This window comes from Nonomuraea sp. NPDC050404 (assembly GCF_040655495.1).
Taxonomy (GTDB): domain Bacteria; phylum Actinomycetota; class Actinomycetes; order Streptosporangiales; family Streptosporangiaceae; genus Nonomuraea.
Window position 1 is genome coordinate 175190 of record NZ_JBFAKB010000019.1, and the last position, 57671, is coordinate 232860.

Annotated in this window: 45 protein-coding genes (2 of these 45 running past the window's edge); 23 read left to right on the forward strand and 22 right to left on the reverse strand. The window is 71.2% G+C overall.

Translation table 11 applies throughout. The features are described from left to right. The 3 genes from hisB to hisD all read right to left on the reverse strand — a co-directional run. A protein-coding gene (gene hisB / locus AB0I81_RS42010; protein ID WP_360669539.1) for an imidazoleglycerol-phosphate dehydratase HisB crosses the window boundary here: on the reverse strand, window positions 1-351 show its 5' portion. Its footprint begins 243 nt before the window's first position; only the first 351 of its 594 coding nucleotides appear in the window; its start codon is at window positions 349-351; its stop codon lies beyond the left edge, outside the window. After that, window positions 348-1418, reverse strand: a complete 1071-nt coding sequence (locus tag AB0I81_RS42015; RefSeq protein WP_360669731.1) for a histidinol-phosphate transaminase — start codon at window positions 1416-1418, stop codon at window positions 348-350. The genes hisB and AB0I81_RS42015 overlap by 4 nt, the downstream gene beginning before the upstream one ends. 116 nt (window positions 1419-1534) lie before the next feature. Beyond that, window positions 1535-2842 carry a histidinol dehydrogenase gene (gene hisD, locus AB0I81_RS42020; protein ID WP_360669542.1) on the reverse strand — a complete coding sequence of 436 codons (1308 nt, stop codon included), beginning with the start codon at window positions 2840-2842 and terminating at the stop codon, window positions 1535-1537. 424 nt (window positions 2843-3266) lie between these two features. On the opposite strand from hisD, the gene AB0I81_RS42025 reads away from it, so the two are divergent. The 3 genes from AB0I81_RS42025 to AB0I81_RS42035 all read left to right on the forward strand — a co-directional run bounded on the left by AB0I81_RS42025 (window position 3267) and on the right by AB0I81_RS42035 (window position 6371). After that, window positions 3267-3461: a hypothetical protein gene (locus AB0I81_RS42025; protein ID WP_360669545.1), complete on the forward strand. Its 195-nt coding sequence runs from the start codon at window positions 3267-3269 to the stop codon at window positions 3459-3461. 48 nt (window positions 3462-3509) lie between these two features. Continuing rightward, on the forward strand, window positions 3510-4520 hold the full coding sequence (gene ligD / locus AB0I81_RS42030) for a non-homologous end-joining DNA ligase (RefSeq protein WP_360669548.1): 1011 nt from the start codon (window positions 3510-3512) through the stop codon (window positions 4518-4520). A 267-nt stretch (window positions 4521-4787) separates the two neighbouring features. Next, entirely contained in the window at window positions 4788-6371 is a 1584-nt protein-coding gene (locus tag AB0I81_RS42035; protein WP_360669550.1) for a trypsin-like peptidase domain-containing protein, read from the forward strand. Window positions 6372-6376: 5 nt separating this feature from the next. Here the strand turns inward: AB0I81_RS42035 and AB0I81_RS42040 are convergent, their stop codons facing one another. Then, a complete protein-coding gene (locus AB0I81_RS42040; protein ID WP_360669553.1) occupies window positions 6377-7501 on the reverse strand; it encodes an MFS transporter in 1125 nt (374 codons plus the stop codon). Window positions 7502-7556: 55 nt separating this feature from the next. On the opposite strand from AB0I81_RS42040, the gene AB0I81_RS42045 reads away from it, so the two are divergent. The 6 genes from AB0I81_RS42045 to ybaK all read left to right on the forward strand — a co-directional run bounded on the left by AB0I81_RS42045 (window position 7557) and on the right by ybaK (window position 13270). Further along, the gene (locus AB0I81_RS42045; protein ID WP_360669556.1) at window positions 7557-8378 is read left to right on the forward strand and encodes a helix-turn-helix transcriptional regulator; all 822 of its coding nucleotides are present in this window, start codon (window positions 7557-7559) and stop codon (window positions 8376-8378) included. Window positions 8379-8448: 70 nt separating this feature from the next. Continuing rightward, complete coding sequence (locus AB0I81_RS42050; protein WP_360669558.1) at window positions 8449-8901, forward strand: hypothetical protein; 453 nt, start codon at window positions 8449-8451, stop codon at window positions 8899-8901. After that, a complete protein-coding gene (locus tag AB0I81_RS42055; RefSeq protein ID WP_360669561.1) occupies window positions 8898-9293 on the forward strand; it encodes a YbaB/EbfC family nucleoid-associated protein in 396 nt (131 codons plus the stop codon). Before AB0I81_RS42050 ends, AB0I81_RS42055 begins: the two co-directional genes overlap by 4 nt. Next, complete coding sequence (locus tag AB0I81_RS42060) at window positions 9290-9589, forward strand: hypothetical protein (RefSeq protein WP_360669564.1); 300 nt, start codon at window positions 9290-9292, stop codon at window positions 9587-9589. The genes AB0I81_RS42055 and AB0I81_RS42060 overlap by 4 nt, the downstream gene beginning before the upstream one ends. Before the next feature lie 6 nt (window positions 9590-9595). Beyond that, on the forward strand, window positions 9596-12673 hold the full coding sequence (locus tag AB0I81_RS42065) for a hypothetical protein (protein ID WP_360669566.1): 3078 nt from the start codon (window positions 9596-9598) through the stop codon (window positions 12671-12673). Window positions 12674-12814: 141 nt separating this feature from the next. Beyond that, the gene (gene ybaK, locus AB0I81_RS42070; protein ID WP_360669734.1) at window positions 12815-13270 is read left to right on the forward strand and encodes a Cys-tRNA(Pro) deacylase; all 456 of its coding nucleotides are present in this window, start codon (window positions 12815-12817) and stop codon (window positions 13268-13270) included. A gap of 18 nt (window positions 13271-13288) precedes the next feature. Here ybaK and AB0I81_RS42075 read toward each other — a convergent pair whose 3' ends face one another. Beyond that, window positions 13289-15799, reverse strand: a complete 2511-nt coding sequence (locus tag AB0I81_RS42075; RefSeq protein WP_360669569.1) for a transglycosylase domain-containing protein — start codon at window positions 15797-15799, stop codon at window positions 13289-13291. A gap of 53 nt (window positions 15800-15852) precedes the next feature. Next, window positions 15853-17163 (reverse strand): UDP-N-acetylglucosamine 1-carboxyvinyltransferase, encoded by a 1311-nt coding sequence (gene murA, locus AB0I81_RS42080; RefSeq protein ID WP_360669572.1) that lies wholly within the window; start codon window positions 17161-17163, stop codon window positions 15853-15855. Window positions 17164-17283: 120 nt separating this feature from the next. Here murA and AB0I81_RS42085 point away from each other — a divergent pair, with 120 nt between their 5' ends. Continuing rightward, window positions 17284-17742 (forward strand): hypothetical protein, encoded by a 459-nt coding sequence (locus tag AB0I81_RS42085; RefSeq protein ID WP_360669575.1) that lies wholly within the window; start codon window positions 17284-17286, stop codon window positions 17740-17742. Window positions 17743-17954: 212 nt separating this feature from the next. On the opposite strand, the gene AB0I81_RS42090 is transcribed toward AB0I81_RS42085, so the two are convergent. The 3 genes from AB0I81_RS42090 to AB0I81_RS42100 form a co-directional block, all read right to left on the reverse strand. Then, the gene (locus AB0I81_RS42090) at window positions 17955-19355 is read right to left on the reverse strand and encodes an amidase (protein ID WP_360669578.1); all 1401 of its coding nucleotides are present in this window, start codon (window positions 19353-19355) and stop codon (window positions 17955-17957) included. A gap of 36 nt (window positions 19356-19391) precedes the next feature. After that, entirely contained in the window at window positions 19392-20786 is a 1395-nt protein-coding gene (tnpB, locus tag AB0I81_RS42095; RefSeq protein ID WP_360669581.1) for an IS607 family element RNA-guided endonuclease TnpB, read from the reverse strand. Between the two features lie 305 nt (window positions 20787-21091). Further along, window positions 21092-21970 carry a type II CAAX endopeptidase family protein gene (locus AB0I81_RS42100; protein ID WP_360669584.1) on the reverse strand — a complete coding sequence of 293 codons (879 nt, stop codon included), beginning with the start codon at window positions 21968-21970 and terminating at the stop codon, window positions 21092-21094. A gap of 539 nt (window positions 21971-22509) precedes the next feature. On the opposite strand from AB0I81_RS42100, the gene AB0I81_RS42105 reads away from it, so the two are divergent. Together AB0I81_RS42105 and AB0I81_RS42110 are read left to right on the forward strand one after the other, a co-directional pair. Continuing rightward, on the forward strand, window positions 22510-23655 hold the full coding sequence (locus tag AB0I81_RS42105; RefSeq protein ID WP_360669587.1) for a sensor histidine kinase: 1146 nt from the start codon (window positions 22510-22512) through the stop codon (window positions 23653-23655). Window positions 23656-24087: 432 nt separating this feature from the next. Further along, window positions 24088-24756, forward strand: coding sequence for a response regulator transcription factor (locus AB0I81_RS42110; RefSeq protein ID WP_360669590.1), 669 nt, complete (start codon window positions 24088-24090; stop codon window positions 24754-24756). Between the two features lie 401 nt (window positions 24757-25157). Here the strand turns inward: AB0I81_RS42110 and dnaE are convergent, their stop codons facing one another. Next, the gene (gene dnaE, locus AB0I81_RS42115) at window positions 25158-28691 is read right to left on the reverse strand and encodes a DNA polymerase III subunit alpha (RefSeq protein ID WP_360669593.1); all 3534 of its coding nucleotides are present in this window, start codon (window positions 28689-28691) and stop codon (window positions 25158-25160) included. Window positions 28692-28924: 233 nt separating this feature from the next. Between dnaE and AB0I81_RS42120 the strand changes: the two genes are divergently transcribed. The 8 genes from AB0I81_RS42120 to AB0I81_RS42155 all read left to right on the forward strand — a co-directional run bounded on the left by AB0I81_RS42120 (window position 28925) and on the right by AB0I81_RS42155 (window position 38723). Beyond that, window positions 28925-30325 carry an amino acid permease gene (locus AB0I81_RS42120; protein ID WP_360669596.1) on the forward strand — a complete coding sequence of 467 codons (1401 nt, stop codon included), beginning with the start codon at window positions 28925-28927 and terminating at the stop codon, window positions 30323-30325. Between the two features lie 255 nt (window positions 30326-30580). Beyond that, window positions 30581-31645, forward strand: a complete 1065-nt coding sequence (locus AB0I81_RS42125) for an SGNH/GDSL hydrolase family protein (protein WP_360669598.1) — start codon at window positions 30581-30583, stop codon at window positions 31643-31645. 434 nt (window positions 31646-32079) lie between these two features. Beyond that, complete coding sequence (locus tag AB0I81_RS42130; protein WP_360669601.1) at window positions 32080-33930, forward strand: protein kinase; 1851 nt, start codon at window positions 32080-32082, stop codon at window positions 33928-33930. A 10-nt stretch (window positions 33931-33940) separates the two neighbouring features. Then, complete coding sequence (locus AB0I81_RS42135; protein ID WP_360669605.1) at window positions 33941-35548, forward strand: serine/threonine-protein kinase; 1608 nt, start codon at window positions 33941-33943, stop codon at window positions 35546-35548. After that, entirely contained in the window at window positions 35545-36375 is an 831-nt protein-coding gene (locus AB0I81_RS42140; RefSeq protein ID WP_360669607.1) for an AraC family transcriptional regulator, read from the forward strand. The genes AB0I81_RS42135 and AB0I81_RS42140 overlap by 4 nt, the downstream gene beginning before the upstream one ends. A 23-nt stretch (window positions 36376-36398) precedes the next feature. Beyond that, window positions 36399-37061 (forward strand): AzlC family ABC transporter permease, encoded by a 663-nt coding sequence (locus AB0I81_RS42145; protein WP_360669610.1) that lies wholly within the window; start codon window positions 36399-36401, stop codon window positions 37059-37061. Window positions 37062-37075: 14 nt separating this feature from the next. Then, window positions 37076-37387, forward strand: coding sequence for an AzlD domain-containing protein (locus AB0I81_RS42150; RefSeq protein WP_360669613.1), 312 nt, complete (start codon window positions 37076-37078; stop codon window positions 37385-37387). A 10-nt stretch (window positions 37388-37397) separates the two neighbouring features. Next, entirely contained in the window at window positions 37398-38723 is a 1326-nt protein-coding gene (locus AB0I81_RS42155) for a serine/threonine-protein kinase (protein WP_360669616.1), read from the forward strand. 31 nt (window positions 38724-38754) lie between these two features. Here AB0I81_RS42155 and AB0I81_RS42160 read toward each other — a convergent pair whose 3' ends face one another. From AB0I81_RS42160 to AB0I81_RS42170, 3 genes are all read right to left on the reverse strand, one after another. After that, entirely contained in the window at window positions 38755-39684 is a 930-nt protein-coding gene (locus AB0I81_RS42160; protein ID WP_360669619.1) for an RluA family pseudouridine synthase, read from the reverse strand. Then, complete coding sequence (lspA, locus tag AB0I81_RS42165; RefSeq protein WP_360669737.1) at window positions 39677-40204, reverse strand: signal peptidase II; 528 nt, start codon at window positions 40202-40204, stop codon at window positions 39677-39679. Before lspA ends, AB0I81_RS42160 begins: the two co-directional genes overlap by 8 nt. Window positions 40205-40275: 71 nt before the next feature. Then, window positions 40276-40665 (reverse strand): TraR/DksA C4-type zinc finger protein, encoded by a 390-nt coding sequence (locus AB0I81_RS42170; RefSeq protein WP_360669622.1) that lies wholly within the window; start codon window positions 40663-40665, stop codon window positions 40276-40278. A 467-nt stretch (window positions 40666-41132) separates the two neighbouring features. On the opposite strand from AB0I81_RS42170, the gene ileS reads away from it, so the two are divergent. Further along, window positions 41133-44279 (forward strand): isoleucine--tRNA ligase, encoded by a 3147-nt coding sequence (gene ileS / locus AB0I81_RS42175; RefSeq protein ID WP_360669625.1) that lies wholly within the window; start codon window positions 41133-41135, stop codon window positions 44277-44279. A gap of 162 nt (window positions 44280-44441) precedes the next feature. Next, on the forward strand, window positions 44442-45797 hold the full coding sequence (locus tag AB0I81_RS42180) for an FAD-dependent oxidoreductase (protein WP_360669628.1): 1356 nt from the start codon (window positions 44442-44444) through the stop codon (window positions 45795-45797). 95 nt (window positions 45798-45892) lie between these two features. Here the strand turns inward: AB0I81_RS42180 and AB0I81_RS42185 are convergent, their stop codons facing one another. Further along, the gene (locus AB0I81_RS42185; protein ID WP_360669631.1) at window positions 45893-47581 is read right to left on the reverse strand and encodes a PLP-dependent aminotransferase family protein; all 1689 of its coding nucleotides are present in this window, start codon (window positions 47579-47581) and stop codon (window positions 45893-45895) included. 75 nt (window positions 47582-47656) lie between these two features. Between AB0I81_RS42185 and AB0I81_RS42190 the strand changes: the two genes are divergently transcribed. Continuing rightward, window positions 47657-48229: a dihydrofolate reductase family protein gene (locus AB0I81_RS42190; RefSeq protein ID WP_360669634.1), complete on the forward strand. Its 573-nt coding sequence runs from the start codon at window positions 47657-47659 to the stop codon at window positions 48227-48229. Between the two features lie 301 nt (window positions 48230-48530). On the opposite strand, the gene AB0I81_RS42195 is transcribed toward AB0I81_RS42190, so the two are convergent. From AB0I81_RS42195 to murC, 8 genes are all read right to left on the reverse strand, one after another. Beyond that, window positions 48531-50717: a hypothetical protein gene (locus AB0I81_RS42195; RefSeq protein ID WP_360669637.1), complete on the reverse strand. Its 2187-nt coding sequence runs from the start codon at window positions 50715-50717 to the stop codon at window positions 48531-48533. Between the two features lie 281 nt (window positions 50718-50998). After that, window positions 50999-51877, reverse strand: a complete 879-nt coding sequence (locus tag AB0I81_RS42200; protein ID WP_360669640.1) for a DivIVA domain-containing protein — start codon at window positions 51875-51877, stop codon at window positions 50999-51001. 105 nt (window positions 51878-51982) lie between these two features. Beyond that, the gene (locus AB0I81_RS42205; protein WP_360669643.1) at window positions 51983-52270 is read right to left on the reverse strand and encodes a YggT family protein; all 288 of its coding nucleotides are present in this window, start codon (window positions 52268-52270) and stop codon (window positions 51983-51985) included. An 82-nt stretch (window positions 52271-52352) separates the two neighbouring features. Further along, window positions 52353-52853, reverse strand: a complete 501-nt coding sequence (gene sepF / locus AB0I81_RS42210) for a cell division protein SepF (RefSeq protein WP_360669646.1) — start codon at window positions 52851-52853, stop codon at window positions 52353-52355. 137 nt (window positions 52854-52990) lie between these two features. After that, window positions 52991-53683 carry a YggS family pyridoxal phosphate-dependent enzyme gene (locus AB0I81_RS42215; protein WP_360669649.1) on the reverse strand — a complete coding sequence of 231 codons (693 nt, stop codon included), beginning with the start codon at window positions 53681-53683 and terminating at the stop codon, window positions 52991-52993. Between the two features lie 168 nt (window positions 53684-53851). Next, the gene (gene ftsZ, locus AB0I81_RS42220) at window positions 53852-55312 is read right to left on the reverse strand and encodes a cell division protein FtsZ (protein ID WP_360669652.1); all 1461 of its coding nucleotides are present in this window, start codon (window positions 55310-55312) and stop codon (window positions 53852-53854) included. Between the two features lie 336 nt (window positions 55313-55648). Beyond that, complete coding sequence (locus AB0I81_RS42225; RefSeq protein WP_360669655.1) at window positions 55649-56317, reverse strand: FtsQ-type POTRA domain-containing protein; 669 nt, start codon at window positions 56315-56317, stop codon at window positions 55649-55651. Between the two features lie 115 nt (window positions 56318-56432). After that, window positions 56433-57671, reverse strand: the 3' portion of a protein-coding gene (murC, locus tag AB0I81_RS42230) for a UDP-N-acetylmuramate--L-alanine ligase (protein WP_360669658.1). It continues 159 nt past the right edge of the window; the window shows 1239 of its 1398 coding nt (coding positions 160-1398); its start codon lies beyond the right edge, outside the window; it ends in the stop codon at window positions 56433-56435.

Consider the following 57671-nt stretch of genomic DNA (forward strand, 5'->3'; position numbering starts at 1 on the left):
CACGAGGTACGGCCGGCCGGACAGGTCGACGGTCACCTGGGCGAGCGACTCGTCCAGCGGGCACGACGCGCTACCGAACCGCCTGATGCCCGACTTGTCGCCCAGCGCCTGGCGGAACGCCGCGCCCAGTGCGAGCGCGGTGTCCTCGATCGTGTGGTGCGAGTCGATGTGCAGGTCGCCCTCGGTCTTGACGGTCAGGTCGAACAGGCCGTGCTTGCCGAGTTGGGCCAGCATGTGGTCGTAGAAGCCGACCCCCGTGGACACCTCCACCCGGCCGGTGCCGTCGAGGCCCACCTCCACCAGGACCGAGGTCTCCTTCGTGACACGCTCAATGCGCCCTACGCGGCTCAAAGCACTCCTTCCAGGGCGGCGCGGAAGGCCGCCATCTCCTCGCCCGTGCCGATCGAGACACGCAGCCATTCCGGCGGGCCCACCTCACGGATGAGCACCCCGCGCTCCAGCATCCCCTGCCACACCGCGCGCCGGTCGGGAAAACGCCCGAACAGCACGAAATTGGCGTCGGAGTCGGCCACGGTCAGGTCCTTGGACCGCAGCCACGCCACGATGTCGTCCCGCTCGCGCCGCAGCGCGTCAACCGTGCCGAGCAGCTCGACCCGGTGCCGCAGCGCCACCCGCGCCGCCGCCTGGGTGATCGTGGACAGGTGGTACGGCAGCCGTACCAGCAGCAGCGCCTCGATCACGGCCGGGTGCGCGGCCAGGTAACCCACGCGGGTGCCCGCCATGGCGAACGCCTTGGACATCGTCCTGGTGACGATCAGCCTCGGGTGCGCGGGCAGCAGGGTCAGCGCCGACGGCGTGCCCTCGCGGGCGAACTCCGCGTACGCCTCGTCCACCACGACCATGCCGGGCGCCGCGGCCAGCACCGCCTCGATCGTCTCCAGCGGCTGCGCGGTGCCCGTGGGGTTGTTCGGCGAGGTGAGGAAGACGATGTCGGGGCGGTGCTCCTCGATCGCGGCCGTGGCCTTGCCGGGGTCGAGTGAGAAGTCCTCCTCGCGGCTGGCCCTGATCCACTCCGTGCTGGTGCCGCTGGTGATGATCGGGTGCATGGAGTAGGACGGCTCGAACCCGATGGCGGTACGGCCGTGGCCGCCGAACGCCTGGAGGATCTGCTGGAGCACCTCGTTGGAGCCGTTGGCGGCCCACACCTGCTCGGTGGCCAGGCCGTGGCCGAGATAGGCGGCCAGGTCGGCGCGCAGGTCCACCGCGTCCCTGTCGGGGTAGCGGTTGAGCTCGCCCGCCCGCGCCCCGATCTCCGCGGCCAGGTCGGCGACCAGCGCGGCGGAGGGCGGGTAGGGGTTCTCGTTGGTGTTGAGCCGGACCGGGACGTCGATCTGGGGCGCGCCGTAGGGCGTCTTGCCCCGCAGGTCCTCGCGGATGGGCAGGTCGTCGAGGGTCACGGCGCTGCTGGACCGACCTTCGGCGGTCACGTCGCGACCGGGCTGACCTTCGGCGGTGACGTCACCGCCGGGCCGAGCTTCGGCGGTCACGTCGCGGCCGGGCTGATCTTCGTTCTTCACTCGGGCACTCGCCAGTCGAATCGGGCGCGGATCGCCGCGCCGTGTGCGGGCAGGTCTTCGGCGTCGGCCAGGACCGACACATGGGCCGCCGCGCCCGCGAGCGCCTCACGGCTGTAGTCGACGACGTGGATGCCGCGCAGGAACGACTGCACCGACAGCCCGCTGGAGTGGCAGGCGCAGCCGCCCGTGGGCAGCACGTGGTTGGAGCCGGCCAGGTAGTCGCCGAGCGAGACGGGCGCGTACGTGCCCACGAAGATCGCCCCGGCGTTGCGCACGCGCGCGGCGACGGCCGCCGCGTCGGCGGTGTGGATCTCCAGGTGCTCGGCGGCGTAGACGTCGACCACCTTCAGGCCGTCGTCGATCGAGTCGACCAGCACGATGCCCGACTGCCTGCCGCTCAGCGCCTCGGTGATGCGCTCGGTGTGCCTCGTGGCCGAGACCTGGCCCGGCAGTTCCTTCTCCACCGCGTCGGCCAGCTCGGGGCTGGTGGTGACCAGGACGGCGGCGGCGATCGTGTCGTGCTCGGCCTGGCTGATCAGGTCGGCGGCGACGTGCACCGGGTCGGCCGTCTCGTCGGCCAGGATGGCGATCTCCGTCGGGCCGGCCTCGGAGTCGATGCCGATGCGGCCCTTGAGCAGCCGCTTGGCCGCCGCCACGTAGATGTTGCCGGGACCGGTCACCATGGTGACGGGCGAGCACTCCTCGGTGCCGTAGGCGAACATCGCCACGGCCTGCGCCCCGCCCACCGAGTAGACCTCGTCCACGCCGAGCAGCGCGCACGCGGCCATGATCGTGGGGTGCGGCAGGCCGCCGAACTCCTTCTGCGGCGGGCTGGCCACGGCCAGCGAACCGACCCCGGCCTCCTGGGCCGGCACCACGTTCATCACGACGCTGGAGGGATAGACCGCGCGGCCGCCGGGGACGTAGAGGCCCACCCGATCGACCGGCACCCACCGCTCGGTCACCGTGCCGCCGGGCACGACCTCGGTGGTGACGTCGGTGCGCCGCTGGTCGCGGTGGACCAGCCTGGCCCGCCTGATCGACTCCTCCAGCGCGGCCCGCACCTTCGGGTCCAGCTCGGCCAGCGCCCTGGTCAGGGTCTCGGCGGGGACGCGGGCGGAGGCGATCTCGACACCGTCGAACCTGGCGGTCAGCTCCCGTACGGCTGCCGCCCCGCGATGGCGTACGTCCTCGCAGATGGGCCGCACCTTCTCAAGGGCGGCCTCGACGTCGAGGTCGGCGCGTGGCAGCACGTCGCGCAGGTCCCCGGGCAGGGAACCGCGCATGTCGATACGGGAAATCACCCTGACAGTCTACGGAGTCCGGGGCCTGAATCTGGTTCTGTCCATCATGCGGACACTGCGCGCGCCGCGCTTGGGGGCACTGCGCGCCGCACTTGAAGGACGGTACATGAGGAGGCCGCGGGGCGGCGCTCGCCGACGTCCGCCCCGCGGCCACCATTCGCCCCGGACCGGGCCTGCCGGGGCGGGCGTCGTGGCCATCACGGGGGTACGGCCACGACCGGGAAACGCTTGAGCCCGTCACAACTGCCCCGGGCCGTGAGCCTCTAACGCCCTGAGCCAAGAAAAACTTGGAGTAAGGAAAAGATGGCGTTAAGTTGTTTTTGCCCGAAGATCGTGCCGTTGACGAGCACGGCGGCCTTTTCCGAGGTCAGGCGAGGCCGCGCACATTACATGTCCATTATGTCCGGCCGCTTACCCTTACGGCATGGGACATTGGCGCGGGCCTGACGGCATCCTTGTCGAGGCGATCATCCTGGATGACCGCCCGCTGCTGCGTGTCACCCATGAGGTCGGCGGCACGACCTACCTGCGCGGCTACTGCGCCACGGTCTCCGAACTGGGCGAACACGGCGTTGACCTGGCCGAACTGGTCGAATACAGCCCACTTGACCATCTGTAGACCCCCGGTCGACACTGTCGATCAACCGGACGGGGTACGGCCAGCACCATGGTGCGGCTGCCGGCCTACGCGCCGATGCTGGCCCAGCTGGGCACCCTGAGTTCCGTCCAGGGCGCCGACTGGGCCGTGGAGATGAAATGGGACGGCGTACGCGCCCTCGCCTACGTCGAGGACGGCGCCGTCCGGCTGATGTCGCGCAACGGCAAGGACACCACCCCCGCCTATCCCGAACTGCAGCTCATGGCCGGCGCCACCGGCGGGCACGCCGCCGTGCTCGACGGGGAGGTGGTGGCCTTCGACGAGGCCGGGCGGCCCAGCTTCGAGGCGCTGCAGCCACGGATGCACCAGCGCAACCCGGCGGCCGTGGCCGAACTGGTCAGGGCGGTGCCGGTGACGTACATGGCCTTCGACCTCCTGCACCTCGACGACGACCCCGTGGTCACCCGGCCCTACACCGAGCGCCGCGAACTGCTGGAGGGCCTGCTCACGCCCGGGTACCGGTGGCAGGTGCCCGTCTGGTTCGCCGGGCACGCCTCGCAGGCGTTCGACTCCTCCCGGCAGCTCGGGCTCGAAGGGGTCGTGTGCAAGCGGATGGGCTCGCCGTACCGGCCGGGGCGGCGCAGCGGCGAGTGGACCAAGGTCAAGAACGTCAGGTCCGTCGAGGTCGTCATCGGCGGCTGGAAGCCCGGCGGCGGGCGGCGCTCCGGGACGATCGGGTCGCTGCTGATCGGCGCGTACGATCCGGCCGGCCTGCTGCGGTACGTCGGCCACGTCGGCACCGGCTTCACCGAGTCCATGCTGCGCGAACTGCTGGAACGGCTGGCCCCGCTGGAACGGCCCGACCCGCCCTTCGGCGAGGCGGTGCCGCGCGAGCACGCCCGCGACGCGCGCTGGGTGGAGCCGCGGGTGGTCGGTGAGGTACAGTACGCCGAGGTCACCGGCGACGGGCGGCTGCGGCATCCCTCCTGGCGGGGGCTGCGGCGCGACCGCTCGCCCGAGGAGGCCACCACGCGGGAGATCCTGCCGGACGGCGACCCGGGCGAGGCCGCCGCCGGCTGACCGGCCTCCGGCGGGCGCGCTACGGACCGACCCTTCGGAGGCGAGCGCGCTCCGGACCGACCCTTCGGAGGCGAGCGCGCTCCGGACCGATCCTCCAGGCGGGCACGCTCCGGGCCGATCCTCCAGGCGGGCACGCTCCGGGCCGATCCTCCAGGCGGGCACGCTCCGGGCCGATCGGTCTTCTCCGACACGCGACCCTAACTACACTTCGTTCCCTTATGGTGACTTACAGTGATCGAGAGGTTGTCTAGCAGCTCGGGGGACACTGTGCGGAAAACTCTCGTCACCACCTTGACCACGCTGGCCGGGGCCACGCTCGCCCTTCCCGCGACGGCCGACCCGGCGCCGCCCGCCGCCCCGGTCGCGCAGGCCGCACCGGTGGCGAGTGCCGAGCAGCCGCCCGCGACAGGGGTGAAGGCGGACCGGCCCGCCAAGGCGAACCGCTCCTGGGGAGCCGCGGCCTCACCGGTGATGCGCCCCGGCCGCGCCGTGCGCTACTGGACAGTCGGCAAACAGGCCAAGGCCAAGGCGGCCGAACTGCCCCAGAGCCTGCCCACCATGAGCGCGGAGACGATCACGGGCACAGGTGAGGCCGCGACGGGCGCGGACGGGGAGGCGGCGACCGGGAGCGGAGCCGTCCGGCAGGGCAGTGTGCCCGGGGCCAAGCGGATCACCCCCAACGGCGACACCAACGGCTACGCGCGGGTGCGCCGGCCGTACACGGGAGTGCCCTACAGCCGCATCAGCGGCCGGCTGTTCTTCGTCAACGCCGCCGGGCACGGCGACTCCTGCAGCGCCTCCGTCGTACGCTCGGCGGCCGGCCTGCTCATCGCCACCGCGGCCCACTGCGTGTACGGCGTCCCCCAGGGCTCGGCCACCGGCAAGTGGCACAGCAGCTTCGCCTTCGTGCCCGCCTACGACGGCCGGGCGGCCAGCGAGCAGAAGCGCGAGCCGTACGGGCGGTGGGGCGGGCGGCGGGCGTGGAAGCCCGACGGGTACACCGGGATGGCCGGCGGCGACTGGAACTCCATCTACGACATCGCCCTCATCGAGGTCGGCCGGCGCAACCGCACCCTGCAGGACGCCGTCGGCGCGTTCACCCCGATGCTCAACCAGGGCGGCAGGCACACGATCGCCACCACCGGCTACCCCGGCCTGCTCGGCAGGAAGCCGTACGACGGCCGCGACCAGGTCTGGTGCCTGGGCAAGACCAGGCAGGTCCACGGGGTCGCACGTACCGAGACCATGCTCGCCGCCCGCTCGGCCGGCGCGGCGTCGAAGGCGGGGCGGCTGGAGACCTACAACTGCCACCTGTACAAGGGGCACAGCGGCGGGCCGTGGATCCTCAGGAGCACCGGCGACCTGGTCGGGGTGCTGTCGGCGGGCAAGGAGGACGGCGAGGCGGACGGCAACTCGGTCGCCAACGCGCTCAACCCGGAGGGCTACGGCGCGATCGTCAAGCAGGCCGATCCGCGTGGCCTCTACGACGCGCTGTCGGTTGTCCTGTCGGGCCCCGCCCGGCCGGTCAGGCGTGGCGGCGCCGCCACGGTCACGGCCACGGTCACCATGCGCGGCCTGATGTCGGCCGCCCAGGTGCCCGTCAAGCTGACCGTGCCGGACGGCGTGAGCCTGACCAGGGTCGGCGGGGCCGCCTGCAAGAGCAGTTCCCGCGAGGCGGCCTGCACGATCGGCGTCATCCGGCCCGGCAGGCCCGTCCGGATCGCCGCCCACGTACGGGTGGACGCGGACGCGCCGCGCCGCCTGCCGATCACCGCCCGCGTCACCTCCACCCGCCTGGACCCGACCCAGCGCGACAACACCAGCGTCCTGCGCCTGCCGACCACCGGCTGAAGGTTTCAGGAGGCGGGCACGGGGGCCGGTTCCTTGAGGGTGCGGGCCAGCAGCCAGGCCAGCACCGGGAACACGATCAGGCACGCCAGCGCCGCCTTCAGCGACGCGGCCTGCGCCACCGCGCCCACCAGCGGGCTGGCCAGGCCGCCCACGCTCACCGCCAGGCCCAGGGTGACGCCGCTGGCCGTGCCCACCCGGGTCGGCAGGAAGTCCTGGCCGAGCGTGACGTGCAGGGAGAAGGGCGCGTACAGGCAGATCGAGGAGGCGGCGATGAACAGGTACGCGGCGGGGCCCGGCACGAACACCACCCCGGCCACCGCGGGCACGGCCAGCGCGTAGGCCAGGCGCATCGTCGGCATCCGGCCCCGGCGCGCCGCCAGCCTGCCGCCCAGCACGGTGCCCACCGCCCCGCCGCCGAACAGCACGAACAGCGCCACCGCGCCGGCCGCCCCGCCGCCCATGAACAGGGCCACGAAGGCGCTCAGGCCGACGTACACCACGGAACGGAAGACGATCACCAGCGTCAGCCTGACGAACGACGGCCAGTCGTCCCGTCCCGAGACCGGCGCGGCGGCCCGCGCCGCCTGACCGCCTCCGGACAGCGCCCTGATCGCCGGCAGCGTCACCAGCGCGCCCAGCACAGCGGGCAGCACGAGGAACGGCGAGGCGCCCAACCCCCACCCCGACAGCAGCGGCGTCACCAGTACGGGAGCCGAGGCGAAGCCCAGCGTCCCGCCCAGCGAGAACCAGCTCATCCGCACGTGGCTGCCCTCGCTGGCGATCCTGGCCAGCCGGGCGGACTCCGGGTGGTAGGCGGCCACGCCCAGCCCCGACAGGGCCACGGCCAGCCAGATCAGCACGTACGAGTCCGCCGCCCCACCGGCCGCCACCCCGACCCCGGCCAGGATCATGCTCACCGGGATCAGCCACGGCATGCGCCACTTGTCCGTCAGCACACCGAAGAGCGGCTGCACGATCGACGACAGCAGCGTGGCGGCCAGCACGATGCCGGAGACGGCGACGTATCCGTAGCCGCGCTCGGCCACCAGGAAGGGCACCAGCGCGGGCACCGCCCCCTGGTAGAAGTCCACGGTGGCATGGCCGCCGGCCAGCATGGGAATCCTGTTCACCCTACGAATCATCGTTCGCCGGACCACTGGCCCGCTTCCGATAAAATGCCAACTTATGTCGGAAATCCGCCACCTGTCCGAGGCCCCCACCGGCCGGCGCCCCCTCGCGCCGGGCGCGGGCATCGACGCGCACCGGCACGACACCCACCAGATCGTGTACGCCTGCCGAGGCGTCCTGTCGGTCACCACGGACGCCGGCGTCTGGGTGGCGCCCGCGAACCGGGCGATCTGGGTGCCCGCGGGAACCGTCCACGAGCACCGCGCCCACGGCGACACGGACCTGCGCCTGGTGGGGCTCACGCGGAACCCGCTGGACCTGGACCGGCCTGCCGTGCTGGCGGTCGGCCCCCTGCTCCGCGAACTGATCATCGCCTACACCCACACCCCAGGCCCCGACCTCGCCCCCGCCGACGCTTCCGTCGGCGCCGACGTCCGGGACGGCAGGGAACAGGGCGGGGACCAGGGCGGGGAACACGGCGGGGAGCGGCGACGCTTGCTGGCGGTGCTGCTCGATCAGCTCAGGCGCGCCCCCGAGCAGCCGCTGCACCTGCCCACCGCCAGGGACCCCCGGCTGGCCGCCGTCTGCGCCGCCCTGCACCGCGACCCCGCCGACCCCAGCACGCTGGCCGGGTTCGCCGCCAGGACCGGCACCAGCGACCGCACGCTGGCCCGCCTCTGCCGGGCCGAGCTCGGCATGACCTTCCCCCAGTGGCGCACCCAGCTCCGCCTCCACCACGCCCTGCTCCTGCTCGCCGACGGAACCCCGGTGACCACCGTGGCGCACCGGTGCGGGTGGGCGTCGGCGAGCGCGTTCATCGACGTGTTCAGGAGGGCGTTCGGGTACACGCCCGGCCGTTTGCGACCGGTGGACGAATGATCGGTTAACTTTTGGGACGTACAACCGAAAACCCCTATTTACGCCGGACCTGCTTGCTTCAATGACCCGGGTGTCAAGCTCGATCTTCATCGCGCGGCAGGACCGGGAAGAGGACCGCCCCCGGCTCCCCGACCCCAAGGAGCGGGCCCGGCTCCTGACCTACCTCGGCCAGGGGCGGCCCGTGGGCGCGGACGGCGCACGTACCGACGGCGTCTGGATCTGGACCGAGACCGACCTGCGCCACCTGCGCGACCGCGCGCTGCGCCCCGACCCGGAGTTGTGCCGGCACGCCGCGGCCCGGCGGTACGTCCCGCCCCAGGTCGACGAAACCACCGCCGTACGCGCCGAACGCGCCTGGCAGGCCGCCCTCCTGACACGCACGCCGCACCCCGCCACGCCTCCGATCGTCACCGGGACGGAGGCCGGCACCCTGACCGTGGCCGGCGACCTGACCGCGCGGGAGCGGGCCATCCTCGACGAGATGCTCGGCGGCCCAGACGAAACGCCCGGCCGGCGCCCATGAGCCAGGAGTTCCGGGCCATGATCGAGGGCCTGACCGAGGAGTACAACCGCCAGGCCGCCCAGATCCGTACGATGCACGCCGAGCTCAACGACCTGACGGTCACCGCCACCTCCGGCGACGGCATGGTCACCGTCACGATGGGCCACCGCGGCCAGGTCCGGTCGCTGAAGCTGAACCCGCGCGTCTACCAGAAGCTGTCGCCATCCGAGCTGAGCGCGGCGATCCTCGCACAGATCAACACCGCGACCGCCCAGGTGGCCGAGCGCTCCAAGGAGCTGATGGCCCCGTTCGTCCCCGAGGGCCTGCCGTACGAGGAGGTGTTCGGCGCCGGCGCCGGTCCTGAGGCGTTCCTGCCGGCGCCGGTCGAGCCGCCCCGCGAGGAGGCCGGGTGAGCTCGGGATACAACGTACGGCGCCCGGCCCTGGACCGTACCGGGGCCCGCTACGGGGAGGACGCCGACCAGGTCACGCGATGGCGGGACGAGCTGAAGGCGGTCTTCGAGCAGGAGGGCAACCCGCTGGGCGACGACCAGTACGGCGCGGCGCTCTCCGGCCAGATGACCCAGCTCAACAACGAGCTGTTCGACGCCTTCGACGCCTACATCGCCGAACTGGAAGGCGTGCGGACCGGGCTGAAGGGCAGCGACGGCGCCTACGGGGCGGCCGAGCAGGCCGGCTCGGGCAGCTGAGCGGCGGTGGCGTTCGACGGGTTCCTGGTTCCGGACTGGGCCAAACCGTACGTGGGCTGGGCCCTGGGCTCCGACTGGCCCGAAGGCGACGAGGACGGCCTCTTCCGGCTGGCCGACGCGTGCGCGGCCATGGCGCGGCGGGTCGTCGAGGACGATGAGGCGGCCAGGCGCGGACCGCCGCCGCCCGACGAGTGGGACGGCGAGGCGCTGGAGGCGTTCGCCGCCCACGTGCGCACCCACGTCGGCGGCAAGCGGGCGCAGCTGGTGGACCGGCTGGTCGCGGCGGCGCTGGAGTACAACGAGATGGGGGTGCAGGTCCAGTACACCAAGCGGATGATCGAGGTGTCCGCCTGGTTGCTGGTGTTACAGCTCATCTGGCTCATGGCCGCCGCCGCGGGCCCCTGGGGCGGGCTGTCGTTCGCGCTGGTCGGGTCGCGCGTGCAGATCGCCAGGCTGACGATCAGGCAGATCGCGATCCGGCTGCTGCTGAACGCGGCGATCTTCGGCGGCCTGATGGGCGGCCTGGACCTGGGCGTGCAGCTGTCCCAGGGCCGCCGCGACGAGATCGACGTGCGGCAGGCGCTGATGTCGGCTGGCACGGGCGCCCTGGCCGGCGTCCTGCTCGGGGGCATGAGCGGCGGCCTGTCGCGGCTGGCCTCCTCCGGGTTGCAGGCCGGGCTCCGGCGGGCCGACATGACCCTGATGGAGAAGGTGGTGGCCGCGTCCGGGCGGTCGGTCTGGGGCATGATGGGCCAGGCCGGGCTGGCCTCCTCGGCGGCCACCGCGGCCACGCTGGCCGCCACCGGCGACTTCAAACTCCGCACAGTGCTCCAGGCCGGCACGTCCGGCCTGCTCGGCGGCGCGGACGCGCACGCCGCGGGCTGGACACCCGCCTGGCGCGGCGCGACCGATCCTGGCCGGGGAACGACGTCCACACGCGCCGGCGACACCTCCCCACAGTCGCCGCACCCCGACGACGCCTCCCCGCGCGTCATGCAGGCTTCCGCCCCCGACGCCTCCCCGCGCGTCATGCAGGCTTCCGCCCCCGACGGCACCTCCCCACAGGCGCCGCGCACCGGCGACACCTCTCCGCGTGTCGCACAGGCTTCCGACCCCGGCGGCACCTCCCCACGCGGGACGCAGGCCGCGCACATCCGGGGGCCCGAACGGCTGGATCCGGGCGGCCGGCTGGCCGACAGCGTCCAGACCGGCGAAAGATCCAGCAGATCCGTGGGCGAGCACGAGGTGGTCCGGTTCGGCGACGGCGTACAGGCCGTCAAGAAGAGCGGCGAGGACGGCGCCAGACTCGAAGCCGCCGCACTGGTACGCCAGGCGGTCGGCCTCGACCACCCCGCCATCCACCGCGCGGGCGACATCGTTTACCAGCGCCACGGCGACGAACGGCTGCACGCCGCCACGGCATCGGGCATCCGCGAGAGCCACCCGCAGAATCTCTTCAGCCCCGCTCACGAGATCGTCACCTTCAACGACGGGACGCAGGCCGTCCGCAGGGCCCACCCGGAAGCCGCCCGCGCCGACCTGGAGGAGCAGCATCGGCTGCCACCGTACAGAGCGGCGACGGAAGGCCACCTGCGTGCCGGCGACCTGGCCGAGTACCAGACCAGAACGACCGACGACGGCGGCTCCGTGGCCAAGCGCGACCTCGTCGACCTGCTCACGCTCGGCGAGTCGTTCCAGCCCCACGAAGCGCACACCCGCTGGCGTCGCGGCACCACCATGAACTTCGACGGCGAGAACACGCTGGCGCTGGCGGACAACTGGAACTTCTTCGTGGACCGGCCGCCCGGCGGCAAGCCCGGAGTGCACTTCAAGCACAACCAGCTCAGCCCGCAGGACCTGACGGTGCTGCGGTCGCGGCTGGACGGCCTGCGCCCGGCCTTCGAACGGCTCGGCCGTCCCGACTGGCACAAAGGCGTCATGGACCGGCTCCGCCTGCTGGAGCGCCACGCGCACGGCGACACCCGGTTCCTGCCCGACCTCGACGCCACCCCCGCCCCCCGAATCGTCCCCGGTGCTGAGCCCGCCGCGCTTGGGCCGCAGCGGCTCGGTGAGCCGGACCCGCGCCCCGGAGAAACCCTGCGTCACCTTTTCGACGGCGAGCAGCTGCACCGGGTCAACGACGCCATCGCCCACGACACACCCGAGGCGGCGCAGGCCCGTGCCCTCATCGACCGCGCGTCCGCCGATCTGGAAGAGCTGCCCTCCGGGTTGTGGGGGCACGTCGAAGCGCGCCTGCCGGCCGACTGGTTGCCCGACGGCCTCACGGCAGGCGACCGGTTCTCCTTCCCCGGCGTCCTGGAAGGCGTCAACAACCCCCGGGTCCTGCCCGACCGCCCGGACACCGTGCATCTGGTCATCCGCGCCTCCGACTACGTCTCGACGGCCGAATTTCTCGACCGGCCACACCACGCGAGCTTCCGGCCGGGCACCGAGTTCAAGGTGCTGGCCACCCTGGAGACGAACCAGCGCACGACGTACTTCATGCTGCAGGAGCCGGCCGAGACCGTACGCGCTCCGGCACCGGCCCCCCGGCCCGAGCTGGAACCGAGGCTACGGCACCATTTCGAAGAGCACCGCGTACCCACCGAGGCCGGGGTGTGGTTCCGCGATCCCGACGACCCGCACGACATCGCCCTGAGCGACTTCGCCCAAGCCGTACCCAGACAGGAGAAGCTGTTCGTCCTCACGGCGCACGGCAGTCCAGAAGGCATGTCGATCGGCGGCGACCGCATCAACGGCGAGGAACTCCACGCGCTGCTCCACACCGATCTGAGCGCACGACCCCACGACCACGTGGTCTACCTCGTTCCTTGCAAGATCGGCCAGATGGACGCAGGGCCCCCGCAGACCCTCGCGAACAGGACCGGGCGCGTGGTCATCGCCGCCGACAGCAACATGACCGTCAACACCGACGGCACTTCGTGGCCCACCACCAGGTCGGGGCTGGACGCCCTGAACGCCCGGGGCCGGCTGCGCATCTTCCTGCCCGACGAGCCGATGCCGCCCGAAGCGCCGTTGTCCCCCATCGAAAGACTGCTCAACCACGAAGACCCCGGCGGCTAGGTCCCAACGCTGAGAGCCCGGTCGGCGTGACCTTCCCGCACGGACCTCGGGCTGTACGCACGCCTGGGCCTTTACATTGTAGATTCGCTACAATCGGACCCTGTGAGCAAATCGAAGGGCAAGGGCGGGACGCCGGCCACCATGGCGCTGACCAAGGCCAAGGCCGAGTTCACGCTCCATCCGTACGAACACGACCCCTCCGCCCAGGCCTACGGCGAAGAGGCGGCCGACGCGCTCGGCGTGCCGTATGAGCGGATCTTCAAGACCCTCGTCGCGGAGGTCGAGAGCGGACTGGCCGTGGCGGTCGTGCCGGTGGCGGGCAAGCTCGACCTCAAGGCGCTGGCCGGCGCGCTCAACAGCAAGCGGGCCGCGATGGCCGATGGCGCGAAGGTGGAACGGGTCACGGGGTACGTGCTCGGCGGCGTCAGCCCGCTGGGCCAGCGCAAGCAGCTGCCGACCGTGGTCGACTCCTCGGCGCTCGACTTCGAGACGATCTACTTCTCGGCCGGGAAGCGCGGCCTGCAGATCGAGACCACCCCCGACAACCTCATCACGCTCACCAGAGCCGTCACCGCCCCGATCGGCAAGACCGGCTGAGACTTCCGCTCTGAAGGATCACCGCTGCGTCCGGCCGGGACGTCCCTGACGCCCCTGCGACTCCTCCCCCTGCCTGCGCGGCTGCACCGCCCGCGTCCCCTCAGAACGGCCCCGCGGCTGCCCCGGCTGCGTGCCATCGGAACGCCCGCGGGACCGCCCTGGCGGCATGCCCTCGAAACGGCGCCGCGGCTGCCGTTCACGCGTGCTCTCAGAACGCCCGCGCGGCGACTCCACGTCAGAACGTACGCGCGGCGGCGGCTGCACGATCGCGGGTCCGGGATCGCTTGGCCGCGTGGGCCTCAGCGGCTCATCGGCCCGCACCCGGTCCGGCGCTCCGGCGGAAGGCGCGCCCGCCCCCTGCCCCAGCAGCCACTCGAAGAGCCGCTGACGCCGCCTGCCGGCGAACGGATGATCGCCGCGCTTCTTCTTGCGCTCCTCCTCGGCCAGCGCCTTCTCCAGCCCCGGCGTGTGCCCGCCACCGAACCGCCCCATGTCCGGCCCCGGGAACCCGCGCGACTCCGTACGCCGCAGCGCCGCCTCCATCGACTCCACCCAGATCGGCCCAGGCAGCGACGCCCCCTGCACCGACCCGTAGCTCCGGCCGCCGATCTCCACTCCCTGCAGCGGATACTTGTAGGACCCCCGGATGTCCCCCACGCTGACCGCCGCCGCCAGGGCGGGCGTGTACCCGGCGAACCAGGCCGAGGTGTAACCGTTGTTGGTGCCCGTCTTGCCCGCGGCGGGCCGGCCGATGCCCTGGCCCTTCATGGTGCCCTTGTCGAAGACGCCCTTCAGCACGTGGTTGACCGCGTCCGCGATGGGCTGCTCGATGACCTGCTCGCACGAGGGCGGCACGTGCGTACGCCGTCCGTCCCTGCCGGTGATCTCCATGATGGCCAGCGGCCGGCAGTACAGCCCTCTGCCCGCGAACGCCGCGAACGAGGCCGCCACCGTCACCGGGTCCATCTCGTTGACCCCCAGCGTGAACGTCGGCACCTCCCGCAGCGGCCCCCCGTCGGCCCTGGTGATGCCGAGTTCCCTGGCCGTGCGCACCACGTTGCAGAGCCCGACCTTGCGCTCCAGCATCATGTAGAAGATGTTCACCGACTTCCAGGTGCCGGTCTCGATGCTGTGCGGCCCGCCCTCGCCCTCGCCGCTGGCGTTGAGCACGCGGCCGTTCGGGTCGTTGACGGAGCGGCCCGCGCAGTTGCGGTAGCCCTGTCCCGGCACCATCGCCCCCGGCGTCTGGAAGCCGTCGCCGAAGCGCCACCCCTGCCGCAGCGCGGTGGCCAGGGTGAACACCTTGAACGTCGAGCCCGCCTGGAAGCCCTGCCCGCCGCCGTGCGCCACGTCGGCGGGCAGGTTGAAGGTGGTCTTGGGGCCGTTCTTTCGGTTGCCCGGGTTGCGGCCGAAGCGCTTGCTGGCGGCCATCGCCCTGATCCGGCCGGTGCCCGGCTCCACCATGGCCTCGGCGGCCACCTCGGTGTCCTCGGCTGAGACATGCTCGTGGATGGCGCGTTCCGCCGCGCGCTGCGCGATCGGGTCGAGGCTGGTCCTGATCACCAGGCCGCCCCTGGCCATCCTGGCGTGGCGTTCGCGGGCGGTGTTGCCGAAGGCGGGGTTCGACAGGAGCTCCCGCTGCACGTACAGGCAGTAGAACGGGTAGTGGCTCTGGGCGCAGCCGCCGGGCTCGGGCCGCAGCCGGATGTCCAGCGGCTCGGCCTTGGCCCGCGCCGCCTCCTGCTGGGTGATCTGCTTGAGCCCGGCCATCCGGTCGAGTACGGCGTCGCGCCGCATCTTCAGCCGTTCCCGGTGCGCCTGCCCGAGCGAGGGGTCGGTCGAGTACGGCATCCGCACCGCACCGGCCAGCGTGGCCGCCTGGTTCAGCGTCAGCCGGGAGGCCGAGGTGGAGAAGAAGCGCCTGGCCGCCGCCTCGACGCCGTGCGCCCCCGCGCCGAAGTAGGCGATGTTCAGGTAGCGCTCCAGGATCTCGTCCTTGCGGTACTTCTTCTCCAGCGCCAGCGCGTACCGCAGCTCGGTGATCTTGCGGGCCAGGTTCGGGGCGCGGGCCTTGTCGCGTTCTGCGTCGCTGCGGGCGCTCTCCACCAGGATGTTCTTGACGAGCTGCTGGGTCAGGGACGAGCCACCCTGCCGGATCCCGCCCGCCTGGGTGTTGGTGAGCAGCGCCCGGATCGTGCCCTTGACGTCCAGGCCGCCGTGCTCGTAGAAGCGGGCGTCCTCGATGGCCACGATGGCCTTGCGCATCACGGACGCGACCGCGCCGAGCCGCACGGCCGTCCTGTTGGCCTCGTAGAACTGGGCGAACTGGCGGCCGTCCTTGTCCAGCAGCCTGGTCACCTGGGACAGCGGCTCCTCGCGCGGGGCGGGCGGCAGGTCCACGAACGTGTTCGCGACGCTCATCGCGGCCATGCCGCCCCCGCTCACCAGCGGCGCCGCCATCGCGCCCGCCAGTACTCCGCCGAGTGCTCCCGCCAGCCCGAGCGCCCCGACGGATTTGAGTACGGTCACGTCAGATGGTCTGCGACGTCAAGATCGGCGGCAAACGCCCGCTTCCGACCTCTTTACTGTTGCCTGCGAATATTGAGACCCAGCGAGGCGAACTGCTCGAACGGCCGGTGATAGCCGCGCTCGATGTGGTGCACGCCGCGCAGCGTGGACGTACCGTCCGCCACCGCCGCCGCCAGCACCGCCGAGAACCCGGCCCTGATGTCGGGCAGCGTCACGTCGGCGCCCTTGAGCCTGGACACGCCGCGCACGACCGCCGAATGACGGGCGTTGGTGTCGTGGTAGCGGCACGCGGGGCCGCCCAGGCACTGGTCGAACACCTCGATCTCGCAGCCCATCTTCTGCAGCGCGGGCACGTACACCAGGCGGTTCTCGAAAACCGTCTCGTGCAGCACCGACATGCCCTGGCTCTGCGTGAACAGCACCATCAGCGGCGTCTGCCAGTCCGTCATGAACCCGGGGTGGGTGTCGGTCTGCACGGCCGCCGCGCGCAGGCCCTCGGGCGGCGCGGTGGCGCACAGGTACTCGTCGTTGATGTCGAACTGGGCGCCCATCCTGGCCAGCGTGGTGATCGCGGTGACCAGACGGTCCTGGGGGCAGCCGTGCACGCGTACCTCGCCCTGCGTGACCAGGCCCGCCGCCAGGTACGAGAACGCCTCGATGCGGTCGCCGGTCAGCCAGGTCTGGGCGCCGCGCAGCCGTTCGACGCCCTCGATGACGATCCTGCGGTCGGGCGAGAGCTCGATCCTGGCGCCCATCCGCTGCAGGAACAGCGCCAGCTCCACCACCTCGGGCTCGGTGGCCGCGTTCTTCAGCACCGTCTTGCCGTCGGCCAGCACCGCCGACATCAGCACCGTCTCGGTGGCGCCCACGCTCGGGTACGGCAGCTCGATCCGGGTGCCGTTGAGCCGCTTGGCCTTGGCGTAGATGCCCGTGTCACCCACCTCCACCTCGGCGCCCATCGCGCGCAGCGCCTCCACGTGGAAGTTCACCGGCCGCCGCCCGATCGGGTCCCCGCCGACCAGCGGCACGAACGCCTCACCCGCCAGGTGCAGCAGCGGGCCGAGCATGAGGATGGGGATGCGGTTCAGGCCGGTGAACGCGTCGGGCACCCGGGGCTCGATCTCCGCGCCCTTCTCGATCCTGATCTCCGTACGGGAGATCTCCACGTTGATGCCCAGGGCCCGCAGCATCTCGGCCGTGATGCCCACCTCGCCCACCTCGGGGGCGTTGTGGATGCTGCTCTCGCCGTTTCCGAGCATCGCGGCGACCATATGTTTGGACACGCCGTTCTTCGAACCGCGCACTTCGACGTCTCCCCGCAGGGGGCCGGAAGGTTCTATGAGCCAGACCTCTTCTGCAATCACGAAGTGAGCCTAACCGGGGGATACCATCAAGCTGATTCGGACGTACATGTGAGGGGGAGTGGCGTGACGAGGGAAGTACGCGCTTTTGCGGTAACTGTCCTCACACTCGCCGCTCTCGGCATGGCCGCCGGACTGCTCTGGTCAGGCCTGACGCCCCGCGCTCCCTATGCGGTCACCGAGCAAGGAACGGTCCTGGCCGACCCCACCACGCAGGCTCTGATCGCCGCCGACGGGTGGTTCGCGGTCATCACGGGCGCGCTGGGACTGCTGTGCGGCGGGGCCGCCTGGTTCACCTCCCGCCGGTGGATGCTGCCGGTGCTGCTGGGGTTGTGCGCGGGCGGGGTGCTGGCCTCGTTCCTGACGTTGTGGATCGGAACGACCTTCACGATCGGCGCGGTCACGGTCGAGGCGGCCGCGACGCCCGGGGTCAAGGTCGTCCCCGGCGCCCTCACCCTGACCGCCTCGGGCGTGCTGGTCTCCTGGCCTTTGATGGCTGTGGGGTTCTTCGGGCTGCTCGAGGGCATGCACGGCTACCGCGAATCCCCACTACGCCACCCCTACGGCCTCGGCCCAAACTAACCCTTCGCCTCCACCCCACACCCCGAACCCGCACCCACCCATCCCATCACCGATGTCACGGTCCCAACCCGTGCCTTCCCCGCTCCCCGGCCCGTTCCGCTCGTGCCCATCTCCGCCCAAGCGCTGACCGCGCGCCCGGTGATCAGCCCTCAGCGAGCGGCCCCGGAGAGCGGCCCCGGAGAGCGGCCCCGATGAGCGGCCCCGATGAGCGATCAGAGTGGGGGCCTGCGCAGGCCGTGGCCCGTTGCCTCCTCGAACGCTCGTGCCACCCGCAACACCCTGGCGTCCTCGAACGGCCTTCCGATGATCTGCACGCCCACCGGCAGGCCGTCCTCGGTGAATCCGGCAGGGACGGAGGCGGCGGGAGAGTGCAGGACGCTGATCCAGTAGGCCGAGCGCATCCAGGTCAGGTAGTCGGGAAGCTCCTGCCCGTTGATCTCGCTGACGTGGGGATGCTCGACCGGGAACGGCGGCACCTGGCTGACCGGCGCGATCAGCACATCGTAGGTGTCGAAGAAGACGGCCATGCGCTGATAAAGGCGACTGCGCGCCACCTCGGCCCTGACCAGGTCGGCGCCGGTGACCTTGCGCCCCTGCTCGACGTTCCACGCCGTGTTGGGACCGAGGCCGGTCTTGTCGCCGTGGGAGAGCAGGTAGTACCAGGCCCGGTAGGTCCTGAAGGCGTCCTCGGCGTCGGTCAGGTCCAGCTCGACCTGCTCGACGTGGGCCCCGAGCCGCTCGAACACACCGGGCGCGGTCGCGGTGACCGCCGCCGTCCGCACGTCCACGGGCAACCCGCCCAGATCGGGACTCCACGCCACACGCAACCCCGCCACACCCTGCTCGGGCTCGGGCGCGAACACCTCCTTGATCGAGTACGGGGAACGCCGGTCGAACCCGGCGATCGCCCCGAACAACAGCGTCGCGTCCTCGACCGTCCTGGCCATCGGACCGGAGACGGACAGCGTGTACCAGGCGGCGGTCTCGGAAGGGCTGGGCACCCGGCCGGGCGTGGGCCGCAGACCGACAACGTTGCAGAAGGAGGCGGGGTTACGCAGGGAGCCACCCATGTCCGAACCGTCGGCCAGCGGCACCAGACCGGCGGCCAGCGCGGCGGCGGCTCCCCCGCTGCTGCCTCCCGCGGACTTGGACAGGTCGTAGGGGTTCCTGGTGGCGCCGAACACCTCGTTGACGGTGTGCGAGCCGGTGCCGAACTCCGGGGTGTTGGTCTTGCCCACGGTCACGGCTCCGGCCGCCCGCAACCGCTGGATGATCACCGCGTCCTGCTCGGGAACGTTGTCGGCGAAGAGCGGCGAGCCGTACGTGGTGCGGATACCCGCGGTGTCCACCAGGTCCTTGTGCGCGACCGGCACTCCATGCAGAGCCCCGATCCGCCCTTCGCCGGCCTCCCCTCCCTTCGACAGAGCCGCATCGGCCGCCTTGGCCGCCTCGATCGCCCGCTCGGCAACGAGGGTGACGATGGCGTTGACTTGAGGGTTGACCTGTTCGATGCGGTCAAGGTGGGCCTGGAGAACCTCCACGGCGCTCACCTGGCGGCTCCTGATCAGTCGTGCCAGTTCGGTCGCGGTCAAGTAGTGCAATTCGTCGCTCACACTGCGATCCTTCCGTTCACTGGATATTAGTTAATCTCAGTGATTCGCCCATTGCTGGGTGAAGGTCCCCGTCTTGCCCGGTCGCCCGATGCGGGGTAGACGTTTCATGGCCACCGGCCCCGCTGGGCGGGGTCTTCTGGTCGGCTCCGTGTCCGTTACCGTCTCCGGGCCACTCCCGGCGACGTGCTGTACGAGGGATGCGAGGTTGCGTGCGGCGTTGCGGTCCCGGTCGATCGCGAGTCCGCAGGCCGGGCAGGTGAAGGTGCGCGCGGACAGGGGCAGCGGCCCGGCCACCGGTTTCACACAGGCCGGCTGGCACGCCTTGGTTTTCGCTGTCCCGCAGGCCGAGCACGTTTGGGAGGAGGGGTACCAGCGGTCGGCCACGATCAGCCGGCCGCCGTTCCAGACGGTCTTGTAGGTGAGTTGGCGGCGGATCTCGCCGAAGCCGGCGTCGGAGATGGCCTTGGCCAGGCGGTGGTTGCGGAGCATGCCGGCCACGTGGAGGTCTTCGATGACGATGGCGCCGTATTCGCGCGCCAGGCCGGTGGTGAGCTGGTGCAGGGCGTCGCGGCGCAGTGCCGCCACCCGGTGCTGCGCCCGGTTGCGGACGGCGTTGGCGCGCAGCCAGCGCTGGGAGGGCTGCTGTCCGGTGCGCCGATCCGGGCCGATCTTCCGTGACACCGCGCGGGCCGCCCGGCGCAGCCTCTTGGACGCGCCGGCCAGATGCTTGGGGTTGGCTGCGGGTGGCCGGTCGTCGGAGAACACCGCGAGCGTCCGCACGCCCAGATCCACGCCGACGACCGCGTCCGGGCGGCGCGGCACCCGGACCGGACGGTCGACGTGCACGCTGAACGCCACCTGCCAGCGGCCCGCCTCCCAGCGCACGGTCGCCGACGCGATGCGCGCCGTCCCGGCCTCGATCCGGCGGGCGAGCTTGCGGGTGGACTCGTGCGTCTTGATCCGGCCCAGCCTCGGCAGCACCACATGGGTGCGCCCGTCCAGGCGGATCGTCCCGGTGGTGAACCGCACCGACGGGGTTGTCTTGCGTCTGGACCGGAACGACGGGAAGCCCATCACCCGGCCTTTACGCTTTCCCATGCGGGCGGCGGCCCAGTTGTTCAGGGCGGCGGCCAGGCGTTCCAGACCGCAGGCGTATGCCTCCTTGGAACACTCCGGCCACCACGGCGCGACCTCGTCCTTGGCCTGGTTCCACGCCTTGCGCAGCGCGTACATCGACCACGGCAACGACGGCGTCAGCTCATCGCCACAGATGCCGTAGGAGCGTTCGGCGGCGCGCCGGCCGAGATTGGCCTTGATCAGCGCCAGGCCCCAATTGAACGCGAACCGCGCCGCTCCGCAGTGCGCGGCCAGGGCGCGGGCCTGGGCGGGGGTGGGATCGAGCGCGTACCGGTAGGCCCGGACGACCTGCATTCACCCACCCCCGGGCCGACAGACCCTCACCCGGGACCGACTGAACCCGTCCCTGGACTGGCGGACCTCGGCCAGGACCAACTCAACCCCGCCCCGGGCCAGCGGAACCTCGGCCGGGCCCGACTGGACTCCGCCGTAGACCAACACATCCCACCCAGAACCGTCTGGAGCCTGCCCCAGACCAACAGCACCTCGCCCGGGGCCTGCTGGGCCCTGCTTGAGGTCAGCAGGACCGTGCTCCGGATCGGAGGGTCCTGCCTGGGACCAGCGGAGCCCCAGGACCAGCAGAGCCCATGCCCGAGGCCCTAACCGGTCAGGCCGCTCTCTGAGCGTTCCGGCGTGGTCGTGCCTGACGTGCCTGACGTGCCTGACGTGCCCGTCGTGCCCGTCGTGCCCGTCGTGCCCGTCGTGCCCTCCCCTGCCCTGCGTCGGCCCAGGAGGAGGAGCCCGGCCAGGACGAGTGCGCAGGTCAGGATGATGAGCTGCACGTCGTACCGGATGTCTTGGGTTGGCGCGGCGATATTGCCGAGGTGGAAACCGGTATGCGCGCCAACCGCCATCCACACCGTCCCCGTGCGAGCCCGCGCCGCCCCGCAGATGAAGCCGAGCGCGATCGCCTGGACCACGTAGAGCAGGCGCTCGGCGACCGTGTCCGCCGGGCTCTGGGAGATGATGTGCAGCGCGCCGAACACCACGGAGGTCACCAGCAGCACGGTTCTCGGCGATAACCGGTCCGACAGCGTGTCGTACAGATGCCCGCGCCACAGCAGTTCCTCAGGGAATGCCTGGCCCAGGAAGATCGTGAAGACGATCGCGAGCGGCAAGTAGGGCAACTGCGGCGCTATCACATCCCACGGCACCCAGGTGGCCGCGCCGAGCGTCACCGACAGCAGGTTGGCGGCGGCCACCGCGAGCCCGGCCACCAGGATGCCGGCCAGGAGATGCGGCACCGCGCGCCAGGATCCACCGAGTCCCAGTCCGCGCCATGGACGGCGATAGAGGAAGCGGCGCACCAGGTAGATGAGCCCTAGTGCGGCCAGGGTGGTGCCGGCCGTGCCGAGCGGCCGGTAGAGAGGGTGGCCGGGGTCGAGCAGCAGAGGCAGGGGCAAGGTGGGCAGCAGAACCTGCGCGAACATGAGGAAGACGGCGATCAGCACCGCCCAGATGGGATGGGTGGCTTTCATGTGGGCCACGCTAGGTAGCCGGGTGGTGGCGGCGCATCGGACGACGGGTGGAACTGTCCATGACCATGGTCATGGGCCGTCAGTACGATGCCCCCGCCCTGCCCGGCAAGCTAAGGTCAAAGCCATGTCGCCCCGTCTGGCCGAGGCCAGTCTGGCCCGGCTACGCGATCTCAAGCTGTCCCGTCCCACCGGATACGCAACGCCAAACCGCCTCCACCGCCCCGGCCACGCAACCTGAAGCTGCCCCACCCGACCCCGACCCGCAACACCGAACCACCCCGACCACCCCGGAGCCGCGCAACCCAACGCTGCCCCACCCAACCTCGACCCGCGACGCCGAACCGCCTCCACCGTCTCGGCCACGTGACCTGGGGCTGCCCCACCCGACCCCGGCACGCAGCGCCGAACCGCCTCGACCGTCCCCGCTATGCGACCTGAAACCGTCTCGTCTCACCTCTAGCCGCAGATTGGTGGTGTCTCGTCTGGCCTGGGTGCGCGATTCGGAGCTGCTTTGTCTGGCCTCGCGTGGTTTGGTCCGGTTGCGCGATCCGGACCGGCCGGTCCTGTTCAGTGTCGTGTTCTGGGTGGTGCTGGCGGCCACCGAGGCCGGGCACTGGATCCGTTCCGGAGAGATCGTCTCCACCTTGGCCTTCGGGATCAACCTGGCGCTCGTCGCAGCGCTGTGGCTCCTGCTGCCGTGGCGGCGCGGGGATGGCTGGCGGCGGCCCATGCCGGTGCTGTTCCTGCTGGCGACCTTCATGCTCGGGCTGACCGGCTCGGCGGAGGTCCACCAACTCCTGACGCTCCTCGCCGTCGCCAACGTCGCCTTCGTGTACGGCATGCGGGCCGCCTCCGTCATCATCGGCTACCTGAGCTGCTTCCTCTTCGTCTCGGTCATCGTGGTCTTCGGGCGCGAGGTGGAGAACGCCATCGTGCAGACGGTGCCGTTCGTCGTGTTCGCCGTGTTCGTACTGGGGATGACGTCGGCCGTGCTGGAGGCGCGGCGCAGGCGGGCCGAGGCGCAGCGGCTGCTGGCTCGGGTCAGGGAGCTGACCGTGGCCCAGGAGCGGGCGCGGATCGGCGCGGAGATGCACGACTCCATCGGCCACCACCTGACGGTGATCAAGATGAGCCTGGAGAACGCCGAACGCTTCCGCTCCCGCCGTCCCGAGGCCGCCTGGGACGAGGTGCGGCAGGCTAAGGACACCACCGTGGCGGCCCTGACCGACGCCCGCCGCTGGGTGCGCGCACTACGGCCGCTCGCACTCGAAGGGCACGTCAGCAGTACGGCACTGCAGCGGCTGGCGGCCTCCTTCGACGGCACGGGGCTGGCGGTGTCGTTCGAGGTGGAGGGCGGTGAGCTGCCCCTGGATCCGGACGTGGAGCTGGTCCTCTACCGCGTGCTGCAGGAGGGCCTGACCAACGCCGTACGGCACGCCGGAGCCCGCCACGTACACGGTCGGCTGACCTTCGACGGCGGGCGCGTGATCCTGGCGGTCACCGACGACGGCTGGGGTCGCGACGGCGACGCACGCGGCGGCTTCGGCCTGCGCTCCCTCGCCGAGCGCGCCCGCGCCGTGGGCGGCACCCTGCTCACGGGCAACCGCCCCGAAGGCGGCTTCGAGGTACGGGCGGAGCTCCCCGCACTGACGGAGCCACGAATACGAGCCGGGAGAGCGTCATGAGCGCCGCAACATCCGCCGTGCAGAGAGCACCAGGCGGAAGGGAAGGCGAGAGGGCCAGGCCGGCCGACCAGGAGTTGAGAGCGCCGGGCGGGGCAGGAGCGAGAGCTCGGGGGCCGGGCAGGAGGCGAAAGCTCCGGGCGGCGCAAGAGGCCGTGGCCGTGCTCACGCCGCTGGAGATGGGGTGAAGGCGTTGAGAATCTCACCGGGCGGCACGACGGAGCAGGTGGGGTGATGGCGACCAGAGTCCCTCGGGCGGCACGGCACTGCGAAGGGTGGAGTGACGGCGATCAGAGTTCTGTCGGGCAGCACTGCGGAGGGTTGCGGTGACAGCAAGCGGGACACTGGCGGAGGACGACGACGATCAGGGCGCTGCCAGGCGGCACCGTGAAGGGGCGCGATGACAGCGAGCGGGACGCTGGCGGAGGAGGTGGAGTGACGACGATCAGGGTGTTGCTGGCTGACGATCAGGAGCTCATCCGGCAGGGGTTGCGGAAGATGCTGGAGATCGAGGACGGCATCGAGGTGGTCGGTGAGGCCGCTGACGGTGAGCAGGCGCTGGAGGTGGTCGAAGCCTGCGATCCGCACGTGGCGCTGGTGGACGCGCGGATGCCGAGGATGGACGGTGTCGAGCTCATCGCCCGGTTGTCGGCCAGGCATCCCGGCGTGGCCGCGATCGTGCTGAGCACCTTCGACGAGGACGACTACATCTTCGGCGCCCTGCGGGCCGGCGCCGTCGGCTACCTGCTCAAGGTCTGCACCCCGGAGGAACTGGTCGACGCCATCCACCGGGCCGGTCGCGGCGAGACCGTGCTGGCCCCGCCCGTCGCCGAGCGCCTGGTCGCCGAGATCCGCCGTACACCGCCCACGCCCAGTCCGTCGCCCCACCAGGAGGGCGTGTCCGCCAGAGAGGCGGAGGTGGCCGACCTGGTCGCCGCCGGGTCCAGCAACCGCGAGATCGCGGCGCGGCTGCTCATCACGGAGGGCACGGTCAAAAACCACGTCACCAGCCTGCTACGCAAGTACGGCCTGCGCGACCGCACCCGCCTGGCCCTCCACCTCCGCACCACCACCCCCGCCACCGACCACGACAACCCACTGTGACCCAGCCAACCCCACACCGTGACCCAGCCAATAGGGCCACGGCCACGGCCCCGCAGGCCGACGGTCACCACGGCAACGGCCAAGAGGACGTTGTATGTCACGGCGGATCAGGGCGAAGGGCGCGCTTCGTTCACGCTGCCCGCCCGGGTCGGACCCCACTGAGCGAGCGTCACGGCCCGCAGCAACGGGCGTCGTGGCCACAGCGTGCGTCGGTGTGTCGTGGCCACACCGCGCGCAACGCGCGCTCCGTGGGTCGCGACGCAGGGTTCTGCGGGTCATGATGCGGGCTTTGCGTGCGGTGCCCGGCCATGTGCGCCCCGTGAGCGTCTCCCTGGACAGACGCCAGCCCCGTGCGGCGGATGGACATCACCGCGCGAAGCCGTAAAAAATGCACGAAGCCCTCAAAAGGGGGCGGCCAGGCAAGCTGCCCCGAGGAGTTGCTTGAGATCGCCCATCAGGGAAGGGGTAAGGGACACTCGCAGCCCGTCGGCCACGCGTAGCACCGTCGTTCGAGGGCCGTCGTGTACCTGCAAATGCACCTCCGAGGCGCCCGGGTGGGCTCTGAGGATCTGCTTCAGTCGCTCCACCACCGGCGGCGTGCAGCGGGCCAGTGGCAGGCTTACCAGCAGTGGGCCGGCGGATCCGGCGGTGAGGTCGGGGGCCGTCACCTCCATGGCGATGATCTTGGCGACGTCCTCGCGCTTGTCGATGCGTCCCTTGACGAACACGATCGCGTCCTCGGCCAGGAGCGTCGAGCACAGCAGGTACGCCGACGGGAAGATCATCACCTCGATCGACCCCGCCAGATCCTCCAGCTGCGTCAGCACCCAGGTGTCGCCCTTCCTGGTGACCCTGCGCTGCACCCCGCTCAGGATGCCGCCCACGGTCACCACCTCCCCGTCGGCCCGGCTCTCGTCCTGCACGGCCGCGATCGAGCAGTCGGCCCCCGCCGCCAGGATGTGCTCGACGCCGAACAGCGGATGGTCGGACACATACAGCCCGAGCATCTCCCGCTCGAACTGCAGCAGCGTGTCCTTGTCCCACTCCCTCTCCGGGACCTGCACGACGAAGGTCTGGTCCTCGCCGCCGTCGCCCGTGGCGAAGATGGAATAGGTCCCGATGGCCTCGTTCCGCTTGATGTCGGCGATCATGTCCACGGCCCGCTCGTGCACCATCATCAGGCCCCGCCGCGCGTGCCCCAGCGAGTCGAACGCCCCCGCCTTGACCAGCGACTCGATCACCCGCTTGTTGCAGACGACGGCCGGCACCTTGCGCAGGAAGTCCTTGAAGTCGGTGAAGCGGCTCTTCTCCCGGCGCGCGGAGATGATGCCGTCCACGACGTTGGCGCCGACGTTGCGGACGGCCGACAGGCCGAAGCGGATGTCGGTGCCGCGTGGCGTGAAGTCCGCGTCGGAGTCGTTGACGTCCGGCGGGAGCACCTTGATGCCCATGCGGCGGCACTCGTTGAGGTAGAGGGCCGACTTGTCCTTGTCGTCCTTGACCGACGACAGCAGCGCGGCCATGTAGGCGGCCGGATGGTTGGCCTTGAGGTAGGCGGTCCAGTAGGCGATCAGGCCGTAGGCGGCCGTGTGGGCCTTGTTGAAGGCGTAGTCGGAGAACGGCAGCAGGATGTCCCACAGCGCCTTGACGGCGGCGGCCGGGTAGCCGTTGTCCCTCATGCCCTGTTCGAAGGAGGCGTACTGCTCGTCCAGTTCGGCCTTCTTCTTCTTGCTCATCGCGCGGCGCAGCAGGTCGGCCGCGCCGAGGGAGTAGCCGGCCACGCGCTGGGCGATGGCCATGACCTGCTCCTGATAGATGATCAGGCCGTAGGTCGTGTCGAGGATGTCCTTGAGCGGCTCCGCCAGCGCGGGGTGGATCGGCGTGATCTCCTGCTGGCCGTTCTTGCGCAGCGCGTAGTTGGTGTGGGAGCCGGCGCCCATCGGGCCGGGGCGGTAGAGCGCGAGCGCGGCGGAGATGTCCTCGAACTGGTCGGGGCGCATGAGGCGCAGCAGCGCGCGCGAGCCGCTGCCGTCGAGCTGGAACACGCCCAGCGTGTCGCCCCTGGCCAGCAGTTCGTAGCTTTTGCGGTCGTCGAGCGGCAGCCCGAGCAGGTCGATCTTCTCGCCGGTGGTCGCCTCGATCATCTTGAGGCAGTCGTCCATGATGGTGAGGTTGCGCAGGCCCAGGAAGTCCATCTTCAGCAGGCCGAGCGCCTCGCACGTCGGGTAGTCGAACTGCGTGATGATCGCGCCGTCGGAGTCACGGCGCATGACCGGTACGTGGTCGGTCAGCACCTCGGCCGACATGATCACGCCGGCGGCGTGCACGCCGGTCTGCCTGATCAGGCCCTCCAGGCCCTTGCCGAGATCCATCGTCGCCCTGACGTCGGCGTCCTCGGCGTAGAGGCGGCGCAGCTCGCCCGCCTCCGCGTGGCGCGGATGGCCCTCGTCGAAGATCGCCGACAGCGGGATGTCCCTGCCCATGACGGTGGGCGGGAACGCCTTGGAGACCCGGTCGCCCAGCGCGTAGGGGTAGCCCAGCACCCGCCCCGCGTCCTTGATGGCGGCCTTGGCCTTGATGGTGCCGAACGTGGCGATCATGGCGACCTTGTCGGCGCCCCACTTCGCCGTCACGTAACGGATCACGTCGCCGCGCCTGCGCTCGTCGAAGTCGATGTCGACGTCGGGCATGGACACGCGCTCGGGGTTGAGGAACCGTTCGAAGATCAGGCCATGCCTGATCGGGTCGAGGTCGGTGATGCCCATCGCGTACGCCACCAGCGACCCCGCCGCCGAACCCCGCCCCGGCCCGACCGGGATGCCGCTCTGTTTGGCCCACATGATGAAGTCGGCGACCACGAGGAAGTAGCTCGGGAAGCCCATCTGCTCGATGATCCCGATCTCGTACTCGGCCTGCGCGCGGTGCCGCTCGTCATACCCCTGCGGCCAGCGCCGGTCCATGCCCTCCCAGACGGCGCGGCGGAAGAACTCGCGCTCCGTCACGCCCTCGGGAACCGGGTAGACCGGCATGAGGTTCCTGAACTCGAAGAACCCGCTCGGATCGGTTTTCTCGGCCACCAGCAGCGTGTTGCGGCAGCCCTCGGCCCACAACTCGGAGGTGTCGGCCGCGCGCATCTCATCGGCGGACTTGAGGTAGTAGCCGCTGCCGTCGAAGCGGAAGCGGTCGGGGTCGGACAGCTGCTTGCCGGTCTGGACGCACAGCAGGGCGTCGTGTGAGGCGGCGTCGGACTCGTGGGTGTAGTGCGAGTCGTTGGTCACCAGCGGCGGGATGTTCAGCTCACGACCGATCCTGGTCAGCCCGTCGCGAACGCGGCGCTCGATGGCGAGGCCGTGGTCCATGATCTCCAGGTAGTAGTCGTCCCTGCCGAAGATCTCCTGGTACCTCGCGGCGGCCCGCAGCGCCTCGTCGTACTGCCCGAGCCGCAGCCTCGTCTGCACCTCCCCCGACGGGCAGCCGGTGGTGGCCATCAGGCCGCCTGCGTGCTCGGCGATGAGCTCGGCGTCCATGCGCGGCCACTTGCGCACGAAGCCCTCGGTGTAGGCGCGCGAGGACAGCCGCATCAGGTTGTGCAGGCCGGTCCTGTCGCGCGCCCACATCGTCAGGTGCGTGTAGTGGCCGCCCCCGGAGACGTCGTCCCCTCTCTGGTACGGCTCGCCCCACAGGACCGGCTTCTTGTGGTGGCGCGACTGCGGTGCGACGTATGCCTCGATGCCGATGATCGGTTTGATCCCGGCGGCCGTGGCCTGGCGGTAGAAGTCGTGGGCGCCGTGCAGGTTGCCGTGGTCGGTGATCGCGATCGCGGGCATGCCCAGGTCGCCGACGTGCTCGAACATCTGCTTGAGGCGGGCGGCCCCGTCGAGCATGGAGTATTCCGTATGCACGTGCAGATGAACGAACGAGTCGCCGGACGGCACGGAAACACCTCCCACATCTCGATGGGTTGTTCGATACGACCTTAACGCGGGCGACCGACAATTCCCGAGGCCGACCCGAGCGCCCGGCGAACCAGCAACACCCCGGGGCGCGGAGACGCGGCGCGGAGGGGGTGGGGTCGGGCCGGACGTCGGGCAGACCGGCGCGGCGGGGACGGCGCGGTCGGTGGCACCGATATCCTCGTCATCACGTCAGGTAATCAAGGAGTCACTCGGTGCAATCGCAGACCGACGAGGGATACCGGCCTTCACTGGGCAACCGGCAGGTCCAGATGATCGCCATCGGCGGCGCGATCGGCGTGGGCCTGTTCCTCGGCGCCGGAGGCCGGCTGGCCGCCGCGGGCCCGGCGCTCGTGCTCTCGTACGCCGCCGCCGGGATCGCGGCGTTCTTCGTCATGCGGGCGCTCGGCGAGCTGGTGCTCTACCGCCCCGCCTCGGGCTCGTTCGTCGAGTACGCCGGAGAGTTCATCGGCCCCTGGGCGGCCTTCGCCAGCGGCTGGATGTACTGGATCAACTGGGCCGCCACCGGCATCGCCGAACTGACCGCCATCGCCACGTACATCCGATATTGGGCCCCCGCCTTCCCCGAATGGCTCACGGCCCTCATCGCGCTCGGCTTCGTCCTGGTGGTCAACCTGCTGTCGGTGCGCCTGTTCGGCGAGCTGGAGTTCTGGTTCGCCATGCTCAAGGTCCTGGCCATCACAGTCTTCCTGGTCGTCGGCCTGGTACTGGTCGTTTTCGCGGTCGGCGAAGCCGGTCCGCACAACCTGGTGACGCACGGCGGGTTCTTCCCCACCGGGTTCCCGCTGGTGCTGATGAGCCTGCAGTCGGTGGTGTTCGCGTACGCGTCGATCGAGCTGGTCGGCATCGCGGCGGGCGAGACGGCCAGGCCGCACGAGGTCATGCCGAAGGCGATCAACGGCGTGGTGTGGCGCATCGCGATCTTCTACGTCGGGTCGGTGGTGCTGCTGGCCATGGTCCTGCCGTGGACCGCCTACCGCGCGGGCGAGTCCCCGTTCGTGACGGTCTTCTCCGGGCTCGGCCTGCCCTGGGCGGCCGACGCCATGAACCTCGTGGTGATCACCGCCGCGCTCTCGTCCTGCAACTCCGGCCTGTACGCCACCGGCCGCATCCTGCGTACGATGGCCAGGAAGCGCGAGGCCCCCCACTTCACCGGCACCCTCAGCTCCCGGCACGTGCCGATCGGCGGCATCGTGTTCACCGCGTCCATGCTCCTCACGGGGGTGGCGCTGTTCTACTACCTGCCGGAACGGGCCTTCAACATCGCCACCGCCGTGGCCTCCCTCGGGGTGGTCACGACCTGGGGCGTCCTGGTGTACTGCCAGGTCAGGCTGCGCCGTACGGGGCATCGCTCGGACTTCCCGATGCCCGGCACGCCCTACACCAACTGGATCACGCTCGCGTTCCTGGCGCTGGTGGTGCTCCTGATGCCGTTCGCCGACCGGGACCAGCAGGTGGCCTTCTACCTCATCCCGGCCCTGGCCATGGGGATCGCGCTGGGCTGGCTGGCCGTCTCCCGCCGACGCGCCTCCGCCAAGATCGAGATCGTGGCGGCAGGGGCGGCGGAGGCGGCGGGCCCGGAATCTCAACCCTGACGGCCGGGCCACGCCCGCGCCGATCATCGGCTGGGTAGTCTCGATGGCGCAACAGGAGGAGCCGCCGCTGGGGAGGTCGCGCTGGACGAGGCTACACGGCTGGACGAGGCCGGAGAACCGCCCATCAAGGACGAACATCCGGACGAGACCCGCCCGCCCATCAAGGACGAACGCCCGCACGAGACGCGACCGCTCATCAAGGACGAACGGCCGGAGGAAACGCGACCGCCGATCAAGGACGAACGGCCGGACGAGTTGCCGCCGCCGCTCCCCGCCAGAGAGCTGGGCGGCCGGAGGATCCTCCAGAGCGCGGCGGCCGCCGCCATCGGCGTCGCGCTGGCGCTGGCGTTCCTGCCCCTGGAGATCTATCCGAAGCTGGCCTGCGCCGTGCTGGACGCCGGCTGCCCCACCACGTCGCAACCCCGGGGCGAACTGCCGAAGGCGGTCAGGCTGACGCCGGTGCAGGTGGCCCAGAGTGGCGGGTACGTGGCGCTCGGCGACTCCTACTCCTCCGGCGAAGGAGTCTACGAACTGGACAAGCAGCCGCTCAACGACGGGGCCGATCGTTGTCACCGGTCGGCGGGCTCGTACGTGCCGCTGGTCGCGCAGGCCTACCGGTTCGGCGGCGGCACCGACTTCTACGCCTGCAGCGGCGCCACCAGCGGCGAACTCCTGTCGGGCCAGCACGGCCACCCGCCCCAGGTCACCCGCGTGACCTCGGCCACCAGCCTGGTGACCTTGAGCATCGGGGGCAACGACGCGGGCTTCAGCAAGGTGCTGACGGGCTGCATCGTCAAGATCCCGTGGTCGTCGGCCTGCGTGGACCAGGACGCCGCCGTCGGCAAGCGCATCGAGGAGCTGCGTACGAGCATGCTCAAGGTGTTGCGGGAGCTGCGCGGGCGCGCCCCCGCCGCGCGGATCGTCGTGCTCGGCTACCCACGCCCGTTCCCCGAGAAGCCGACCCAGAGCGTCGACAACCTCACCGTGACCGATCAGCTCTGGGTGAACGGCATGACGCGGCGGCTCAACGACACCGTGGGGTCGGTGGTGGCGGACTTCGACCGTACGATCGCGGCCTTCGGGGCGCCGGGGAGCGCCGAGTACGTCGACGCCTACGCGGCGTTCACCGGCCACGAGGTGGGGCAGGCGCAGCCGTTCCTGAACGGTCTGGCCGTGGACGTGAAGGAGCTGACGGTCAACGCGCGCAGCTACCACCCGACGGGTGACGGTTACCGCCGCTTCGCCGAGCTCATCACGAAGCAGATCGCCGCGGGCCCCGGCCGCCAGATGAACAACTTCCAGCTGGCCACCGCCTCCTGAGCCCGCCACACCCGTGGATGTCCGCGTCCTGAGAGGCGGTCCGCGAACGGCAGCGTGACTCACTGCCCGGTACGGCGAGCCATACCGCGAGTGCGATGTCGATAACAGATCACAAAGCCGTTCCCCGGCAAGCCGGGTGCGTTCAACCCCGCCACCGCTGCGAAAACGGTAGCAGCTCACACAGGCGGGAGGACGCCTGCGCGAAGATTCCTTCCCTTACTGCACCGCTCGGGCCCTGGAGACCCTCCCGCGCCGACGTTTCCTCCCAGCCGTGACCGCCAGGATTCCGCTCCAGGTCATACTGAAACCTTACATCTGTGCCCCCACCTGCTGGGCAGCCCTTCTCACATAGCGGACTGGCCTTCGAGTGAGTCGCCGTTGATCCCTGCCTATGGGAGTATTTCTTGGCCTAGAGGGAGGGTTTGAGGCCGTTGATGTCGGATCGCAAGCAGGACGGACGCCGCATCGCCGGCCGCTACCAGCTGCAGGAACCCATCGGCAGGGGCGGTATGGGCGTGGTCTGGCGCGCCTACGACGAGCTCCTTGATCGCACGGTCGCGGTCAAGGAGGTCAGGTACGCCGCCGCCCTGGGCGAGGAGGTGCAGCTGCTGAACCGGCGCACGATGCGCGAGGCGAGGGCGGCGGCCAGGTTCGAGCATCCCAACGTGATCGTCGTTCATGACGTGATCGAGGAGGACGACCGTCCCTGGATCGTCATGCAGCTCGTCCAGTCGCGCTCACTGGGCGCCGTGATCAAGCAGGACGGGCCCCTGCCGCCCAAGCGGGTGGCCGAGATCGGCCTGGCCATGCTGGACGCGCTGCACCGCGCCCACGAGGCGGGCGTGCTGCACCGCGACGTCAAGCCCGAGAACGTGCTCCTGGCCGACGACGGCCGCGTCGTGCTCACCGACTTCGGCATCGCCACGCTGGAGACGGAGACGCAGCTCACCGTGACGGGCCTGGCGGGCACGCCGGCCTTCATCGCGCCCGAGCGGCTCAAGGGCCTGCCGGCGCGGCGCGAGTCCGACCTGTGGTCACTGGGCGCGACGTTGTACACGGCCGTGGAGGGCCGCTCGCCGCACGAGCGCGGGATGGCGCTGGCGACCATGCACGCCGTACTCACCGACGAGCCCGACCCCGCGACGCACGCGGGGCCGCTCACCGAGGTGATCGCGGGGCTGCTGATCAAGGAGCCGGTGCAGCGGGTGACGTTCGAGGAGGCGCAGCACATGCTGCGTCAGGCCCTCGTGCAGGCCAGCCCGCCGCCGACGGCGCAGTTCCCGGCCGCCGCGTACCCGACCGCGCAGTTCACCGGCGCGCAGGAGTTGCGCGTGCCGCCGGCCGAGCCGAAGCGTCCCGCCGAGACGCCCGCCAAGCCCAAGCGGCCGGGCCCCGCCAAGGCCAGGCGCCCGTACGCGCCCGTCGAGGACGACACCCCGACCGACCCGAACCTGCGTGCCGCCGCCCCGGCGGCGCAGGAGGCCGTTCCCGAGACGGGCGCGCGCATCCCGCAGATGCTGACGGTGCAGCCGCCGACGCCTCCGGCCGAGCCCACGGTGGAGTCGGGCAGGCCGGAGCCGCGCCGGGCCGGGCTGGTCGTGGCGGCGGCCGTGGCGGTCGTGCTGGTGGCGGGCGTGGGCGGTTACCTCGGCCTGCGCTCGGCCCCTGAGGAGGGGCAGCGGGAGGATCCCGGGGCGCAGGCGGCCACCGTCACGTCGAGCCCGACGCAGGAGGCGCCCGCGTCGCCGTCGGCCACCCCCACGGAGACCCCGCCGGCGTCGCCGACCCCGACCGAGAGTCCCAGCGCGTCTCCCAAGGAGACGAAGAAGGAGGACCCGCTGCCGGCCGGGTGGAAGATGTACACGGACAAGAAGCTCGGTTTCAAGATCGGGCTGCCCAAGGGCTGGGACGTCTGGTCGCGCGGTGGCAGGCAGGTCAGGTTCAAGGGGCCGGGCGCCGCCTCCAACGCGTACGTGCTGATCGAGGAGGCCGCCAAGCCGGGCACGGATCCGTACAAGGACTGGAAGAAGCAGGAGCCGTCGCTCAAGCACAACTTCGGCGGTTACAAGAAGCTCGGCATCAACCGGGTCGACTACCAGAAGGCCGCCGCGGACTGGGACTTCACCTGGAACACCAACACGGGGAAGACCCGGGTGCGCAACAGGGGATTCGTCACGGAGAACGGCAAGGCGTACGCCATCTACTGGCACACGCTCAACAGCCACTGGAAGGACGACTACTCCTTCTTCGAAGGCTTCTGCGCGACTTTCGTGCCCGCCAAGTAAGCTGCGCTCCGTGCACGTCAGCAACCGCTACCGCCTCATAGAGCCGCTCGGCGAAGGCGGCATGGGCGTGGTCTGGCGGGCGCACGACGAACTCCTTGACCGTACGGTCGCGGTCAAGGAGGTGCGCTACACGGGCGTGGGCGACGCCAAGCGGGCCGAGCTCAACCGCCGCACCATCAGGGAGGCCAGGGCGGCCGGCCGGCTCGACCATCCGTCGGTGGTCGTCATCCACGACGTCGTGGAGGAGGACGGGCGGCCGTGGATCGTGATGCAGCTCGTCCGCTCGCGCTCGCTGGCGCAGGTGGTCGGCGAGGGCGGGCCGCTGCGCACCGGGCAGGTCGCGGTGATCGGCGGCCGGTTGCTCGACGCCCTGCGCACGGCGCACGCGGCCGGGGTGCTGCACCGCGACGTCAAACCCGAGAACGTGCTCCTGGCCGACGACGGCAGGGTGGTGCTGACCGACTTCGGGATCGCCTCCATGGAGACCGAGGCGGCGCTCACGGCGACGGGCGGGCTGGTGGGCACGCCCGCCTACATGCCGCCCGAGCGGCTGAACGGCGACCCCGCCCGCCCCGAGTCGGACCTGTGGTCGCTGGGCGCCACGCTGTACACGGCCGTCGAGGGCAGGCCGCCCTTCAAACGTGACTCGTGGGCCGCGACGGTGGCCGCGGTGCTGCGCGACGAGCCGGAGCCGCCGACGCGGGCCGGGACGCTGGAGCCGGTGATCATGGGGCTGCTGCGGCGCGACCCCGCGGCGCGGATGCCCGCGGAACAGGCCGCCCGGCTGCTGCACGAGGCCGCCCTGGCGCCCACGACCCCCCAGTGGACGGATGGCGGCGGCGGGCTCACCGCCATGCCGTCCCAGGCAGGCGGCGGGCCTCAGAGGGCCGCTGGCGGGCTGACGACCGATCCGGGCGTACCGGACAGCGGGCTGTACCGGACGGCGTCCGAGCCGGTCCGCAGGAGCCGCAGGGCGTTGTGGATCGGGGTTCCCGCGGCGGTGGCGGTCGTGGCCGTGCTGGGCACGGGCGGCGTGCTGCTGTCCGACCGCTGGAGCGCCGCGCCGCTGCCCACCGGCACCCCCACGGCGACACCGACCGCGACACCCACCCCCGAACCTACCGAGACGCCCAGTGAGACGCCGACCCCCACGGCCGTGCCGGTGCCCGACGGGTGGAAGGACTACAGGAGCGCGCCGGGCGCGTTCGAGATCGCCATCCCCGAGCGCTGGCAGATCAAGAAGCACCCGACCAGGGACAGCGTCTCCATCCAGGGCCCCGGCTCCTCCGGAACCTTGATCGTGGAGTGGACCGCTTCCGACATCGCGTGGGACGACCCGAAGCAGCACTGGGCCGCGCTGGAGAGGGACATCAGGGCGAAGGGCGAGTTCAAGGAGTACCGCCGCATCGGCATCACCTCACTCTCCTACCAGGGTGTACGGGCCGCCGACTGGGAGTTCACCAGAGTCAGGAACGGCCAGCGGATCCACGTGATCAACCGCGGCTTCCGCACCGCCGGCGGCCGCCCGTTCGCCCTGTACTGGGAGGCCCCGGCCGCCCAGTGGTCCAGGGACAGGCACTACTTCGAGAAGTTCGCAGAGACCTTCCGTCCGCTGTGAGAGAGCAGGCCACCTTCTGGCGGCACCCGGCGGTGCCGGAGACCGACCTGCTCAAGGCCCGCTACGTCACTCACCGCTTCTCGCGGCACGCGCACGACGGCTACGCCATCGGGCTGATCGTCTCGGGGGTGGAGGAGTTCGACTACCGGGGCACGCTGCATCGGGCGGCCGCGGGCGAGATGGTGCTGGTCAACCCCGACTCCGTGCACACGGGGCAGGCGGGGACGCCGGGCGGGTGGGCCTACCGGATGCTCTATCCGTCGATCGAGGCGCTGGCGGGGATCGCGCGGGAACTGGGCGCGCCCGGCGGCACGCCGCACTTCCCCGAGCAGGTGGTGCGCGACGAGCAGGTGGCGGCGCTGCTGGGGCGGGCGCACCAGGCGGCCGAGCGAGGCGACGCGCTGGCCGCCTCGACGCTGAGCCGTACGCTGTTCGCCCGGTTGCTGACCCGCCACGCCGCTCCCCGGCCGGACCCGGTGCTGCCCGCCGAGGGCAGGCGGGCGGTGCGCGAGGCGCTCGCCGTGCTGCACGAGAGCCTCGTCGATCCGCCCACGCTGGACGACCTGGCGGGCGTGGTGGGCGCGCGGCCGTTCGCGTTGTTGCGGGCGTTCAAGGCCGCGACGGGGATGCCGCCGCACGCGTACCTGACCTCGCTGCGGGTACGCCAGGCGCGCCGCCTCCTGCAGGCCGGCGTGCGTCCCGCCCGGGTGGCCACCGAGGTGGGCTTCAGCGACCAGGCCCACCTGAACCGGCACTTCAAGCGCATCGTGGGCGTGCCGCCCGCGGCGTACCAGCGGGCTGCAGGAACGTACAAGACTGACGTTTGACCTGGTACATAGCCTCAGGTCACATGAAGGACACAACACCCCGTTCCGCCGCCGTGCGGGACGGTCTCGGCGTGGGCCTGGCCGTGGGGCTGTCCGGCCTCGCCTTCGGCGCCGCGGCGATCACCGCGGGCCTGTCTGTGCCGCAGGCGTGCGTGCTGAGCCTGCTGGCGTTCACCGGCGCCTCGCAGTTCGCGCTGACCGGGGCGGTCGCCGCCGGCGGCGACCTGGTGGCCGCCACCCTCGGCGCGCTGCTGCTCGGCGGCCGCAACACCCTGTACGGCCTGCGCATGGCCGACCTCCTCCGGGTACGCGGCCCGCGCAGGCTGCTGGCCGCCCACGGCGTCATCGACGAGACCACGGCGGTGACGATGGCCCAGCCGACCCCCGAGGCGGCCCGCACGGGCTTCGTGACCACGTTCGCCAGCCTGTACCTCTTCTGGAACCTGAGCACGCTGGCGGGCGCGTACGGCACCTCGTTCCTCGGCGACCCCGGCGTGCTGGGGCTGGACGTGGTGGGACCGGTCGCGTTCCTGGCCATCCTGTGGCCGCGGCTGGCCGAGAGCGCGGAGTTGCGCGGGCTGGCCGCGGGCGCGGCGGTGATCGCGCTGTGCGCCAGCCCGTTCCTGCCTTCCGGCGTGCCGGTGCTGCTGTCGGCCCTCGCGGTGCTGGTGGTGATGGCCCGATGAATGGGGGCGGGTCGATGACGTTGTGGTGGGCGATCGCCGCCGTCTGCGTGGGCTGCTACGCGCTGAAGCTGGCCGGGCTGGCCGCGCCCCGGCGGGTCCTGGACCATCCGCGGGTCCGCAGGTTCGCGGAACTGGTGCCGGTGGCGCTGCTGGCCGCGCTGGTCGCGGTGCAGACGTTCACGCAGGAAGGCGCGCTGAGCTTCGATCCCGCCCGCGCGGCGGGTCTCGGCGCGGCGGTCGTGGCGCTGCTGCTGCGCGCGCCCTTTCTCGTCGTTCTCGTCTCAGCGGCCGTTATTACCGCGCTTGCCCGGATTTTTATGGGGTAGTCGCCGATGCATGTCCGATTCAGCGGTAATGGTCGGCGGGCGATACCGACTGCTCAGAACGATCGGCAAAGGCGGCATGGGCACGGTGTGGCAGGCGCACGACGAGGTGCTCGGCCGTGACGTGGCCGTCAAGGAGGTGCTGCCGCCGCCCGACATGAGCGGGCCCGAGCGCGAGGAGTTCGCCGTACGCACCTTCCGCGAGGCCAGGGCGGCGGGCCGGGTGGCGCATCCCGGCGTGGCCGCCGTGTACGACGTCCTGGAGGAGGGCGGCCACCCCTGGATCGTCATGCAACTCGTGCCCTCCCGCACGCTGGGCGAGCTGATCCGCGAGGACGGCCCGATGTCCCTCACCGACGCGGCGAGCGTCGGGATCCAGCTCATGGAGGCGCTGCGCGCCGCGCACGCGGCCGGCGTGCTGCACAGGGACGTCAAACCGGACAACGTGCTGCTCACGAAGGACGGGCGGGCGGTGCTCACCGACTTCGGCATCGCCACCACCGAGGACGAGGCGCCGGTCACGAGGACGGGCATCCTGATCGGCACCCCCGCCTTCATGGCCCCGGAACGCGCGGCGGGCGGCCGGGCCAGGCCGGCGTCGGACCTGTGGTCGCTGGGCGTGACGCTGTACATGGCCGTCGAGGGCAAGTCGCCCTTCCACCGGGACCACGCCCTGGCCACGCTGGGCGCGGTCATGCACGCCGAGCCCGAACCGCTGGCCCGCGCGGGCGCGCTCGCGCCGGTGCTGCACGGGCTCCTGCGCAAGGACCCGGCCGAGCGCATGTCGCTGGACGAGGCAGAGCGGCGGCTGACCGCGGTCCTGGCGGGCGGCCCTCCCGAGCCGACCGGCCCCGTCACCGCGCCGCGGGTGCCGCGGCGGCGGCGCAGGCTGCTGCCGCTGGCCGCGATCGCCGGGGGCGCGCTGCTGGTCGGGCTCGTCACGGGCGGGGCGGCCTGGTGGTCCTCGCAAAGCCCGTCCGACGGGGGGATCGTGCCCGCCGTGGTGACCTCGAAGAGCCCGCAACAGGGCCAAACGCCCCGGCGCACCCCGTCACAGAGCATCCCGCAGCAGGTCACCCCGCGGCAGACGGCACCACGGCAGGTCGTCCCGCCGGACAACTCGCCGTCCGCGGACGGTCGGTCCGGCACGCCGTCCGGCGAGGGGTCCCCGGCCAAGCGGAGCCCGTCGCAGGACCCCGAACCGAGCAAGTCCAAGGAGCAGGAGCCCGAGCCGCAGGAGGAGCCGGAGCCGGAGGAGACCTCCGGCCGGGTCGAGGGCTCCGACAACGACCAGGCGTCGGACGAGGACAAGCAGAACGCCGAGCAGAGCGACCTCTAGAAGCTCTGGCAACGTGGATCTCCGGCGGCCCTCAGGACTCCTCGCGTACGACGTCCAGCGCCTTCCGCAGATCCTCGGGATACTCGGTGCTGAAGGAGATCCACTCCCCCGTCGAGGGGTGCTCGAACCCGAGCGACATCGCGTGCAGCCACTGCCGCGTGATCCCCAGCCGGGAGGCCAGCGTCGGATCCGCGCCGTAGAGCAGGTCACCGACGCACGGGTGGCGCAGCGCCGACATGTGCACCCGGATCTGGTGCGTACGCCCGGTCTCCAGCTTGATGTCCAGCAACGACGCGGCACGGAACGCCTCGACCGTGTCGTAGTGCGTGACGGAGGGCTTGCCCCCGGCCACCACGGCGAAGCGGCCGTCCCCCGAGGGATGCCGGTCGATGGGCGCGTCCACCGTGCCCCTGAACGGGTCGGGATGCCCCTGGACCAGCGCGTGGTAGCGCTTGTCGACCGTGCGCTCCTTGAAGGCCCGCTTGAGATGCGAGTAGGCGTGCTCGCTCTTGGCCACCACCATCGCGCCCGTGGTGTTGGCGTCCAGCCGGTGCACGATGCCCTGCCGTTCGGCGGCACCGCTGGTGGCGATGGTGTGCCCGGCGCCGAGCAGGCCGCCGATCACGGTGGGGCCCGTCCAGCCGACCGTCGGGTGCGCGGCCACCCCGATGGGCTTGTTGACCACGACGACGTCGTCGTCCTCGTACACGATGGTCATGCCCGGCACCGGCTCGGCCACCGGCATGGGCGTGGTGACCGGCGGCGGCATCGTGACCTCCAGCCACGCGCCGGCGTTCACCCGGTCCGACTTGGCCGGTTGGCGGCCGTCCACCAGCACCTCGCCCGCCATGATCAGGTCGGCCGCGCGGGTGCGGGAGAAGCCGAACAGCCGCGAGAGCGCGGCGTCGAGCCGCTCGCCCTCCAGGCCGTCGGGTACGGGGAGGCTGCGCTGCTCACTCACCCTTGCTCGCCCCCTTCGGCCCGTCGATCTCCCTGGATCCGTCGATCTGCACGTTGCGCCAGGCCAGGATGACCGCCAGGATGCCGCCGCAGACGATCGCCGAGTCGGCGATGTTGAAGACGGGGAAGTAGTCGATCACCGGGAAGTTGCCGGGGAGCACCTCGATGAAGTCGACGACGTGCCCCTGGAGCTGCGATGAGCGCCCGATGCCGGAGGGATAGCGCAGCAGCCGGTCGGTGAGGTTGCCGGTCGCGCCGCCCAGCAGCAGCCCGAGCGTGATCGCCCAGGACCGGCTGCCGAGCTTGCGCGCCGTGCGTACGATGGCCACGACCACGCCGGCCGCGATCAGGGTGAAGACGAACGTCATCCCGGTGCCGATGCTGAACGCGGCGCCGGAGTTGAAGATCACCCGGAACTGCAGCACACCGGGGGCGATGACCAGCGGCGGCTCGCCCTCCAGCGTGCGCAGCACCACCGTCTTGGTGATGAGGTCGGCCGTGTAGATCACGGCCGCCAGCACGACGAGGACGACGATCAGGCCCCTGCGAGGGCGCACCACCGGGGGCTCCGGCGGGGGCCCCGCCGGCGGCTCTACCTGCGCTCTTCCCTCTGCTTGCAGGTCACGCACAGCGTCGCCCTCGGGAACGCCTGAAGGCGTTCCTTGCCGATCGGCTTGTGGCACGATTCGCACACTCCATAGGTCCCTGCGTCGATCCTGGCGATCGCACGTTGGTTCTGCGCGACCAGATCGCGCGCATTCAGGGTAAGGGCGATCTCGCGTTCGCGCTCGTACGTCTTGGCGCCGGCGTCCGCCTGGTCATCGCCGGCCCCCTGGGTGACGTCCCCCGAGGCTATCTCCGACTCGTGGCGGGAGATGTCCGCCTCGAGTTCGTCGACCTCCGTCTGAAGCATGCCGCGTACCTCGGCCAGTTCTTCTTCCGACCACGTCGAGGGTGTAGCGGTCTGCGTGACTGCCGCCATGGCTGCCTCCATTGCTCATCAAGGCCGTAAGGGTGCGGGCAGCCTAGGATCCGGATAACGGAACGGCAAACGACCCGCCGAACGGTTTACCTCCCCCGTACTATCCCGCCTCGCGCATTCAACTCCTCCCCAGAGGTGTCCATTCCCACTTCTTTGCGCCGTTTACGACTTGCGTACCAACGGGCGTCGCGGGAGCGGGCCGCCACCGGGAAAACGAGGAAGCCTTCGCCTCCACTCTGCGTTATGGTTTGAGACTGCAAGGCGTTGATGGGGCCCGACTGTGAGGGATATCACCCCGGAGCCGCCGGAAGAACGGCTCTCACGAGCTCACTAGAACCGGCTGCGGATCGAAACGAAGAGGGCTCCGGCACGTGCCGGGGTCAAGAAGGGTGGTACCGCGGAGCCGTACGGCTTCGTCCCTTCACGCACAGCCCAGACGGCCGATAAGCGTGGAGGTCCCGCCCGAGATGTCTTCCCCAACGTTCCGCTCTCTTCCCGCGCAGGTCGACCTGCCCGCGCTCGAGCGCGAGGTCCTCGACCGCTGGCGGGACGGGAAGATCTTCGAGCGCTCCGTGGAACAGAACGCCGGCAACCCGGCGTGGGTCTTCTACGAGGGGCCGCCCACCGCCAACGGCCTGCCCGGCGTGCATCACGTCGAGGCGCGCGTGTTCAAGGACCTGTTCCCGCGCTACAAGTCCATGCGCGGCTTCAGCGTGCCGCGCAAGGCGGGCTGGGACTGCCACGGCCTGCCCGTCGAGGTGGGCATCGAGCGCGAGCTGGGCCTGTCGGGCAAGAAGGACATCGAGGCGTACGGCATCGCCGAGTTCAACGCCAAGTGCCGCGAGTCGGTGCTGCGGCACGTGGACGCCTTCGAGCAGATGACCGAGCGGATGGGCTACTGGATCGACCTGTCCCAGGCCTACCGCACCATGGACCCGTCCTACGTCGAGTCGGTGTGGTGGTCGCTGAAGGTCGTCTTCGACAAGGGGCTGCTGTTCCGCGACTTCCGGATCACCCCCTACTGCCCGCGCTGCGGCACCGGCCTGTCCGACCACGAGCTGGGCCAGCCCGGCGGCTACGAGACCGTGACCAGCCCGTCGGTCTACGTCCGCATGCCCGCCACCTCGGGCCCGCTGGCCGAGCTGGGCGCGGCGCTGCTGGTCTGGACGACCACGCCGTGGACGCTGGTCTCCAACACCGCGGTCGCCGTGCACCCCGACGTCACCTACGTCGCCGCCCGTACGGCCGGCGGCGAGGTCCTGGTCGTGGCCGAGCCGCTGCTGTCGGTGCTCGGCGAGGACGCCACCGAGGTGGCCCGCTTCACCGGCCGTGACCTGGAGCGCACCACCTACACCCGCCCGTTCGACCTGGTCGACATCCCCGACGCGCACTACGTGGTGCTCGGCGACTACGTCACCGTCGAGGACGGCACCGGCCTGGTCCACCAGGCGCCCGCCTTCGGCGCCGACGACCTGGCCGTCATCAAGCGCTACGACATGCCGGTCGTCAACCCGATCGGCCCCGACGGCCGATTCCTCGACGACGTGCCCATGGTCGGCGGCAGGTTCTTCAAGGACGCCGACGAGGAGCTGACCGAGGACCTGCGGGCGCGCGGCCTGCTGTACCGCGGCGGCCACTTCGAGCACAGCTACCCGCACTGCTGGCGCTGCCACACGGCGCTGCTCTACTACGCGCTGCCCTCCTGGTACATCCGCACCACCGAGATCAAGGACCAGATGCTGGCGGAGAACGCCGGCACCAACTGGTACCCCGACACGATCAAGTGGGGCCGCTTCGGCGAGTGGCTGCGCAACAACGTGGACTGGTCGTTGTCGCGCTCACGCTACTGGGGCACGCCGCTGCCGCTGTGGGTGTGCACGCAGGACGAGTCCCACGTCACGTGCGTGGGCTCGATGGAGGAGCTGGGCCGGCTCGCGGGCCGGGACGTCTCCGCGCTCGACCCGCACCGCCCGTACGTCGATGACGTCTCCTTCGACTGCCCCTCCTGCGGCGCCGAGGCCCGCCGCGTGCCGGACGTCATCGACGCCTGGTACGACTCCGGCTCCATGCCGTTCGCCCAGTGGGGCGAGCGCGGCAAGCCCGAGGGCGCCTACCCGGCGCAGTTCATCTGCGAGGCCACCGACCAGACGCGCGGCTGGTTCTACTCGCTGATGGCCGTCGGCACGCTCGTGTTCGGCCAGACCTCCTACGAGAACGTGCTGTGCCTGGGTCTCATCCTGGCCGAGGACGGCCGCAAGATGAGCAAGCACCTGGGCAACATCCTGGAGCCGATGCCGCTCATGGACCAGCACGGGGCCGACGCGCTGCGCTGGTTCATGGCCTGCTCCGGCTCGCCGTGGGCGGCGCGCCGGGTGGGGCACAACACGCTGGAGGAGATCGTCCGCAAGGTCCTGCTGACGCTCTGGAACACCTCCTCCTTCTTCACCCTGTACGCGGGCGCCGAGTCCTGGTCGCCGGCCATGCTCGCGCAGGCTCCCCCGGCCGAGCGGCGCCCGCTGCTCGACCGCTGGGCGCTGGCCGAGCTGCACAGGACGGTCGCCGAGGTCACCGCGGCCCTGGACGACTACGACACCCAGCGCGCCGGCCGCCGGCTGGCCGACTTCCTCGACGACCTGTCCAACTGGTACGTACGCCGCTCGCGCCGCCGCTTCTGGCAGGGCTCGCAGGAGGCGTTCGCGACCCTGTACGAGTGCCTGGAGACGGTGTTGCGGCTGATGGCGCCCATCACGCCGTTCATCACCGACCACCTCTGGGACGTCCTGCGCGGGGCGGACGCGCCCGCGTCGGTGCACCTGACCGCCTGGCCGGAGGTGCGCGAGGACCTGCTGAACCCGGCCCTGTCGGACCAGATGGCCCTGGTGCGGCGCCTGGTGGAGCTGGGCCGCTCGGCCCGCGCCTCCTCGGGCGTCAAGAACCGCCAGCCGCTGCGGCGCGCCCTGGTGGGGGCGCACGCCTGGCCCGCGCTGCCGGACGAGCTGCGCGCCCTGGTGGCCGACGAGCTGAACGTCCAGACTTTGGAGGACATGTCCGGCTTCAGCGCCGACCTCGTGTCCTACACGGTCAAGCCCAACTTCCGAGCCCTGGGCAAGCGTTTCGGCTCCCAGACCAAGCTCGTGGCCGCCGCGGTCACCGCCGCCGAGCCCGCCCGCGTGGCCAGGGCCCTGCGTTCCGGCTCGACGGTCATGGTGGAGGCGGACGAGCTGGGCGAGATCATGCTCGGCCCCGACGAGGTGATCGTCAACGAGCAGCCCCGCTCGGGCTGGGCGGTGGAGCGGGGCGTGATCGGCACCGGCACGGGCGAGACCGTGGCCCTGGACCTGGAGCTGACCGACGAGCTGCGCCGCGCCGGCCTGCTGCGCGAGGTCATCCGGCTGGTGCAGGAGGCCCGTAAGGCGACCGGCCTGTCGATCACGGACCGCATCGACCTGTGGTGGACCACCTCCTCCCCCGAGCTGGCCACGGCGCTCCGCTCGGAGGGCCACGTGGTGGGCGAGGAGGTCCTGGCCGCCACCCTCGCGGAAGGCGCCCAGGAGGGCCTGGCCGCCCACACGGACGAGGACCTCGGCCTGACCTTCCAGCTCCGCCGCGCCTGACCCCGGTCGGGGGGCGCGCCTGACCCCCGGCCCGGCCTCCGGTCGGGGCCGCGTCTGGCCTTCGGCCCGGCCTCCCGTCGGGGGGCCGGGCCGAAATTGGTACTCGAACGGCCTGCGGAATCGGTCCTTATCAGGTGTACCAATTCCCGCCAGGCTGAGTGCATGACAACAACAGCGACCCGCTTCGACGGCCAGCTCCTCACGCCTGGCGACGCCGGCTACGACACCGCCCGCACCGTCTGGAACGCCATGGTCGACCGGCGCCCCCGCATGATCGTCCGCGCGGCGGGCGTCGCCGACGCGGTCGCCGCCGTACGGCTGGCCAGGGAACGGGACCTGGAGATCGGCGTGCGCTGCGGCGGCCACAACGTCGCCGGCTTCGCGGTCCCCGACGACGGTCTGATGATCGACCTGACTCCCATGGGCGGCGTGCGGATCGACCCGGCCCGCCGCCGGGCCCGGGTGCAGGGCGGCGCGCTGCTCGGCGCGCTGGACCGGGCCTCCCAGGCGTACGGGCTGGCCACCACCGCCGGCAACGTCTCGCACACCGGCGTCGGCGGGCTCACGCTCGGCGGCGGCATGGGCTGGCTGGCCCGCCAGTACGGCCTGGCCTGCGACAACGTCGTCTCCTACACGGTGGTCACCGCCGAGGGGGACGTGGTGACCGCGAGCCGGGCCGAGAACCCCGACCTGTTCTGGGGCCTGCGCGGCGGTGGCGGCAACTTCGGCATCGTCACCGAGTTCGAGTTCCGGTTGCATCACACCGGCACGCGGACGCTGGTCGCCGAGTTCGACTTCCGCGCCGAGGACGCCGTGCCGGTCATCGAGGGCTGGCGCGACCTGAACGCCGTCGCGCCCCGTCAGGCGACCTTCACCGCCGACGTCCACAGCGGCCCCACCGGCCCGATCGCCACAGTCGGGTTCGTGTGGGTCGGCGACCCGGCCGAGGGCCGCCGGCTGCTCCCCGCGCTGCGGGCGCTCGGGCGTCCCGTCGCCTCGCGCGTCACCACACCGTCCTACCTCGAACTCCAGCGACGGGACGACTCCACCGGCGGCCACGCCTATCGCCGCTACTCCAAGGCCCACTACCTGCGGGAGTTCCCCACCCCCGCGATCGAGGCGTTCCTGCTGCGCGGCGGCGCCGACCTGAGCGCGGACCCGTACCTGCCGTCCGCAGGGCTGCAGGCGCACGGCGGCGCGATCGCCGACGTCCCGGAGGCGGACGCGGCGTTCGGCCATCGCGGCACCATGTTCGAGTTCGGCGCCGGCTCCCGCTGGACCGATCCCGCGCAGGACGATGCCAGGATGGGCGCCGCCCGTGCCGCCGGGGCGTCACTTGAGCCGTACGCGAGCGGGGTGTACGTCAACTCGCTGACGGCCGACGAACTGGCTGATGGGCAGCGTGGCGTGCGGCGGTCTTACCCGGCTGCGAAGCTGGCCCGGCTGACCACACTGAAGACCGCCTACGACCCCCTGAACATCTTCCACCTGAACCAGAACATCCGCCCGACCCGCTGAATCCACCCGCCGCTGAATCCACCCGCCGCTGAATCCGCCCGGCCCGCTGACACGCAGACCAGGACGTGCCACCGGCGGAACGCGCCCGCGCCGGATCAGGGTCCGCGTACTTCGCGGATGGCCGTCGCCAGCAGCGCGACCCCCTCGGCGATGGCGCTCTCACTGAGAATGGCGTAGCCGAAGATGAGGCCGCCCGGTCCGGTGCCGGTGATCCGGTACGGGCCGACGCCGTTGATGCCGAGCCCGTGCCGTGCCGCGGCCGTCACCACCATCGCCTCGTCGAGGTCGGGAGGCAGCCACGCGACCACATGCTGACCTGCGGCGATCCCGGCCGGTTCCAGCTCGGGCAGGTGCGTGCGCAGGGCGTTCAGCAGGGCGTCGCGGCGACGGCGGTAGACAGGGCGCATACGGCGCAGGTGACGGTCGAACTCGCCGCGCGCGAGGAAGTCGGCGAAGGTCAGCTGGTCGATGACCGGCGAACCGCGATCGGCGAGCACCTTCGCCTCGACGACGTCGGCGACCAGGTGAGCGGGCACCACCAGCCAGCCGAGCCGCAGCCCCGGCGCGAGCGTCTTGCTGGCCGTACCGCAGTAGACGACATGATCGGGCGCCAGGCCCTGCATGGCGCCCACCGGCGACCGGTCATAGCGGTACTCCGCGTCATAGTCGTCCTCGATCACCAGCGCGCCGCGGCGCTCGGCCCAGCGGATCACCTCGGCCCGCGCCGCGGCCGACAGCACCCCTCCAGTGGGCCACTGGTGCGACGGCGTGAGCACGACCGCGTCCGCCTCGGCCCGATGAAGCGCATCGACCTGTACGCCGTCCGGGCCCACCGGAATGCCGACCACGTCCAGACCGGCGGCGCCGGCCAGCACCCGGGCGTCATCGTTGGACGACGGGTCCTCCAGCGCGATCCGCCTGGCACCGCGCCCGACGAGCACCTGGATCAGCAACGAGATGCCCTGCCCGTAGCCGTTGCAGATCACCACGTTATCCGGGTGGGAGGCGGTACCGCGTACCCGGTCGAGGTAGTCGCACAGGGCCTCGTGCAGTTCCGGCACGCCACGCCCGTCGAGGTAGGCGAACCGGTCGTTGGGCGTGGTGGTGAGCACGGTACGCACCGAGCGCAGCCAGGCGGCCCGAGGGAACTGCGACACATCGGTACGCCCATACCCGAAGTCAACCCTGAACTTGGGGCCGGGACCGCCGTCGAAACCGGTACCGCGCACGGCGCTGAGACCAGCACTGGGATCGGTACCGCGCACAGCGCTGGAACCGGCACTCGGATGGGTGCCGCGCACGACGCTGGAACCAACACTGGAACCGGCCCTGGGACCGGCGCTAAGACCATCGCCGGGACCGACGCCGGGACCGGCACTGAGACCGGCACTGAGACCGGCGCTGAGACCGGCACTGGCCGCGACGCTGGAACCGGTGCCGCGCCTGTCCGGGCGCGTCATCGAAGCCGCGGAGCCTGGGCCGCCGGCAGCGGTGGTGGTCGGCGGGATCGATGCGGCGACCTGGGTGTAGCCGCCCGATCGGCTGGCGAGGTAGCCCTCGGCGGTGAGCTGCTGGTACGCCTCCACCACCACACCGCGGGAAACCCCGAGGCCCGCCGCGAGGGTGCGGGTGGGGGGCAGTGACGCGCCCGCTCGCAGCCGGCCGGACCGGATGCCGGCGCGGATGGACGCCTCGATCTGCCGGTGCAGCGACACCCCGGAGTCACGGTCCAGCTCGATCAGCAGGTCCTCGGCAAGCCCTGAATTGGTCCTCGATCGGCCCACAGAATCGGACCTTATCGGCGTGTACCGATTTCTGCCAGGCTGAGTGACCTGCCAAGAGATCATAGGAGGCGCCAGATGAACGACACCGAGCCGCAGACCGCAAGTGGGAAAGTGCTCTTCCACTTCGCGATGTCCCTGGACGGGTTCGTGGCAGGACCCGGGCACGAGATGGGCTGGATGACGGGGACGGACAGACCGGGCCTGGAGGATGAGTACGCGCGCACCACCGGTGCCGTCCTTGGGGGCCGGGACGGGTGGGACGCCATGCCCGACGCCCGCCCCTACGGCGGCGACTGGACGGGGCCGATCTTCATACTCACCCACCACCCCGAGGACGCCACACCCGCCGACGATGTCACGTTCCTGACCTGCGACCCGGCCGAGGCCGTACGGATCGGGCTGGAGGCGGCCGGGGGCAAGAACCTCGAAGTGCACTCGCCGACCATCGGGCGTCAGCTTCTCGACCTGGGGCTGATCGACGAAATCGACCTGCACATCATGCCCGTCCTGCTCGGCCAGGGCATCCGTCTCTACGACAACCCCGGCAGCGAGCCGATCAACCTCCACCACGTGGGCCAGAGCGACCCCATGGCGACCGTCAACGTACGGTACCGGCCCGCCACAAGGGCGAAGAGCCCCACCGGCTGACCAAGCGATGACGGTAGACGTCGCGCCGTCTCACAGCGCAACGAAGGCCGACCCGCAGGGCAACCACCCCAACCGACCGGGGACCGGCGGTTCCGCAATCGTGCCAACCCCTCAGCGAACCACCGGACGACCGTGCTGCCCCGTCAATCAACCGCCGGGCAACGGTCCCGACCCATCAACCAACCGCCGGACAACGATGCTGACCCACCAGCCAACCGCCAAGCGATGGTGCCAACCAATCACCCAGACGATGGTGCCAGCCCCTCAGCCAACCGTCTCACGATGGTGGCGTGGCGACCCCTCAGCCAACCGTCTCGCGATCGTGCTGGCATACCGAGCAACTCGTCAGCCCGGCCGCCTCCGCGGCGGCGAGGGTCATCGTCTCCACGCCGGTCTCACCCGCTCCCCGGATCAACGGGCAGTTCGTGCTGTGGTAGCGCCGGGTGCCGACGATGACCTTGACCGTGCCGGAGCGCTCGCCCCTGTCGCTCTCACTCCCGGCACTCCCCTTGGCGGCCTCGTCACCGGCCTTACCCCCGGAGACCCCGGCCTTCGGAGCCGGAGTCGCGGGCTTCTGCGTCGGAGTCGCGGGCTTCTGTGTCGGAGTCGCGGGCTTCGGGGTCGCCGCCGCTGCGGGCTTCGGGGTCGTGGCCTTGGGGACCGGTGAAGTCGCGGCCTTGGGAGCACCTGGGGTCGCCGGAGTCGCAGGGGATGCGGCGCCACCCTTGGGTGACGGGCCTCTCTCCTCGCTCCTCGGCGCCTCGCCCTTGGAGACACCGTCCTTGGCGGAAGGCGGACGCTCGGTCCCGGTCTTTCCCGGAACCACCGTGGGCTTGGGGATGGACGACTTGCCGGGCGCGCCGGCGGGCAACGGTCCGCCGGGCTTGGCCGTGGACTCGGAGGCGGACGCGGGCCGCTCATGCAGGACCACGGTCTCCGAGGACGGCTGCTCGGCGGGCCCGGACGGACGCTTGGCCGGCTTGGCAGCCCCGTTGGACGGCTCCGGCATCCCGGACGCGGTCACCCGAGGCTGCGGCGCCGTATCGGACCCCGGCGACTCATCATCCCGCCGCCCCTCAGCACCGGCCCTCGGCTTGCCACCGGCCTGACCACCCACGCCCCCACCGGCCTGGCCGGGCCGGGCACCGCTGGTCTGTTGTCCTCGCTTGGCGGCTCCCGCGCCGCCCGGCTGCTCTGGCGTGGCGGCCGACGTGCCGCTCTTGGCACCGGCCTGCCCGGCCCCAGCCTCAGGCCGCCCGGGCCGCTCACCCGCGTTCCCGGATTGTCCGGGCCGCCCGGCCGCGCTCCCAGGCCGACCCGACCGCTCAGCGGCGTTCCCAGGCCGACCGGACTGGTCGGAGGCGTTTCCGGGCCGACCCGACTGCTCGAAGGCGTTCCCAGGCCGACCGGGCCGCTCAGCTGCGTTCCCGGGCCGATCAGCCGGCTCGGAGGGCTGGCCCGGCCTCGGGCCGGACGGGCGGGGCTGCCCAGGCGAAGCGCCGGCCGCGCCGGGCTGGGCGGGCTTGCCTGCCGTTCCCTGCGCCTTGCCGACCGGCCTGCCGTTGCCGGGCGGGGTCCCGGTCTCATCACCGGAAGAAGCGGAAGAAGAAGTAGAAGGCTCGTCGGGCGAAGAGGTGCCCGGAGGAGCGGAGTCCGGCCTGCGCGCGAACGGCTGCGGCCGGTAGTAAGCAGTCTGCTCCGCCTGCTCGTCATCCGAATCCGATTCGGGGGCGGCGGAGGGTGTCCCCTGGCCGGCCGGCGGACGGCCAAACCATCCGGTGGCGCCTTCCTCCTGGGCGGCGGCCGGCTCCGGGCTGGGGGTGGAAGCCTTCGGGTCGGGCTTCGGCGAAGTGACCGGCGGACGCAGGTCGCGGGTCTCCGCGGAGTTCTTGGTGGTGCTCTTGGCCGCGTTCTCGGTGGGGCCTTCCATGGACAGGTCCACGGCGACGGCAGGCTCGGGGTCGGCGGCAGGCGGCAGCTGCCGTCCGCCGAGCGCTGCGTCCGGCAGGCACGTCGTGCAGGGCGTGAAACCCTCCTCGCGTGCCTCCTCGTACGTGAGCTCCTCGTGCTCCCGACCGGCCAGTTGCCTGCAGCCGGGGACGTGGTAGCGCTTGCGTCCCGGGATCACCAGCACGATCGCGTCCGGCGTGATGCCGCCCGGCGCGGGACGGCGCTGAGCGGGAGCCGGTACGGTCGCGGTCCGCTGCGGCGGCCTCGGCTGCGGTCGGGGCTGCTGCGGGGGCGGCGGCTGGTGGTGGTGGTGGTGGGACATGGGGCCGGTCTGGGTGTACGTCGGCGTGGACGGCATGAGCCCCTTCGAGGGGGTGGCCGGCGCAGCGGCCTGCCCACCTCCGGGAAAAAGCTCGTTCCGCCGCAGGAACGCCCCGATCACCAGGAACAGCGCGGACAGCACGCTGACCACGATGGACCACATGATCAGGAACGGTTTCGCCAGTACGAAGCCCGCGATCAGCAGTACCACTGCCACGAGCACCAAACCAGCACTGATAAGGATCACAGGGGGCTCTTTCGATTGACATCCTCCCGGCCCGAGATGGACCGAGATTCCCGGGTTGCTCCAGGTGGTTCGCGGTTCACGGCCCCGGCCGGCGCCTGGAGGGCTCCCCGCGCCGCGACCTCATGCCCTGAGGCCGTCGAACACGACGGCTTGGCTTTCGCCGTCACAGCAAACCCCAACGGACGAGACCGACAGAACGAGAGCGAAGCATCCCTGGCGAAGTCCGGTGCCAGATCCCAGTGACCCTTATTTTACCTGCGGTCGTTGTGCGGGCCGTCACCACCGGGGAAAGCACCCTGCGGAGCCTCGCCGCCGAACGGGCTGGGACCACCGGGAAGAGGCGGCTGTCCACCCTGCGACACGGCGTGCGACATGGCGGGAGCCTGACCCTGCGGACCACCGGACATGACCGGGAACCCGCCGCTGCCCTCGGCGGAGACGTTGAGCTCGGCGAGCTGGTTCTCCAGGTAGAGCTTGAGGCGGCTGCGGTATTCGCGCTCGAAGCTGCGCAGCTCCTCGACCTTGCGCTCGAGCTCGTCGCGGGTCTGCACCAGCGAGCCCATCGCCTGACGGTGACGCTCCTGCGCGTCGCGCTCGAGCGTCTCGGCGCGGGCGCGGGCGTCGCCGATGACCTGCTCGGCCTGGCGGCGGGCCTTGGTGAGGATCTCGTCGGCGTCGCGCCTGGCGCGGGTGACCGTCTCGTCCGCCTCGCGGCGGGCGTCGGAGATCGCCTGGTCGGCGGTCTGCTGGGCGAGCGCGAGCACGCGGGCCGCGGTGTCCATGTTGTCCTCGGCGGGAGGCATGTTCATGGCCACGGGCGCGGGAGGCTGCTGCTGCATCGGCGGCGGCTCGGGGGCCCGCATGGGCTCCGGCTGCGGCGGTGCCATCATCTCCGGCTTGGGCTGCTCCTGGACCGGGGCGGAGGCCATGGGCATGTTCATGCCGCCCGGCACCTTCCCGCGCAGGGTCTCGGCCAGCTTGGCGCGGAGCTCCTCGTTCTCTTGGATCAGGCGGTCGAGCTCAGCCTCCACCTCGTCGAGGAAGGCGTCGACCTCTTCCTCGTCGTAGCCCGGCCGCAGCCGGGTGGTACTGAACTGCTTGTTCCGCACATCAGCGGGCGTCAGCGGCATTTTTTGGTCTCCTTGGCGCGCTTGGAGTCTGTCCGGAGGACGGTAACCCGAATCACCTCAGCGCGGACACGAGTTGGATCACGACCGGAGCCACACCGGCTCGGTTCATCGCAGCATCCCGGCTATGTTGATCAACAGCAGCACCACGATGAACAGGACAGTGAAGCTTAGGTCAAAGGCCACCGTACCCAACCGGAGCGGAGGAATGAAACGGCGGAGGAACTTGAGGGGCGGGTCAGTTGCGGTGTAAGTGGCCTCCGCCAGCACCAGGACGACGCCGGAAGGGCGCCACTGACGGGCGAAAGCCTGCACCGTCTCAAAAATCATCCTGCCGATGAGCAACACCAGGTAGAGAGACAGGGCAACGACCAAGATCCCACCTATGATCTCCACGGTCCGGCCGCGCCTCCACTTCTGGTGTGCCCGCCAGACCCCGGGGAGAGGGCTGGCTGGGTCCGATAGTCATACAGAGACTCTAACTCTGGTTGAAGAACCCGCGTTCCGCGATTCGGGCCTTGTCCTCGGCGGTCACCTCGACATTGGCAGGGGACAACAGGAACACCTTGTTGGTAACACGTTCAATGCTGCCATGTAGGCCAAAGACCAGACCTGCCGCGAAATCGACGAGCCGCTTGGCGTCACTGTCAACCATCTCGGTCAGGTTCATGATGACCGGGGTGCCGTCCCGGAAGTGCTCTCCGATGGTACGCGCCTCGTTGTACGTGCGGGGGTGCAGCGTGGTGATCCGGGCCAGATCCGTCGTGCGGCGTTCGAGTACGGTCGTGGTGGGCCTGGGCGCGACGGCGCCTGCTTCGGGCTCGTCGTCGCGGTCCTGCACCGCCACGGGACGCTCCTCGCCGGTGCGCTGGGCGTCGTCCTCGTAGGCGTAGTCGTCGGGGTAGGTCTCGTACCTCTCGTAGCGGTCGTCCTCCACGAGACCGAGGTAGACCGCCATCTTGCGCATCGCGCCGGCCATCGCTACGTCGTCCTCCTGCTCATGGTCGCACTCGCTCGGGCCCGTCGCCGTGTCCGAGGCGGTAGGCGTACCCCCTGGAGCTCACCGCTGATCGACCTCTACTTGGTCATGGGCCTGAAGACCCACTTGAGGGGACATTACCTGACGAAGGGCTTTCGACGACCGAGCAACGCCGTACCGACCCGCACGTGTGTCGCGCCGTAGGCGATGGCCTCCGTGAGGTCCTCGCTCATGCCGGCGGAGATCATCGTGGCGCGCGGGTGCTGCTCCTGGACGCGCAGTGCCAGGTCCCGCAGCCGGGCGAAGGCCTTGACCGGATCCTCGCCCAGCGGCGCGACGGCCATGACGCCGCCCAGCCACACCCCTTCGGCCAGGGCCACCTCGTCGGCGAGTTCGAGCAGGTCGGCCGCGCGGGCGCCGCCCCTGGCGGGGTCGTCGTCCAGCGCCACCTGCAGCAGGCAGCCGACCGTGCGGCTCTGGCGCACGGCCTCCTTGCTGATCGCCTCCACGAGCCTGAGGCGGTCCACGGAGTGGATCACGTCGGCGTACCCGACCACGGAGCGGACCTTGTTGGTCTGCAGCTGGCCGACGAAGTGCCAGGTCAGCGACAGCTTGGCGAGTTCGCGCGCCTTGACCGCGGCCTCCTGGTCGCGGTTCTCGCCGACGTCGCGCACACCCAGCTCGGCCAGGATGCGCACGTCCTCGGCGGGCCGCGTCTTGGTGACGGCGATCAGGGTGACCTCTCCGCGGTCGCGTCCCACCGCGCGGCACGCCTCGGCGATGCGCGCGTCGACCTCGGCGAGACCGGCCGCGATCTCGTCCCTTCTCACGTGCCTCTCCCCCTCACTACCGATGCCTCGCCCACTGCGCCGATGTCCCCGCCCGTACGCGGTCCCGCACGAGGATCCCGTACGACGATTCCACAATGCCCTGAGCACGACGGCGCCGCTCCCTCTGGTCCCTGTGGGAGCGGCGTCAGGCGGTCCTGCTGTTGACGGCTATTTGAGGAAATCGGGAACGTCGAGTTCCTCTTCCTGCTCCTCGAAGATCACCCGATTACGTTTGGGGGGGTCCGACATGCGGGAGGTGATGGGCGTGGGCGGGTTGGCGGGCTCGGGCGCGGGCCGGGGAATCGAGACGGGGCCCGAGGGCTCGTCGTCCGGCTCGTCCACGGGCTCGGCGGCCCGTACCGGCTCCACCGGGCGCACCGGCTCGGGGCGCGGCTCGGACCGGAAGTCACCGCGCGGCTCGGGACGGAACTCCGCGCGCGGCTCGGGACGCGGCTCCGTACGGAACTCCGCGCGCGGCTCCGGACGGGGCTCGGGGCGGAACTCCGGACGTGGCTCCGGGCGGGGCTCAGGACGCACCTCAGGGCGCGCCGCGGGCGGCTCGGACTTCACGCTCGGGGACGGCACGCTCGGCCGCACAGGCGACGACGGAGGCGGCGCGGCGGGCTGCGCCGCGGCGGCGGTACGGCCCGCCGGGCGGGGCGCCTCCTTCACCGCCGGGCCCGGCACGTCGTCGAAGCCGGCCGCGATCACCGTCACGCGGACCTCGTCGCCGAGCGCGTCGTCGATGACCGTGCCGAAGATGATGTTGGCGTCGGGCGCGGCGGCCATGGAGACGAGCTGGGCCGCCTCGTTGATCTCGAACAGGCCGAGGTCGGAACCTCCCGCGATGGACAGCAGCACGCCGTGCGCGCCGTCGATGCTGGCCTCCAGCAGCGGGCTGGAGACCGCCATCTCGGCCGCCGCCACCGAGCGGTCGTCGCCGCGGGCGTGGCCGATGCCCATGAGGGCCGAGCCCGCGCCCGACATGACCGACTTGACGTCGGCGAAGTCGAGGTTGATCAGACCGGGCGTGGTGATCAGGTCGGTGATGCCCTGCACACCGGACAGCAGCACCTGGTCGGCGGCCTTGAACGCGTCGAGCACGCTCACCTGCCGATCCGAGATCGACAACAACCGGTCGTTGGGAATCACGATCAGGGTGTCGACCTCGTCGCGCAGCGTCTCGATGCCCGCTTCCGCCTGCGAGGCCCTGCGCCGTCCCTCAAAGCTGAACGGCCTGGTGACGACACCAATGGTGAGCGCGCCGAGCGACCTGGCGATGTTGGCCACGACGGGCGCGCCGCCGGTGCCGGTGCCGCCACCCTCACCCGCCGTGACGAAGACCATGTCGGCCCCCTTGAGGACCTCCTCGATCTCCTCACGGTGGTCCTCGGCCGCCTTGCGGCCGACATCGGGGTTGGCGCCCGCGCCAAGTCCGCGCGTGAGCTCGCGGCCCACGTCGAGTTTCACATCGGCGTCACTCATCAGCAGCGCCTGGGCGTCGGTGTTTATCGCGATGAACTCGACGCCCTTGAGTCCCTCTTCGATCATCCGGTTGACGGCGTTGACTCCGCCGCCGCCGATGCCGACGACCTTGATGACCGCGAGGTAGTTCTGCGGTGCTGCCACGACGAGGGGCCTTTCCGCTCGTTGACTTGCCATTTCGGTGCGGATCATCTCCGCTTTTTGTCAGTTCGGGTAACTCTCAACCTCAGGTTGAGATTTAGATTTATGTCAACCTGAGGATTGATACGGACAGTAGGAGTTACGCTCCAGGCGGGTCAACTAACCGCGCCGCAAGCACGTCCGGCGTGTCGCGGGCTGTCCGTTTCGCGCCACGGTCGCGCCTGGTGGCGACCCTCCCATGCCGAAAGTCCCGCTTACAGGCTCTCACGCCGTGAGCCGCGTCTCGCACAGGCTCGGCGATGCCCTTGCCGCTGAGTTGCCAGACCCTGACGATCACGATCACTTCAGCGTCACCACGTCGGGGGAGCTGACGTCGTACGACTTGGCCGTTCTTTCGCGCTTGAGCAGCGAACTGAGAATGCGCGCCTTCTCCTCGGGGCGGTCGGGCCCGCCCCAGAGGACGGTGCGGCCGTCCGACAACTCCAGCGTCACGCCTTCGGCGCTCGCCGCGCGCACCTGCCTGACCTTGGCCGCCACCTCGCCCGGCACAGCCTGGACGACCTTGAGCGCCGCCGCCATGACGGGGTCGCCCGGAACGGGGCGGTCCACCTTGAGCAGTGGCAGCATCGGCGGCGCGACGGACCTGTGCTCGATCACCACGCCCTGCCCGTCGACGATCGCCACCCGCTGCCCCGACTGCACGGCGGCGACCGGCTCGCGCTCGACCACCTCGATCTTGAGCGTGCCCGGCCAGATCCGGTCCACCTTGGCGGAGGCGAGCTGCCTGATGCCCATGACGCGGCCCTCGACGTCGGCGAGGTTCACGGTGGCGAGCGGGTGCAGGTCCGCCACGCCGGCCTGCTGCTTGATACGCTCGCTCGGCACTGTGATATTTCCCACGATGTCGATCGAGCGCACCCCCAGCACGGGCGAGAAGAACACCAGCCACGCGGCCGTGCCCACCACCCCCGCCGTCAGCAGCACCAGGAACGCCGTGCGCGCCTTCATCGCCCTCCCGCCATCGGCCCCATGCCTGAACGGGGGCCCGTGTAGGCACCGAACCTACGCCGCCACGCGGCCCAACACCCACGCGCCACGCCCAAGATGACGGCCCCGCGCAGGCTCAGGACAGGCGCGCGACGATCTGCGGCCCGAGCTCCGTGATGTCGCCCGCGCCCATCGTCAGCACGATGTCGCCGGGCCGCGCCCGGTCGGCCACCAGCGCCGGCACCGCGGACCGGTCCGGCGCGTACGCCACCCGCTCCGGCGGCAGCGGCACCCGCCCGGCGACCATGGCCCCCGACACCCCGGGCTCGGGGTCCTCGCGGGCGCCGTACACGTCGAGCACGATGGCCTCGTCGGCCAGCCCGAGCGCGGCCCCGAACTCGTCGGCGAAGAAGCGGGTGCGCGAGTAGAGGTGCGGCTGGAAGACCGCGATGACCCGGCCGGTGCCGGAGTAGGAGGCCACCACGTCGCGGGCGGCCCGCAGGTCGGCGGCCAGCTCGGTCGGGTGGTGGGCGTAGCTGTCGAACACCGCGACGCCGCCGGCCTCGCCCTTGGCCTCGAAGCGCCGCTTGGCCCCGGTGAAGGCGCCCAGGCCGTCCCTGATCTCCTCGAACGGGATCCCCAGCTCGTCGGCCACGGCGATCACCGCGGTGGCGTTGAGCGCGTTGTGAGCCCCGGGCACGGCCAGGCGTACCTCACCCCTGCCCTCGATGCTGAACACGGTGCCGAACCCGTCCGGCCTGACGTCGGTCACCCGGTGGTCGGCGCCCTGGAGCCCGTACGTCCTGACCCGCAGCCCGCGCCCGGCGGCCCACCGCGCCAGCTCGGCCGAGCCCGGGTCGTCGGCGCAGGCGATGAGCAGCGAGCCGATCCGCTCGGCGAACCTGGCGAAGCTGTCGTGCACGGCCCGCGGGTCGCCGTAGTTGTCGAGGTGGTCGGCCTCGACGTTGGTCACCACGGCGATGTCGGGGGCCAGCATGAGGAAGGAGCCGTCGCTCTCGTCGGCCTCGGCCACGAACACGCCGCCCTGGCCGTCGTCGGCGCCGAGCCCGGTGGTGACGAGCTGGCCGCCCACGCAGTAGGACGGGTCGGCGCCGCACTTCTGCAGCGCCACGGTGAGCATCGAGGTGGTGGTGGTCTTGCCGTGGGTTCCCGCGATGGCGACCGCGGTGCGCCCGGCCATCACCGAGGCCAGCGCGGCGGCCCGCGGGATGATCCGCAGGCCCTGCTTGAGCGCCTCGCCCAGCTCGGGGTTGGAGTCGCGGATGGCGGTGGAGACGACCACGGTGTCGATGTCCCTGATGTGGGAGGCGGCGTGCCCGATGTGCACGGTCGCGCCGAGCTCGCGCAGCTCGGT

Excerpts from the sequence above, each read along its gene's own strand:
- AB0I81_RS42025 (WP_360669545.1), top strand. The coding sequence starts at position 3,267 with ATGGGACATTGGCGCGGGCCTGACGGCATCCTTGTCGAGGCGATCATC.
- ligD (WP_360669548.1), top strand. The coding sequence starts at position 3,510 with ATGGTGCGGCTGCCGGCCTACGCGCCGATGCTGGCCCAGCTGGGCACC.
- AB0I81_RS42045 (WP_360669556.1), top strand. The coding sequence starts at position 7,557 with ATGTCGGAAATCCGCCACCTGTCCGAGGCCCCCACCGGCCGGCGCCCC.
- AB0I81_RS42055 (WP_360669561.1), top strand. The coding sequence starts at position 8,898 with ATGAGCCAGGAGTTCCGGGCCATGATCGAGGGCCTGACCGAGGAGTAC.
- ybaK (WP_360669734.1), top strand. The coding sequence starts at position 12,815 with ATGGCGCTGACCAAGGCCAAGGCCGAGTTCACGCTCCATCCGTACGAA.
- AB0I81_RS42085 (WP_360669575.1), top strand. The coding sequence starts at position 17,284 with ATGGCCGCCGGACTGCTCTGGTCAGGCCTGACGCCCCGCGCTCCCTAT.
- tnpB (WP_360669581.1), bottom strand. The coding sequence starts at position 20,786 with ATGCAGGTCGTCCGGGCCTACCGGTACGCGCTCGATCCCACCCCCGCC.
- AB0I81_RS42100 (WP_360669584.1), bottom strand. The coding sequence starts at position 21,970 with ATGAAAGCCACCCATCCCATCTGGGCGGTGCTGATCGCCGTCTTCCTC.
- AB0I81_RS42130 (WP_360669601.1), top strand. The coding sequence starts at position 32,080 with ATGTCGGATCGCAAGCAGGACGGACGCCGCATCGCCGGCCGCTACCAG.
- AB0I81_RS42145 (WP_360669610.1), top strand. The coding sequence starts at position 36,399 with ATGAAGGACACAACACCCCGTTCCGCCGCCGTGCGGGACGGTCTCGGC.
- AB0I81_RS42150 (WP_360669613.1), top strand. The coding sequence starts at position 37,076 with ATGACGTTGTGGTGGGCGATCGCCGCCGTCTGCGTGGGCTGCTACGCG.
- AB0I81_RS42155 (WP_360669616.1), top strand. The coding sequence starts at position 37,398 with ATGTCCGATTCAGCGGTAATGGTCGGCGGGCGATACCGACTGCTCAGA.
- AB0I81_RS42170 (WP_360669622.1), bottom strand. The coding sequence starts at position 40,665 with ATGGCGGCAGTCACGCAGACCGCTACACCCTCGACGTGGTCGGAAGAA.
- ileS (WP_360669625.1), top strand. The coding sequence starts at position 41,133 with ATGTCTTCCCCAACGTTCCGCTCTCTTCCCGCGCAGGTCGACCTGCCC.
- AB0I81_RS42180 (WP_360669628.1), top strand. The coding sequence starts at position 44,442 with ATGACAACAACAGCGACCCGCTTCGACGGCCAGCTCCTCACGCCTGGC.
- AB0I81_RS42190 (WP_360669634.1), top strand. The coding sequence starts at position 47,657 with ATGAACGACACCGAGCCGCAGACCGCAAGTGGGAAAGTGCTCTTCCAC.
- AB0I81_RS42200 (WP_360669640.1), bottom strand. The coding sequence starts at position 51,877 with ATGCCGCTGACGCCCGCTGATGTGCGGAACAAGCAGTTCAGTACCACC.
- sepF (WP_360669646.1), bottom strand. The coding sequence starts at position 52,853 with ATGGCCGGCGCGATGCGCAAGATGGCGGTCTACCTCGGTCTCGTGGAG.
- AB0I81_RS42225 (WP_360669655.1), bottom strand. The coding sequence starts at position 56,317 with ATGAAGGCGCGCACGGCGTTCCTGGTGCTGCTGACGGCGGGGGTGGTG.